The organism is Streptococcus sp. FSL E2-3488, assembly GCF_038003585.1.
Classification (GTDB): domain Bacteria; phylum Bacillota; class Bacilli; order Lactobacillales; family Streptococcaceae; genus Streptococcus; species Streptococcus thermophilus.
The window spans coordinates 1153429-1211099 of record NZ_JBBOPL010000001.1; the positions used below are offsets into that span (position 1 = coordinate 1153429).

At 38.2% G+C, this 57671-nt stretch carries 44 protein-coding genes, 9 pseudogenes and 1 other annotated feature (2 of these 54 only partly in view); of the genes and pseudogenes, 13 read left to right on the top strand and 40 right to left on the bottom strand.

The genetic code is table 11. The features are described 5' to 3' along the window. The 8 genes and pseudogenes from MHH90_RS05950 to MHH90_RS05985 all read right to left on the bottom strand — a co-directional run. Window positions 1-586, bottom strand: partial view of a ClC family H(+)/Cl(-) exchange transporter gene (locus MHH90_RS05950; protein ID WP_340725838.1) — the beginning only. The gene continues 953 nt to the left of window position 1, outside the view; 586 of the gene's 1539 nt are visible here — the first part of the coding sequence; the start codon lies at window positions 584-586; its stop codon lies off the left edge, out of view. A 117-nt stretch (window positions 587-703) separates the two neighbouring features. Further along, entirely contained in the window at window positions 704-1774 is a 1071-nt protein-coding gene (locus MHH90_RS05955; RefSeq protein WP_011681050.1) for an ABC transporter substrate-binding protein, read from the bottom strand. Next, window positions 1774-2010, bottom strand: a pseudogene (locus MHH90_RS05960) (ABC transporter permease); the annotation flags it as partial. The gene MHH90_RS05955 and the pseudogene MHH90_RS05960, both read right to left, overlap by 1 nt. A 122-nt stretch (window positions 2011-2132) precedes the next feature. Next, window positions 2133-3344, bottom strand: coding sequence for an ISL3 family transposase (locus tag MHH90_RS05965; RefSeq protein ID WP_014621445.1), 1212 nt, complete (start codon window positions 3342-3344; stop codon window positions 2133-2135). Window positions 3345-3534: 190 nt separating this feature from the next. Then, window positions 3535-5105, bottom strand: a protein-coding gene (locus MHH90_RS05970; RefSeq protein ID WP_113870474.1) for an IS3-like element ISSth1b family transposase whose coding sequence is annotated in 2 segments (ribosomal slippage) — window positions 3535-4460 and window positions 4460-5105 — 1572 coding nt in all. Because the reading frame shifts where the segments join, the coding sequence is not laid out codon by codon here. 100 nt (window positions 5106-5205) lie between these two features. Then, window positions 5206-6625 (bottom strand): annotated as a pseudogene (locus MHH90_RS05975) (sensor histidine kinase). Beyond that, a complete protein-coding gene (locus MHH90_RS05980) occupies window positions 6615-7289 on the bottom strand; it encodes a response regulator transcription factor (protein ID WP_113870373.1) in 675 nt (224 codons plus the stop codon). The pseudogene MHH90_RS05975 and the gene MHH90_RS05980 overlap by 11 nt, the downstream one beginning before the upstream one ends. A 186-nt stretch (window positions 7290-7475) precedes the next feature. Next, window positions 7476-9146 (bottom strand): formate--tetrahydrofolate ligase, encoded by a 1671-nt coding sequence (locus MHH90_RS05985; RefSeq protein ID WP_024704082.1) that lies wholly within the window; start codon window positions 9144-9146, stop codon window positions 7476-7478. Between the two features lie 193 nt (window positions 9147-9339). On the opposite strand from MHH90_RS05985, the gene MHH90_RS05990 reads away from it, so the two are divergent. From MHH90_RS05990 to MHH90_RS06005, 4 genes are all read left to right on the top strand, one after another. Then, the gene (locus tag MHH90_RS05990) at window positions 9340-10023 is read left to right on the top strand and encodes a phosphopantothenate--cysteine ligase (protein ID WP_002948206.1); all 684 of its coding nucleotides are present in this window, start codon (window positions 9340-9342) and stop codon (window positions 10021-10023) included. Then, on the top strand, window positions 10016-10561 hold the full coding sequence (coaC, locus tag MHH90_RS05995) for a phosphopantothenoylcysteine decarboxylase (RefSeq protein ID WP_014608202.1): 546 nt from the start codon (window positions 10016-10018) through the stop codon (window positions 10559-10561). Before MHH90_RS05990 ends, coaC begins: the two co-directional genes overlap by 8 nt. Window positions 10562-10588: 27 nt before the next feature. Beyond that, window positions 10589-11161: an ECF transporter S component gene (locus tag MHH90_RS06000; protein ID WP_011681047.1), complete on the top strand. Its 573-nt coding sequence runs from the start codon at window positions 10589-10591 to the stop codon at window positions 11159-11161. 82 nt (window positions 11162-11243) lie between these two features. After that, window positions 11244-12962 (top strand): phospho-sugar mutase, encoded by a 1719-nt coding sequence (locus tag MHH90_RS06005; protein ID WP_011681046.1) that lies wholly within the window; start codon window positions 11244-11246, stop codon window positions 12960-12962. Between the two features lie 139 nt (window positions 12963-13101). Here MHH90_RS06005 and metF read toward each other — a convergent pair whose 3' ends face one another. From metF to MHH90_RS06020, 3 genes are all read right to left on the bottom strand, one after another. Continuing rightward, a complete protein-coding gene (gene metF / locus MHH90_RS06010) occupies window positions 13102-13977 on the bottom strand; it encodes a methylenetetrahydrofolate reductase [NAD(P)H] (protein WP_113870375.1) in 876 nt (291 codons plus the stop codon). A 188-nt stretch (window positions 13978-14165) separates the two neighbouring features. After that, window positions 14166-16415, bottom strand: a complete 2250-nt coding sequence (gene metE / locus MHH90_RS06015) for a 5-methyltetrahydropteroyltriglutamate--homocysteine S-methyltransferase (RefSeq protein ID WP_002950451.1) — start codon at window positions 16413-16415, stop codon at window positions 14166-14168. 327 nt (window positions 16416-16742) lie between these two features. Next, the gene (locus tag MHH90_RS06020; protein ID WP_011225805.1) at window positions 16743-17078 is read right to left on the bottom strand and encodes a hypothetical protein; all 336 of its coding nucleotides are present in this window, start codon (window positions 17076-17078) and stop codon (window positions 16743-16745) included. A 146-nt stretch (window positions 17079-17224) separates the two neighbouring features. Between MHH90_RS06020 and pabB the strand changes: the two genes are divergently transcribed. From pabB to MHH90_RS06035, 3 genes and pseudogenes are all read left to right on the top strand, one after another. Then, window positions 17225-18943 (top strand): aminodeoxychorismate synthase component I, encoded by a 1719-nt coding sequence (pabB, locus tag MHH90_RS06025; protein ID WP_014608193.1) that lies wholly within the window; start codon window positions 17225-17227, stop codon window positions 18941-18943. Between the two features lie 176 nt (window positions 18944-19119). Further along, window positions 19120-21756 carry a calcium-translocating P-type ATPase, PMCA-type gene (locus MHH90_RS06030; RefSeq protein WP_113870376.1) on the top strand — a complete coding sequence of 879 codons (2637 nt, stop codon included), beginning with the start codon at window positions 19120-19122 and terminating at the stop codon, window positions 21754-21756. 198 nt (window positions 21757-21954) lie between these two features. Then, a pseudogene (locus MHH90_RS06035) lies at window positions 21955-23304 on the top strand (IS3 family transposase). 52 nt (window positions 23305-23356) lie between these two features. Here the strand turns inward: MHH90_RS06035 and dltD are convergent. The 5 genes from dltD to MHH90_RS06060 are packed head-to-tail and all read right to left on the bottom strand — an operon-like array spanning window position 23357 to window position 27809. After that, a complete protein-coding gene (dltD, locus tag MHH90_RS06040) occupies window positions 23357-24625 on the bottom strand; it encodes a D-alanyl-lipoteichoic acid biosynthesis protein DltD (RefSeq protein WP_014621431.1) in 1269 nt (422 codons plus the stop codon). Further along, window positions 24618-24857 (bottom strand): D-alanine--poly(phosphoribitol) ligase subunit DltC, encoded by a 240-nt coding sequence (gene dltC / locus MHH90_RS06045; RefSeq protein ID WP_002950439.1) that lies wholly within the window; start codon window positions 24855-24857, stop codon window positions 24618-24620. The genes dltD and dltC overlap by 8 nt, the downstream gene beginning before the upstream one ends. Before the next feature lie 17 nt (window positions 24858-24874). Next, window positions 24875-26122 (bottom strand): D-alanyl-lipoteichoic acid biosynthesis protein DltB, encoded by a 1248-nt coding sequence (gene dltB, locus MHH90_RS06050; protein ID WP_340725839.1) that lies wholly within the window; start codon window positions 26120-26122, stop codon window positions 24875-24877. Continuing rightward, window positions 26119-27669: a D-alanine--poly(phosphoribitol) ligase subunit DltA gene (dltA, locus tag MHH90_RS06055; RefSeq protein ID WP_011681022.1), complete on the bottom strand. Its 1551-nt coding sequence runs from the start codon at window positions 27667-27669 to the stop codon at window positions 26119-26121. The genes dltB and dltA overlap by 4 nt, the downstream gene beginning before the upstream one ends. Before the next feature lie 8 nt (window positions 27670-27677). After that, entirely contained in the window at window positions 27678-27809 is a 132-nt protein-coding gene (locus tag MHH90_RS06060) for a teichoic acid D-Ala incorporation-associated protein DltX (RefSeq protein ID WP_002885174.1), read from the bottom strand. Window positions 27810-27981: 172 nt separating this feature from the next. Here MHH90_RS06060 and MHH90_RS06065 point away from each other — a divergent pair, with 172 nt between their 5' ends. Beyond that, complete coding sequence (locus tag MHH90_RS06065; protein WP_340725732.1) at window positions 27982-29157, top strand: IS256-like element IS1191 family transposase; 1176 nt, start codon at window positions 27982-27984, stop codon at window positions 29155-29157. A 151-nt stretch (window positions 29158-29308) separates the two neighbouring features. Here MHH90_RS06065 and MHH90_RS06070 read toward each other — a convergent pair whose 3' ends face one another. From MHH90_RS06070 to add, 10 genes are all read right to left on the bottom strand, one after another. Next, complete coding sequence (locus MHH90_RS06070) at window positions 29309-31057, bottom strand: ABC transporter ATP-binding protein (protein ID WP_014608185.1); 1749 nt, start codon at window positions 31055-31057, stop codon at window positions 29309-29311. Next, a complete protein-coding gene (locus MHH90_RS06075; RefSeq protein WP_011681019.1) occupies window positions 31047-32786 on the bottom strand; it encodes an ABC transporter ATP-binding protein in 1740 nt (579 codons plus the stop codon). The genes MHH90_RS06070 and MHH90_RS06075 overlap by 11 nt, the downstream gene beginning before the upstream one ends. 32 nt (window positions 32787-32818) lie before the next feature. Beyond that, entirely contained in the window at window positions 32819-33430 is a 612-nt protein-coding gene (locus tag MHH90_RS06080) for a lysozyme family protein (RefSeq protein ID WP_014621429.1), read from the bottom strand. Between the two features lies 1 nt (window position 33431). After that, on the bottom strand, window positions 33432-34409 hold the full coding sequence (locus tag MHH90_RS06085) for a nucleoid-associated protein (RefSeq protein ID WP_014608183.1): 978 nt from the start codon (window positions 34407-34409) through the stop codon (window positions 33432-33434). A 6-nt stretch (window positions 34410-34415) separates the two neighbouring features. Beyond that, window positions 34416-35666 (bottom strand): serine hydroxymethyltransferase, encoded by a 1251-nt coding sequence (gene glyA, locus MHH90_RS06090; RefSeq protein ID WP_011227085.1) that lies wholly within the window; start codon window positions 35664-35666, stop codon window positions 34416-34418. 94 nt (window positions 35667-35760) lie between these two features. Beyond that, on the bottom strand, window positions 35761-36366 hold the full coding sequence (locus MHH90_RS06095) for an L-threonylcarbamoyladenylate synthase (RefSeq protein ID WP_011225789.1): 606 nt from the start codon (window positions 36364-36366) through the stop codon (window positions 35761-35763). Beyond that, window positions 36353-37186 carry a peptide chain release factor N(5)-glutamine methyltransferase gene (gene prmC, locus MHH90_RS06100; RefSeq protein WP_084828726.1) on the bottom strand — a complete coding sequence of 278 codons (834 nt, stop codon included), beginning with the start codon at window positions 37184-37186 and terminating at the stop codon, window positions 36353-36355. Before prmC ends, MHH90_RS06095 begins: the two co-directional genes overlap by 14 nt. After that, window positions 37183-38262: a peptide chain release factor 1 gene (gene prfA, locus MHH90_RS06105; protein WP_340725840.1), complete on the bottom strand. Its 1080-nt coding sequence runs from the start codon at window positions 38260-38262 to the stop codon at window positions 37183-37185. The genes prmC and prfA overlap by 4 nt, the downstream gene beginning before the upstream one ends. A 36-nt stretch (window positions 38263-38298) precedes the next feature. Then, a complete protein-coding gene (locus MHH90_RS06110) occupies window positions 38299-38895 on the bottom strand; it encodes a thymidine kinase (RefSeq protein ID WP_011225787.1) in 597 nt (198 codons plus the stop codon). Between the two features lie 228 nt (window positions 38896-39123). Further along, on the bottom strand, window positions 39124-40134 hold the full coding sequence (gene add / locus MHH90_RS06115; RefSeq protein WP_011225786.1) for an adenosine deaminase: 1011 nt from the start codon (window positions 40132-40134) through the stop codon (window positions 39124-39126). Window positions 40135-40303: 169 nt separating this feature from the next. Here add and yghU point away from each other — a divergent pair, with 169 nt between their 5' ends. The 4 genes from yghU to MHH90_RS06135 all read left to right on the top strand — a co-directional run bounded on the left by yghU (window position 40304) and on the right by MHH90_RS06135 (window position 43384). Further along, window positions 40304-41092: a glutathione-dependent disulfide-bond oxidoreductase gene (gene yghU, locus MHH90_RS06120; protein WP_014608182.1), complete on the top strand. Its 789-nt coding sequence runs from the start codon at window positions 40304-40306 to the stop codon at window positions 41090-41092. Window positions 41093-41172: 80 nt separating this feature from the next. Beyond that, window positions 41173-42150, top strand: coding sequence for a DHH family phosphoesterase (locus tag MHH90_RS06125; protein ID WP_014608181.1), 978 nt, complete (start codon window positions 41173-41175; stop codon window positions 42148-42150). Continuing rightward, on the top strand, window positions 42104-43036 hold the full coding sequence (locus tag MHH90_RS06130) for an FAD:protein FMN transferase (RefSeq protein ID WP_002945950.1): 933 nt from the start codon (window positions 42104-42106) through the stop codon (window positions 43034-43036). The genes MHH90_RS06125 and MHH90_RS06130 overlap by 47 nt, the downstream gene beginning before the upstream one ends. A gap of 105 nt (window positions 43037-43141) precedes the next feature. Next, complete coding sequence (locus tag MHH90_RS06135) at window positions 43142-43384, top strand: type B 50S ribosomal protein L31 (RefSeq protein WP_002945948.1); 243 nt, start codon at window positions 43142-43144, stop codon at window positions 43382-43384. 122 nt (window positions 43385-43506) lie between these two features. On the opposite strand, the pseudogene MHH90_RS06140 reads toward MHH90_RS06135, so the two are convergent. After that, window positions 43507-44771, bottom strand: a pseudogene (locus MHH90_RS06140) (NRAMP family divalent metal transporter). 228 nt (window positions 44772-44999) lie between these two features. Between MHH90_RS06140 and MHH90_RS06145 the strand changes: the two are divergent. Further along, window positions 45000-45871: pseudogene (locus MHH90_RS06145) on the top strand (ISL3 family transposase); the annotation flags it as partial. 125 nt (window positions 45872-45996) lie between these two features. Here the strand turns inward: MHH90_RS06145 and ileS are convergent. From ileS to murD, 13 genes and pseudogenes are all read right to left on the bottom strand, one after another. Further along, a complete protein-coding gene (ileS, locus tag MHH90_RS06150) occupies window positions 45997-48786 on the bottom strand; it encodes an isoleucine--tRNA ligase (RefSeq protein WP_100273363.1) in 2790 nt (929 codons plus the stop codon). Between the two features lie 49 nt (window positions 48787-48835). Beyond that, window positions 48836-49047 (bottom strand) — a binding site (T-box leader). A gap of 187 nt (window positions 49048-49234) precedes the next feature. After that, window positions 49235-49909: pseudogene (locus MHH90_RS06155) on the bottom strand (DivIVA domain-containing protein); the annotation flags it as partial. A gap of 65 nt (window positions 49910-49974) precedes the next feature. Further along, window positions 49975-50055: pseudogene (locus MHH90_RS10255) on the bottom strand (DivIVA domain-containing protein); the annotation flags it as partial. Between the two features lie 97 nt (window positions 50056-50152). Further along, window positions 50153-50953, bottom strand: a complete 801-nt coding sequence (locus MHH90_RS06165; protein ID WP_084828718.1) for a YlmH family RNA-binding protein — start codon at window positions 50951-50953, stop codon at window positions 50153-50155. Continuing rightward, the gene (locus MHH90_RS06170) at window positions 50953-51210 is read right to left on the bottom strand and encodes a YggT family protein (protein WP_011681006.1); all 258 of its coding nucleotides are present in this window, start codon (window positions 51208-51210) and stop codon (window positions 50953-50955) included. The genes MHH90_RS06165 and MHH90_RS06170 overlap by 1 nt, the downstream gene beginning before the upstream one ends. 3 nt (window positions 51211-51213) lie before the next feature. Beyond that, entirely contained in the window at window positions 51214-51783 is a 570-nt protein-coding gene (locus tag MHH90_RS06175; RefSeq protein WP_011681005.1) for a cell division protein SepF, read from the bottom strand. A 4-nt stretch (window positions 51784-51787) separates the two neighbouring features. Next, the gene (locus MHH90_RS06180; protein WP_100262408.1) at window positions 51788-52471 is read right to left on the bottom strand and encodes a YggS family pyridoxal phosphate-dependent enzyme; all 684 of its coding nucleotides are present in this window, start codon (window positions 52469-52471) and stop codon (window positions 51788-51790) included. 2 nt (window positions 52472-52473) lie between these two features. Next, window positions 52474-52632: pseudogene (locus MHH90_RS10260) on the bottom strand (cell division protein FtsZ); the annotation flags it as partial. Window positions 52633-52790: 158 nt separating this feature from the next. Further along, window positions 52791-53796 (bottom strand): annotated as a pseudogene (ftsZ, locus tag MHH90_RS06185) (cell division protein FtsZ); the annotation flags it as partial. A gap of 28 nt (window positions 53797-53824) precedes the next feature. After that, entirely contained in the window at window positions 53825-55201 is a 1377-nt protein-coding gene (ftsA, locus tag MHH90_RS06190; protein ID WP_116920190.1) for a cell division protein FtsA, read from the bottom strand. A 125-nt stretch (window positions 55202-55326) separates the two neighbouring features. Beyond that, window positions 55327-56451 carry a cell division protein FtsQ/DivIB gene (locus tag MHH90_RS06195; protein ID WP_179972866.1) on the bottom strand — a complete coding sequence of 375 codons (1125 nt, stop codon included), beginning with the start codon at window positions 56449-56451 and terminating at the stop codon, window positions 55327-55329. Window positions 56452-56460: 9 nt separating this feature from the next. Continuing rightward, window positions 56461-57531 (bottom strand): UDP-N-acetylglucosamine--N-acetylmuramyl-(pentapeptide) pyrophosphoryl-undecaprenol N-acetylglucosamine transferase, encoded by a 1071-nt coding sequence (locus MHH90_RS06200; protein ID WP_340725842.1) that lies wholly within the window; start codon window positions 57529-57531, stop codon window positions 56461-56463. 3 nt (window positions 57532-57534) lie between these two features. Beyond that, on the bottom strand, window positions 57535-57671 hold the end of the coding sequence (gene murD / locus MHH90_RS06205; RefSeq protein ID WP_011225774.1) for a UDP-N-acetylmuramoyl-L-alanine--D-glutamate ligase. It continues 1216 nt past the right edge of the window; the window shows 137 of its 1353 coding nt (coding positions 1217-1353); its start codon lies beyond the right edge, outside the window; its stop codon occupies window positions 57535-57537.

The following is a 57671-nucleotide window of genomic DNA, read 5'->3' on the forward strand; positions in this document are numbered from 1 at the left end:
CTGAGACCCAAACCAGCCGCGAAAACTGATGATAGACTTCCTCTACAACAAATAAAAGTCCAGCTATTGGGGCATTGAAAGCCGCTGCCAAACCAGCCGCGGCACCACTAGCAATTAAACTCCTTCTTTCCATTTCACTGGATTTAAGAAGAACTGATACACCTTTAGCTGTTAGAGCACCTAGTTGAATACTGGGACCTTCTCGACCCAGCATTAAGCCCGATGCAATGGATAAAACGCCACCGATAAATTTTTTCCAAAGAACTGACCACCAACTTAAATCCATCAATCCTTTTAGTTCCGCTTCAACTTGAGGAATTCCGGAACCTTTTGCATTGGGTTCGTACTTAATCAAGTGGCCAACAAGTAAAGCTATAACCAGATAAAGCCCCCCAATAAGAAGTAAATAGATTGGATTGTCTGTTGCCAGAGGATAGAGGTGTGAAAAAACACCAAATAGTTTTTCAATGGCTAAGCGAAATACAACAACCACTAAACCAGCAGCAATACCAACTATAATACCAAGCAGAACCGAATAGATGATTGATTGCGAAATAAAACTAACTTCTTTCCGGTGATTTTCCATTGGAACTTCCTTTCCATTATTTCTATGGTATACACGCCAAAAAAATGGGAGCAATAAGTACTTAGTAAAGAACCTCACTCCCATTCTTATATTTATGTTGCTACCTGTCCAATCAAATTATTTACGATACATTTTAAATTGGAGGTACAAATCATTGTAAGTACCAAGTAGTTCTTTTCCTAAATTATCATAAACTTCCATCTGCTTCATCGTTTCCTCAGAAGGATAGAAAGCTTCATCACTTTGTGTTTCTTCATCCAACATAGCCTTGGCTGCAGGAATTGGAGTGGAATAACCCACGTATTCTGCATTACGCAATGCATTTTCAGGACGGAGCATGAAACTCATAAAAGCATAGGCGCCATCAATGTTTTTAGCTGATTTGGGAATTACCATGTTATCAAACCAAAGATTCGATCCTTTCGATGGCACGACATAGTGAAGATGTTCATTTCCATCCAACATTTCACTGGCTTCACCTGAGAAAGACACCGCAATGGCTGCTGCATCTTGTATCATATAGCCCTTTATTTCGTCAGCAACAATAGCCTTGATATTTGGTGTCAGGTTGTAGAGATGTTCAGCTGCTTCTTCAATCTCTACAGGATTTTTAGAATTCAGGCTATAACCTAGGGATTGTAGACCAAAGCCCATAACCTCACGCACGCCATCAATTAACATGATGTTATCACGGTATTCGTCGGACCATAGGTCTTCCCACTCTTGAGGAGGATTTTCAACCATAGTATCATTGTACACAATCCCCAAGGTTCCCCAGAAGTAGGGGATAGAATAGTCATTATTCTTATCAAAGCTCAATCCCATAAATTGAGGGTCAATGTTCTCCAAACCTTCGATTTTAGACTTATCGAGCTTAACCAGCATATTTTCTTCCGTCATTTTGGAAATCATATATTCTGATGGAACTGCTAAATCGTAGATTGTTCCCCCCTGCTTGATCTTTGTGTACATGGACTCATTGGAATCAAAAGTCTGATAATCAACCTGAATTCCTGTCTCGGCAGTAAATTCATCTAGTAATTCAGGATCAATATAATCGCCCCAATTATAGATAACCAATTTATCTATCGTTCCTTGTGTCGAATTATCTTCTAACTTGTAGCTGATTCCCCATAAAACAAGAATAATAGCTACAATACCTACAAAAAATGAATACAGTCGTTTCATTAGTTGGCCTCCTTTTCACGTGAAAGGAAATAATAACCCACTACCAACAAGATAGAGAAAAGGAACACAACCGCTGACAAGGCATTGATTTCCAAAGAAATACCTTGTCGAGCCCTTGAGTAGATTTCAACAGAAAGATTTGAATAGCCATTTCCTGTTACGAAAAAGGTTACAGCAAAGTCATCCAAAGAGTAAGTAAAAGCCATGAAATAACCCGCGATAAGGCTCTTTGTCAACTGTAGTGGGTAGATGAAAAGCTAACACCTAGAGAGGACGAACTTCGCTCTCTCTTTCTTTATCTCTTTCTTGTTTTTAGGAGATAAGCTGAAAAGGGCTCTCCCCAGCCCTTTTCACTGTTCTATGCAATCAAAATCCGTTTTTTAAAGTTTTCAAAGTTCCTGAAACCAAAGGCATTTCTCTTAATGACTTTGATGAGATTATTGGTAGCTTCCAGTTTGGCGTTGGAATAAGGCAATTCCATGGCGTTTAAAACCTTGTCTTTATCCTTTAAAAATGTCTTCAATACCGTCTGGAAAATAGGATTAACAGTGGCTATTTCCTGTTCGATGAGACTGAAGAAATGATCTGAGTTTTTCTCTTGGAAATGAAATAAGAGAAGCTGATAGATTTCATAGTGTTGTCGTAGTTCCTCGGAGAAAGACAGGAGTTTTTCGAGTATTTCCTTGTTAGTCAAATGCATTCGAAACATAGGACGATAAAATCGTTTATCGCTGAGTTTACGGCTATCTTGTTGTATCAATTTCCAGTAACGTTTCAAGGCTCGGTATTCCTGCGATTTTCTGTCGAATTGATTCATAATTTGAATACGGACACGGTTCATAGCACGACTAAGGTGTTGCACGATATGAAAGCGATCGAGTACAATTTTTGCATTCGGAAAAAGCTGTTTAGCAAGTTGATAATAGGGACTAAACATATCCATGGTAATCACTTTGACCCGATTTCTAACCTTTCTAGGATAGCGTAGAAAGTGGTTTCGGATGGTTGCTTGGGTTCTTCCGTCGAGAATGGCGATGACATTTAGGGAGTCGAAATCTTGAGCGATGAAGCTCATTTTCCCCTTCTTGAAGGCATACTCGTCCCAACTCATCACCTCAGGTAGGGTATTCCAATCCGTTTCAAACTTGAACTCATTGAGCTTTCTCATAACTGACGATGTTGAAATTGATAGCCTGTGTGCAATATGTTTCATTGCTTGATTTTCGATGAGTAATTGTGCGATTTTCTGGTTAACAGCGACAGAGATTTGGTGGTTCTTCTTGACAAGAGGAGTTTCAGCGACCGCCATTTTTCCGCAATCTTTACACTTGAAACGACGCTTTCGAAGACGGATAAGTAAGGGATAGCCAGCTGTTTCTAGGTAGGGGATCTTAGAGGCTTTCTGGAAATCATATTTAGCCATTAGTCCCTTACAAGAAGGACATTTAGGGGCTGTGTAATCCAAGTGACCGTGGAGTTCTAAGTGAGTCCCCATATCATTTTCATCAGTGATAGTGATATTTTTGTCTTTAATTCTGAGAAAATTTGTGATAAGATTTAGTTGTTCCATATGAACCCTTTCTAATGTGAGTTTAGTCGCTTTTCATTATAGGTCATATGGGACTTTTTTTCTATACTCAAAAAGGCTCCATAATCTCCACGGTGGTTTTACCCACTACAGAAATTATAGAGCCCTTTTTTTAAACCAAGTCCTTTCAATGAACAGCTCCCTGTCAAGTGGACAATGAAATAATAAAATATTAGGCGACGGCCTTGTTCCTCATTTCAAGAGGGGCAAGGCCGTTATTGCGCTCTTGAAAACGTTGATGATTGTAAAAATAGATGTAGGCATCAATATCTGAAACTAGCTCCTCAAAAGTCTTATACTTCTTCAAATCATAGCACTCCGTCTTAAAGTGCCCAAAGAAACTCTCAATTGGTGCATTGTCAATACACTTACCAACACGAGACATGGAGCGGGTCATCTGATACTGGGTAGTTAAACGGTAATAATCTTTCGAAGTATACTGCGAACCTCGGTCGCTGTGAATTAATGGTGTCGCATTAGGATTAGCTTTTTGTGCTTTACGAAGTGTTTCCAATACCAATTCGTTATCATTAAATTGACCAACTACATAGGCGACAATTGAGCCGTCGTAAAGATCCTTAATAGCACTCAAATAGGCTTTACAGCTGAAACCGTACTTCAAGAAAGTCACATCTGTACACCATTTCTGATTTGGAGCAGTGGCTGTAAAATTACGATTGAGAATGTTGTCCTCTACATTGACAAAGCTAGTTTTAGTACAATAGCCCTTGGCTCTTCTGATAATGGAACGTAGACCTAGAATGTGCATCAAGCGTCGAATCCGCTTCTTGTTGTAGTTTGTTTCAAGCTTGCGATTGACAAATAGCGTCATACGACGATAACCAAGAATACCATTATGCTGGCTATGAAGTTTCTTGATGATATCCATCAAGCCTAAATTTTCCTGTTCAGAAGTTGTTTCTTGATGTTGTAACCACTTGTAATAGCCTGAGCGAGATACCTTTAGAATATGGCACAAGTGGCTGATAGAAACCTCTTCATACTCATCCGCATATTCTTTAATCGCTTGGAAGGTTTCCAAGTGCCGACCAAGTCTTACCGTCGGTTTCGTCGTTTGATTTCTTCTAACTTTTTTAGCAGGCCGTTCTCCATTTCAAGATACTTAATCCGCTCTTCCTGTTGCTTGATTTTGAGGCGTAACTCTTCTTCTGGAGTAAGGTTTGGTTTACTTGTAAGACCTTTTCCACGACGATCTAGGAGACCGTTAGAACCGTCCTTCTCGAACTTTCTGACCCAAGAATAGATCTGCTGGTAGGAAACACCATACTTCTCAACAGTCCCTTGGTAATCTTTCTCGTGGGCAAGGGTAAAATTGACAATCTCAATTCGTTCTTCAAATGTTGTCTTGCGTCCTTGCTTCATGCGTCTCATTCCTTTACTAGTAGCTTTCAGTTCTTTACCACTAGTATAACTTTTTATCCATGATCTGAGAACATAAGGGTCAGAAATTCCATATTTTTTGGTCAGATCTTTGAGACTTCCCAAGCCATTAAGATAGTCGGAAACAGCTTGTTCCTTTAGTTCCTTACTATACTTCTTCCATTGACGGCTTTCCTCTAGCCCATCAACACCAGCTTCTTTGTACTTCCGAACCCAGTTCGATAGGGTGTCTTTAGAGATACCTTGGTTTCTAGTTAACCAACTAAGTGATTTACCTTCTTCCAAGTGAAGCAGAACAATTTCTAGTTTCTCAGATACAGATTTTGGACTTCTTTTGGACATAATAAGACTCCCCTTATAGTTTCTAGTGAAAATTTTTATTTTTTCACTGTCCACTATAAGGGGAGTATATCAATAGGCTAGCAGGATTTTTAGTTGTTCATTAGACTCCGGTAATTTTAACTTCAAAAATAGTCCCCTTCGGCTGATTGTCCTTGACAATTATTGTTCCTTTAAGTGCAAGAACAATCTGTTGTGCCAAAGATAAGCCCAACCCAAAACCACCTTTTTGTCTAGTTCTAGCTTCATCTACTCGGTAGAAACGATCAAAGATTTTTTTCTTATCTTCATCTGCAATACCAGGGCCATTGTCTGCCACTGTAATATAAAGATGACGATCATTAGTACGAACGGTGAGGGTCACCTGGCCATCATCTTCTGTATATTTGATAGCATTATCAAATAAAATTGTCATGAGCTGCTTCATTAGAGTCTTATCAGTTTTGATTGAGCGCCCAACCTGATTTTGAGCAGTAAACCCCTTTTCACTTTCTTCAGCAATCGTAGCATAATTGGTAAAGACTTTATCAAAGAAAGAAGAATCTAGGGTTTCAATTTCTGGTTTAATACCATCATCACGACGAGTCAAATTCAAGAGATTGGTCGTCAAAAGACGCATCTTTCGGACTTCATCTAGACTATAAGCAATGTTCTCTGAATTGTCTAAAATTTGTAGACTCTGGCTTGCGGAAAAGAGACTCTAGGCGGTTTTGAATCACAGTAAGTGGCGTACGCAACTCGTGGCTAGCATTCTCAACAAATGTCTTCTGCTTCTCAAGACTTTTCTGTATAGGCCGCATTGACCATTTTGCCAAATACAAACTAACCGCGATAGATAGTAGCCAAAAAACTCATCATAATGACAATTAGTTTTACATAACGTTCAGAGGCTTCTTCTAATTGCGTCGTATTGATTGCAATAACAACGTACTTAGCATCAGGATAGAAACTATTATCTACTTTTTCAGTAATCAAGCGATAATTTTCCGTTTGATCAAAATAGTTCTGAGCACTTCCCTTACTAATAACATCAATAGTATTTTTATCTATTGGTAAATTAGATAAGCTAGAAAATTTGTCGACAACGTTTAGGAGCTTTCCATTCTTATCAAGAACTAACACACTAGTATTAGCTGCTACAGTCAAATCATGAGGAGCATCCTCGATTTTTGATTTGGTCTTTTTAGATTTTGTCTTATAAACACTCGAATTAGGTATTTTGTCTAGCGATATGCTTTGCTATCATACTCCTGATAGATAGTTGCCGTATTATTTTGATCTACATCAGAAGTCAGAAAAAATTCGCGTTTTAGCATTTCCATTTCCAAATAAGAATTGGTCTTAGTTACTGCTGCTCTCAGACTAGAGTCAACATTGGAATAAACTCCATAACTGAGAATCTGCAATATCATAACAGTCATGATAAGGAAAATACCAGAAAAAGTTGCAAAGAGATGGATGAAGGACTTAAATCCGTCTGACTTGATTCTCCTGAAAAGATAATTGAAAAATTTAGTCAGCATTCTTCAAAATATACCCCACACTTCTTAAGGTTTGTAGGTTGGTAGCAAAATCAGTCCCCTTAAGTTTCTTACGAATTTTCGAAACATAAACTTCAACAACAGAGACATTGGTATCACTATCAAATCCCCAAAGACGATCAAAGATTTGCGACTTGGGCAAAATAACGTTTTGATTTTGTAGGAAGTAGACTAATAAATCAAATTCTTTACCAAGAAGTTCTACTTCTTTATCACCCACATAAGTTGAATTTGTAGAAAGGTTGACACAAACATCTCCAAAAGAAAAAGTATTTTGATCAAATTTACCAGAACGTTTCAAAAGTGCCTCAATACGCATCTTCAATTCTTTTAAATAGAAAGGCTTGGTTAGATAATCATCAGCTCCGAGTTCGAAGCCATGCCCCTTATCGTCTAGACTTTCCTTAGCAGTCATGATAAGAATAGGAGTCGTTATTCCTTGTTCACGCAATTCTTTAAGAACTGTAAAACCATCTTTTTCAGGTAACATTAAGTCCAAAAGAATCAAATCATAAACACCACTTTCAGCTTCGTAAAGACCTTCATCTCCATCAAATACTTGCATCACATCCGCAAAGTCATCTAAAAAATCAAAAACTGAGTTCGACAAACTCAAATCATCTTCTACTAGTAAAATTTTAATCATAGTTATCCCTCTTGCTAGGTGTAAAACCTAGTCATATATCTCTCTAAATCATCCTATTATATCGAAAATACACCTAATCTTCTAGTGCATTAATTTCTTTTATTTAAACTCAGTTTACCTTATTTTCCTTAAGAATGGAGCAAAAAAGCAGCACCTATAGGCACTGCTTTAAAGAAATATTCGTTATTAGAACAAACCAACTGCTGTTCCATCTTCAGTAACATCCATCTTGAGGGCCGCTGGGGCTTTTGGAAGACCTGGCATGGTCATAACATCACCTGTGAGAGCCACGATGAATCCAGCACCTGTTTTAGGAACAAACTCACGAATAGTGATATCAAAACCTTCTGGTGCTCCAAGCAAGAATTGGTTATCTGAGAAACTATATTGTGTTTTAGCCATACATACTGGCAATTTATCCCAACCAAATTCTGCAAACTGTTTGAGTTGATTTTTAGCTTTTTTCTCGAAGACAACTGATTTACCACCATAGATTTCAGTAACAATCTTAGTAATCTTTTCTTCCAAGCTATCATCATCCGAATAGAGACGTTTATAATCAGCATTGCCATTTTCAACAGCATCCACTACTGTATTAGCAAGGTCAATACCACCATCAGCACCATTAGCCCAAACGCTAGCCAATTCAACAGGAACCTTGATTTCGGAACAAAGTTCTTTAAGAGCTGCGATTTCAGCTTCTGTGTCAGCAACAAATTCGTTAATGGCAACAACCGCTGGAATACCAAATTTACGTATATTTTCTACATGACGTTTTAAGTTTGAAAAGCCATCGCGAACGGCTTGAACATTTTCCTCAGAAAGGTCAGTTTTAGCGACACCACCATGCATCTTAAGAGCACGAAGTGTAGCAACAATAACGACAGCATCTGGAGTTGTTGGTAGGTTTGGAGTTTTAATATCAAGGAATTTTTCAGCACCAAGGTCTGCACCGAAACCTGCTTCAGTGACCGTGTAGTCTGCCAAGCGAAGTGCTGTAGATGTAGCTAGAACTGAGTTGCATCCGTGAGCGATGTTGGCAAATGGACCACCATGTACCAAGGCTGGTGTGCCATAAATTGTCTGTACCAAGTTAGGTTTGATGGCATCTTTTAGAATAAGTGTAAGCGCACCTTCGATTTCAAGATCACGTACATAAACAGGTGTACGGTCATAACGGTAAGCAACGACAATGTTAGCTAAGCGTTCTTTAAGGTCATTGATATCAGTAGCCAAGCAAAGAATTGCCATGATTTCAGAGGCTACGGTAATATCAAAACCATCTTCACGTGGGATACCATTGAGTGGGCCACCAAGACCAACTGTCACATGACGAAGAGCACGGTCATTAAGGTCAACGACACGTTTCCAAATAATACGACGTTGATCAATACCTAGGGCGTTTCCTTGATGAATATGATTGTCAAGAAGGGCTGACAAGGCATTATTCGCTGTAGTAATAGCGTGCATATCACCTGTGAAGTGGAGATTGATATCCTCCATTGGAAGAACTTGAGCGTAACCACCACCTGCAGCACCACCTTTAATCCCCATAACAGGACCAAGAGATGGTTCACGAAGGGCAATCATTGTTTTCTTACCAATTTTGTTAAGAGCGTCTGCAAGACCAATTGACATGGTTGATTTACCTTCACCTGCTGGTGTTGGATTGATGGCTGTTACCAAAATCAATTTTCCTGGTTTGTCGTCTTTGACTTCATTGATTTTATCAAATGACAATTTTGCCTTATATTTTCCGTAGAGTTCCAAATCGTCAAAGCCGATTCCAACTTTTTCAACTACTTCTGTGATTGGTTTTAATTCTACACTTTGAGCAATTTCAATATCTGTTTTCATGAGATACTCCTCTATATATTTCTATGTACTATTATAACAAAGATTAATAAAAAACGCACTATTTTTTATAAATTGATTTCAAATGTTCGGTTTTTATTTAGCTATAAAAAGTTATAACTTTATTTTATAGGGGCACGTTTCAAAAACACTTACTATTATTTACTAAAATCTAAATTTTTAGTACAATACTACTATGAAAATTTTGATTACATCAGGTGGTACCACTGAAAAGATTGATGATGTCCGTGGAATCACAAATCATTCAACAGGTTATCTGGGTAAGGAAATCGCTGAACTTTTCTTGGCTAAGGGTCACCAAGTTACCTTAGTAACTGTAAAGACTGCGGTTAAACCTGAACCAAAAGAAAATCTAAAGATTACAGAAATTACCAACGTAGACAGTCTCCTAAAAAGTATGGAGCCACTTGTCAAGGAGCATGATGTCCTCATCCATAGTATGGCTATCTCTGACTATACTCCAATTTATATGACGGATTTCACTGAGTTGGAAGATACGGAAAACCCCAGCCAACTCTTACATAAGTCTAACACTGAGAGCAAGATATCTTCGGCTTCGGATTATCAGGTTCTTTTCCTTAAAAAGACACCAAAGATTATTAGCCTGGTTAAACAATGGAATCCCAATATTCAGTTGGTTGGCTTCAAACTTCTCGCAAATGTCAGCAAAGAGGATCTTTTCAAGGCTGCTCGTGCTAGTCTTAAACGTAATCAAGCAAACATTATTGTGGCAAATGATTTGGGTGAGATTACTCCAAATCAACATATTGCTTATCTAGTTGACGAAAAGGGTGAAGAGATGGTTACAACTAAGTCTGCAATTGCTCAAGCCTTATATGAAAGAATATGCTATGACTAAACGTATCATACTTGCTGTTTCTGGCTCAATTTCCGCCTATAAGTCAGCAGATCTAACAAGCAAACTAAAGAAAAAGGGATATGATATCCACGTCATTATGACTGAGTCTGCTCAATCCTTTATTACGCCTCTAACTCTTCAAGCTCTTTCTAAGAATCCAGTTCACTCCGATGTTATGGAAGAAAAATTGGCTGAACGTATTAATCATATTGACTTAGCTAAGAAAACTGATCTCTTTATTGTTGCCCCAGCTTCAGCAAATACGATTGCCAAATTAGCACACGGCATGGCTGATAACATGCTAACTGCGACGGCTTTAGCTTTGCCAAGCACCACTCCAAAACTAATTGCACCAGCAATGAATACGAAAATGTATGAAAATCCATTGACTAAGAAGAACTTAAAAATCTTGCAAGAAGTTGGCTACCAAGAAATTCTTCCAAAATCTGGTTTACTTGCATGCGGAGATACAGGTCGTGGCGCTCTAGCTGATATTTCTGTCATTATTGAGTCAATAGATAATGCTCTAACAAAATAGTCTTGTTGACAAGAAAAGAAGTTTATGATGAATAAAAAAAATAAAGCAAACCCAACGGCACAATTGGCTCTATTAATAGCCACAATGGTCGTTATTGAGGTACTCAGTCAAACTATCTTTGCTGCTTTTGCACTTCCAATCAAACCAACCCTAACTCATATCCCAGTCATTATTGCTAGTATCGTCTATGGTCCTAAAATTGGTGCATATTTAGGCGGTTTTATGGGGATTATGAGTATTGTTCGTAACACTATCGTCTATACAGTAGGCAGTTATCTCTTCAGTCCTTTTGTGGAAGGAGGAACTTGGGCATCTGCTGTCATTGCAATTGTTCCTCGTATTTTAATCGGTATTTTTCCTTACTTTATCTACAAGTTACTTCAAAATCGCCTAGGCTTGATGCTGTCTGGTGTTTTAGGTGCTTTTACAAATACATTTTTCGTGCTTCTAGGTATCTACTTCCTAATCCCTAATTTCTACTCAGCAGGTGGAAAAACTCTAATGGCAACTATTTTCACTATAAACTCTGTTGCTGAAATGGTTATTGCTGGCCTATTAACGCTTAGTATCACACCTATGCTACTTCGATTGAAAAAATAAAGAAAAAACATGGTAATTAGCATGATTTTTTTCCTTTAGTTGTGATATAATGTAAGCGTTTAAAAATATAAAGGAGATTGATATGTCTTACACTGAAAATTATCAAAAATGGCTCGATTTTGCTGAATTGCCTGCTTATCTTCGTGATGAGTTGGTTTCTATGGATGAAAAAACTAAAGAAGATGCCTTCTATACTAATCTTGAATTCGGTACAGCTGGTATGCGTGGTTTAATTGGCGCTGGTACCAACCGTATTAACATTTATGTTGTTCGTCAAGCAACCGAAGGTTTGGCGCAATTGATCGACTCAAAAGGTGAGGAAGCTAAAAAACGTGGTGTTGCTATCGCTTATGACAGCCGTCATTTCTCTCCTGAGTTTGCTTTTGAATCTGCGCAAGTTTTAGCAGCTCATGGTATTAAATCTTATGTGTTCGAGAGTCTTCGTCCAACTCCTGAATTATCATTCGCAGTACGTCATCTCCACACATTTGCTGGTATCATGATAACGGCTAGCCACAACCCAGCTCCATTTAACGGATACAAAGTTTATGGTGAAGACGGTGGACAAATGCCACCCGCTGATGCCGATGCATTGACAGATTACATCCGTGCTATTGATAATCCGTTCACTGTCAAATTAGCTGACCTCGAAGACAGCAAGGCTAGCGGTCTCATCGAAATCATCGGTGAAAATGTTGATGCTGAATACCTAAAAGAAGTTAAAGACGTTAACATCAACCAGGACTTGATTAATGAGTATGGTCGTGACATGAAGATTGTATACACTTCACTTCATGGTACTGGTGAAATGTTGGCTCGCCGTGCCCTTGCTCAAGCTGGGTTTGATGCTGTTCAAGTCGTTGAAGCTCAAGCGGTTCCTCATGCTGACTTCTTAACTGTTAAATCTCCTAACCCAGAAAACCAAGATGCCTTTGCTCTTGCTGAAGAACTCGGTCGTAATGTAGATGCCGACGTATTGGTTGCAACTGACCCTGACGCGGACCGTCTTGGCGTTGAAATCCGCCAACCAGATGGTTCATACCTCAACCTTTCTGGTAACCAAATTGGTGCTATCATCGCCAAATATATCCTTGAAGCTCACAAAACAGCTGGTACTCTCCCTGCTAATGCTGCCCTTTGTAAATCAATCGTATCAACTGAATTAGTTACTAAGATTGCAGAAAGCTACGGTGCAACAATGTTTAATGTCTTGACTGGCTTCAAATTTATCGGTGAAAAGATTCATGAATTTGAAACACAACACAATTACACTTACATGTTTGGTTTTGAAGAAAGCTTCGGTTACCTCATCAAACCATTTGTACGCGATAAAGACGCTATCCAAGCCGTTCTTATCGTTGCAGAAATTGCTGCATACTACCGTTCACGTGGTATGACATTGGCAGATGGTATCGAAGAAATCTACAAACAATATGGTTACTTCTCAGAAAAGACAATTTCAGTTACGCTTTCAGGTGTTGATGGTGCTGCAGAAATCAAGAAAATCATGGACAAATTCCGTCGCAATGCTCCTAAACAATTCAACAACACTGATATTGCTAAAACAGAAGACTTCTTGGAACAAACAGCTACTACTGCTGACGGCGTAGAAAAATTGACAACTCCTCCAAGTAACGTTTTGAAATACATCTTGGCTGATGATTCATGGTTTGCCGTTCGTCCTTCAGGTACAGAACCAAAAATCAAATTTTACATTGCAACAGTTGGAGAAACTGAAGCGGATGCTAAAGAAAAAATTGCTAACATCGAAGCAGAAATCAATGCCTTTGTAGGTGAATAGTACTTTTGACTTAGAGCTAAGCTCTAGGTCTTTTTTGATAAATGATAATAATGCCCCATATAAGTAATTACAATCTTTCGCTGCTACACCAAGAAACCACCTATAGATTAAATATATAGGTGGTTTTTCTATTATTCAATTACAGTGCGCCGACTTGTGAATGATGCTTAAACAAGGAGTGAGTAGCTTCGTAAATATGACGTGCAGTCTCTGCATTATTCATCGTATAAAGGTGAACTCCAGCAACGTCTTGCGTAACCAAATCCACGATTTGGTCAACAGCATAAGCTAGACCGGCAGCTCTCAGAGATTCAGGATCATGCTCATACTTATCCAAAATAGCACGGAATTTACGTGGCAAATGGATATTTTCACACGTCTTAAGTAAACGTAGGGCTTGGTTACGATTCAAAATAGGCATAATACCAGCATAGATAGGCACATCAATGCCAGCAAGAGTACATTTATCTTGGAAATCGTAGAAGCGTTCATTATCAAAGAAGAGTTGGGTTATAAGACTTGAACAACCTGCATCTACTTTCTTCTTAAGATTTTGAATATCAGAGATTTGATTTGGTGAATCAGGATGACCTTCAGGATAACAAGCACCAATGATATCAAAGTTAGGAGCTTCTGCCTTGATAAACTCAATCAAATCAGTTGCATATCTGAAGTCTTTTAAAGGTTCGACCCCAGGAATGATGTCGCCACGAAGTGCCAGGATACGATTTACTCCAACAGCATCTAATTCTCGCAAAGTATCAGCTACCTTTTCTTTGCTCAAATAGATTGCTGGAAGGTGAGCAATAGTAGGAATAGCCAGGTCATTTTGAATATGGTCTGCCAAAGGAACCGTTGTCTCTTTGATATTATATTTGTTATTACTAGCTGTTACACTGATAAAATGGGGTGCCGATCCTTTCATGTCATCAAGGGCAAGCAAGATTTTCTTATTGCCTACGGCTGGATTAGGTGGAAAGACTTCAAAAGAGAGGGATGGTGTTTGGCTTGTCATAAGTTTTACCTTCTTCGTTTTAGATTTTTGTTGAGACAAAAGCATTTTTATTAGTGTCAAGTAAACTCGTAGGAATTATTGATCACATTTTGCATCTAGCTTGATTACAAAAATCTTTAGAAAATTATTCACTATTGAAAACCTTCTACATATAGGAAAGAAGCTTTTCAAGGTATTATAACTTCTACTTACAAGTTTTTGCGAGCCGCTTTTGCTGCTTCTAGAAGCTTGGTTAAGCTTTCTTTAGTTTCTTTAATACCACGAGTCTTCAAACCACAGTCAGGGTTGATCCATACTTTACTACTTGGAACTTTAGCCAAGATCGCTTCGATAGTGTGGTCAATTTCACCGTCTTGTGGGACACGAGGTGAGTGGATATCATAAACTCCAGGTCCAACTTCTGTTTGGAAGTTTTGTGCTTTAAGTTCATCCAAAATTTCAAGGTTTGAACGACTAGCTTCAAAAGAGATAACATCTGCATCCAAGTTGTCGATAGCTGGAATGATATCTGTAAATTCTGAGTAACACATGTGTGTGTGGATTTGTGTGTCTGGTGCTACTGTTGAGTGTACCAAACGGAAGGCTGGAATAGCCCAGTCAAGGTAGTCTTCGTACCAGTCACTACGACGGAGTGGCAATTTTTCACGAAGAGCAGCCTCATCGATTTGGATAATTTTAATGCCTGCAGCTTCGAGGTCAAGCACTTCATCCTTGATAGCAAGAGCGATTTGAAGAGTTGAATCTTTAATAGAGATATCTTCACGTGGGAATGACCAATTGAGGATTGTAACTGGCCCAGTCAACATACCTTTAACAGGCTTGTCAGTACGGCTTTGTGCGTAGCTAGACCATTTTACAGTGATTGGATTAAGACGAGTGACATCACCCCAGATGATTGGTGGTTTTACCCCACGCATACCATATGATTGCACCCAACCATTTTTAGAGAAGAGGTACCCAGACAAGTTTTGACCGAAGTACTCAACCATGTCATTACGTTCAAACTCACCATGTACAAGGACGTCAAAGCCAACTTCTTCTTGCCATTTAATCCATTCATCTATAATTTCAGCAAGAAAGGCATCATATTCTTCCTGAGACAATTCATTCTTACGGAAAGCCAAACGTTTGGCACGAACTTCCTTAGTTTGAGGAAATGAACCGATAGTTGTTGTCGGAAGCAATGGAAGTTTGAAGGCATCCTTTTGAATGGCTTCACGTTCTGCGAAAGCCGGTAAACGTGTGTAATCTGCTTCTGTCAAACCTGCAATACGAGCACGAAGTTCAGCATTTGCACCAACACGTTCAATAGCAAAGAGCTCTTTGTTAGCAGCAAGTGATTCAGCACCTTGACCATTACGGATAGCATCCAAATCACGAAGTTCATCTAATTTTTCAACGGCAAAAGCAAAGTGGTTCAAGATTGCTGGTTCAAATTCTTCATTAGCAGTCGTAAATGGCACATGAAGAAGTGAGCATGAGCTTGTCAATACGATTTTTTCAGCTGGAATTTGTTCAAGAACAGCCAAGCTCTTTTCGTAGTTGTTGCGCCAGATGTTTTTACCATTGACAATACCTGCATAGAGAGTCTTGTCAGCTGGGAATCCACCTTTGACAAGTTCAAGCGTCTTCTTACCTTCGACAAAGTCAAGACCGATAGCATCTACTGGCAAGTTTACAAGATCATTGTATACATCACGAACATCACCAAAGTAAGTTTGAATCAAGACCTCAAGGCCTTTCTTGTCAGCCAAGATTTTATTGTACAGATTCAAGAAGAGTGCTTTTTCGTCAGCAGTCAAATCTTTAACAAGTGCTGGTTCATCAAGTTGGATACGAGTAGCACCAAGTTCAGCCAATTTTGCAAAGACATCTTGGTAGGCAGCAATAAAGCTATCGACGAAGTCTTCTGCTTTCACACCATCTTCGAAATCAGACAATTGAAGGAAAGTGAATGGTCCAACCACAACTGGGCGAGTATCCAGACCCAAGTCTTTGGCTTCTTGGTACTCATCAAAAATCTTGTGACCAGCCAATTTTACTGCTGTTGTTTTTTCAAATTTTGGAACGATGTAATGGTAGTTGGTGTTGAACCATTTCTTCATTGGAAGAGCACGCACATCCCCCTTTTCACCTTGGTAACCACGTGCCAAAGCAAAGTATTGTTCCAATTCAGTCAAATCCAAGTTTTTCACAGACTCAGGAACTACGTTGAAAAGGAAGGCCGCATCAAGGAAGTTATCGTAATGAGAAAAGTCATTTGAAGGAATTTCAGTAATACCTTTTTCTTTAACAATATTCCAGTGTTTTGCACGCAAATCTTTAGCAGCCGCTAAAAGTTCGTCTGCAGTAATTTCATTTCTAAAATATTTTTCTGTAGTAAATTTTAATTCTCGGAATTCACCCAAACGTGGGAAACCAATGATAGTAGTTGACATCTTGTGTCCTCCTCTTTGTTGTTGATTTAATCTTACCAAAGAAATAAATATCTGTATAATTGTTATCAGTTTTCAATATATATAGTTTTAAACTATATCCTATAAAATAAAGGATTTCTGGTCTCGTTGTCTTATTTTTAATTAGATATTTGTATAGCTAATAACTATATAGGGAGATGATAAGGTCATTTTTATCAAAAAAACCTCTAGACTTTTGTCTAGAGATATATCTTACTTTTTCTTCTTTAATATTTAGTAATCAACTCATCCATGTTCACTATTGAGTAGTAAAGTCATAAAATAAGGCGTTTTAATCAAAACTAAATCTTAAACTCGTTCTTGAAGCCAAGAAGACGTATAGGACATGTTCTCACTGTTATAGCTATTCCAAATAAAATAGCCCAAAATCACCAAGACCACTAGGAAACATATTCCCAATACTGCTAACCAAATGATTTGCTTCTTTAAACTATCATACTCACTCATATAGCCATTATGAAGTTTTATAAGCTCGTCTCTCTTTTTATTGCTTGACTCTTTTGCAATGGCAATCTCAAGCTCGTACATTTGATGTTTCCAAGAATTCCGCTTGGAAGTCACTTTTTTCAATTTTTTATTTGAAAGACTACTGTCCCCTTTCTCAAATTTATTTTTTTTAGTCATATTTCCCTCTAAAATCTTCTTTTAGTTCATATTATTATAACATATATAAAACTATCTGAAAAGTTCATTTTTGGTTAAAATTTTAAGAAAGAGAATTAAATCATGAAAAAGAACCAGAGGCTATCTTCTTATGTTATACTCTATGTATGCATAAGAAAACCGTTATTGATTTTAAAGAACTTGGCGTCAGACAAATCTTCACTCACGCCATAAAAGAGATAAAAACCAAAGACATTAAGGAAGTTAAATCACTTATAAATCAAATAGAAGCCTATCAAGAAAAAGGCTATTTTGCTGTAGGCTATGTAGCCTATGAAGCTTCTCAGGCCTTTGAACCTAAATTTCAAATTTTTGATAGCCCATTAATGTCAGAGTATCTTCTCTATTTTACTATTCACGATACTGTTCAAACAGAGTCTATCCCTCTTGCTTATGAGCCTGTTCCCTTACCAGAATCTTGGCAAGAACTAACTTCTGCAGAGGAATACAAGGCTGCTATTGAGCATATACACCACCATATTCGTCAAGGAAACACCTACCAGGTCAATTTTACCGTCCAACTTCAACAGAACATAACAGCTGATCCATTTGCCATCTACAACCGATTGGTTGTTGAGCAAAATGCACATTACAATGCCTTTATTCAACATGATGATGTCTCCATCATTTCCATAAGTCCTGAACTCTTCTTTAAAAAAGATGGTGATATATTGACCACACGTCCTATGAAAGGGACAACAAATCGTGGCTTGACAACTGAAACTGACCTTAAACAAGCACAATGGCTTGCTCATGATCAGAAAAATCGCTCTGAAAATATGATGATTGTAGATCTTCTTAGAAATGACATGAATCGTATTTCAAAAATAGGGAGTGAAAATGTAAAAAGACTTTGCCAGGTTGAACAATACTCTACTGTTTGGCAAATGACTTCAACTATTGAGACGCAACTCCTACCAAACAGTCGTTTGGATGACATCTTCCAAGCCCTTTTTCCTTGTGGATCTATTACAGGAGCACCAAAAATAGCTACTATGGCAATTATTAAAAACGTCGAAAAACAAGCTCGAGGCGTCTATTGTGGAGCCATTGGTATCTTGCTACCTAATGGACCAACTATTTTCAACGTAGCCATCCGAACACTTCAAATGCAGGGAAACAATGCTATATATGGAGTAGGCGGTGGAATCACCTGGGACAGCAAATGGGAAGCTGAATATGAAGAAACAAGGCAAAAATCAGCTATTCTATACCGTCAAAATCCTAGATTTGATCTTATCTCAACTGGACGGATTCATCAAGGTAAACTACTCCATCTTAAAGAACATCTCAATCGTCTACAAGAGTCCAGTCGCTATTTTGCTTATCCTTTCAATAAAAAAGAAGTTCAAAATCAAGTCGAAGATTTGTGTCAGTCCCTTGATTTTGACACAGACTACCGTCTTAAATTGTCCCTTGCAAAAGATGGTAAACTTACTTTTGAACATGCTCAATTAACAGAATTAGACGATGATTTTTGTCAAGCAAGATTAGTTAAGCAAACACATCCTTTGAATAACCCCTATACCTACTTTAAAACAAGTTATCGACCACACATTAGTCTAGGACCTCATGAGCAAATCTACTATAATCAAAAGAAAGAACTTTTAGAAACTTCTATCGGTAACCTCGTTCTTAAAATCAAGGACCAACTCTACACTCCACCTGTTCACCTCGGTCTTTTAAACGGTATTTACAGACAAAGCCTCATTGCTAATAATCAGGTCACAGAGAAAGTTTTGACTCTGGAAGATTTAAAACAGGCTCAAGCCATCTATGGCTGTAATGCTGTGAGAGGGTTGTATGAATTGAGGGTAGATTTCTAAAATATGGATTTAAAATTGTGAAATTTCATTTTCTAGAAATCAATCACTACTTCTCTTGATAAAAAATCAACAATTTAATAGTAAAATAAAGTATAATACTTACTGATAGTTATTAAAATTACTGCTTCTATTAGGTTTTAAATTTTTGAACATTCTAGAAAGGATAAATACGTTTAATGAAAAAATTTAAAGGCTTGACTTCTGCAGAAGTTCAAGCAAGTAAAAACGCTCATGGCGATAATAGGCTCTCTAGTAAAGAGGCTAACTCGCTGCTTTCAATTTTTATTGAAGCCTTCCAGGATCAATGGATTCTCATCCTCTTGGCTGCCTTAGGATTAAAAATCATCTTCAACTTTGTTGCAATGATTTTTCCTGCTATTGGGGAGGCTAATTGGTATGAGGCTATCTCACTAATTTTTGCCATTTTGATGTCTACAGGGTTCTCAGCAGTCTCTCAATACCGTAATGAGCAAAAATTCAATATTCTCCAAGAAGAGGCTTCAAAAACTAATGCTAAGGTTTATCGAGATGGTAAACTTAAAGAGATTCTCGTGGATGATGTTGTAAAAGGGGATCAAATTCTCCTTCAATCAGGGGACAAGATTCCAGTTGACGGTATCATCTTGGAAGGTAAATTAAAAGTAAACCAAGCTGTCTTAAATGGTGAAAGCGAGGATGCCACAAAACTTCCTCTTGGTGACCGAGAAGAGCCAGATTCTTCAGACCTCTTTACGGAGTTTAAGGTCTTCCGTGGTACAGTCGTAACTTCAGATGAAGCTGTGATTGAAGCTACACAAATTGGTGATAACACCGTTTTAGGAAGTATCAATACGTCTCTTCAAGAAGATAGTAAAAATTCACCATCTAAAGAAAAACTTAACAAGCTTGCAAGAAACATCGGGGTCCTCGGTTATAGTGCAGGTGCTGCCTATTCAGTAATCAACCTTGTATTAGGCTTTATTGCCCTAAATAAAGCTAACAACCTCAATGGTGGCTCGATTTTCCTTCTTATCATTGAAACAATTCTCTTTGCGGTTACAATCATCATCATGGCTGTCCCAGAAGGACTTCCAATGATGTTAGCACTCGTTTCCTCAATGAACTCAGGTCGACTTTTAGCTCAAAATATCCTAGTCCGCCATCCTGATACTATTGAAACTGCTGGATACATGAATATTCTCTTCAGTGATAAGACTGGTACAATCACAGAAGGTAAACTATCTGTAGTTGACTTCTTCCTTGGGGATGGAACACTTTATGCAGCTACTGGTGAAACTGATGCTCCAGATTTTGATACGATGTCAGATAGTCTTAAAGCTGAAATAATTAATGGTATCGGTCTTAATAACGATGCCATGGTTGCTGATGGTAATGCTGTTGGTAGTAATGCTACTGACCGTGCACTTCTTGACTTCTTGATTGGACGTTCTCAACTTGATTTCGATACTAATACAATTACTGAGAAGCAACAATTCAACTCAGCAACAAAATTCGCAAGTGTAACGACTAACGATGGAAAAACCTACATCAAAGGTGCTCCAGAATTTATCCTAAATGACTGCTACTACTATCTTGATAAAGATGGTCATAAACAAAACTTTACAGATGATATTAAAGCTCGTTTTCAAGAGTTATCATTGGAACAAGCTAACCGTTCAATGCGTTTGCTTGCCATCCTCAATACAGATGGTAATGATAAAGTCTTGATTGGTATCGTATGTATCCGTGATAACGTTCGCTCTTCAATTAAACAAACCGTTGAAACAATGAACCGTGCGGGTGTTCAAGTAGTTATGGTGACTGGTGACCGTAAAGAAACCGCTGTTGCTATCGCTAAAGAAGCAGGTATCGTCACTGGAGAAAATGACCTTGTCCTTACTCACGATGAACTTTCTGCCCTCTCAGATCAAGAACTTAAACAACAATTGCCTCACTTAAAAGTGGTAAGTCGTGCCCTTCCAATGGATAAAAAACGTCTTATTGAGGTAGCTCAAGAACTCGATATGGTAGCTGGTATGACGGGTGATGGGGTCAATGACTCACCAGCCCTTAAATCAGCTGATGTTGGTTTCTCAATGGGTGATGGTACTGAAGTCGCACGTGAAGCCTCAGATATCGTTATCTTAAACAACTCATTGACTTCTATTGAGAAAGCCGTTCTCTATGGACGCACCATGAGTAAGTCAGTAAGTAAATTTATCATCTTCCAATTAACTGTTAACGTAACAACTATTGCCATGTCACTTCTCTCACCACTTTTGGGTCTCAAAGAGCCATTTACAATCATCCAAATTCTCTGGGTTAACCTTATCATGGACACACTTGCTGCCCTTGCCTTTGGTGAAGAGCCTGCGCTAGATCGTTATATGAACGAAAAACCAGTAGCTAAGAAAGCAAATATTCTTACTGGTTATATGAAATCCGCTATCGGAGTTGCAAGTGCCTTCATTACTCTTGTATGTTTAGCCATTCTTAAAAATGTTGGTGGTATCCAAGACTTTATCACAAATGGAACTGGTAACTTTGAAATGGTAACAACCTTTACATTTACAGTATTTATCTATGCTGTTATTTTCAACTCATTTAATACACGTAGTAATGGCTTCAATATTTTTGAACATATCGGTAAAAACAAGAAATTCTTAATCGTTATGATTTCTATTGCTGTTGTTCAAACCCTTATTATTCAATTTGGTGGAAAAGTATTTAGTACTGTTCCGATGGATATTCAACACTATATCATTGCTCTTCTTATTGCTGTATTGATTATACCAGCAGATTTCATTCGAAAAGCTCTAACTAAAAACAAATAAGATATGAGGTATTGCAAATCTTCAAAGTGATAAAAAGGACTAGGTTTTACTCCCAATCCTTTTTCTAAATTTCTAAAGGTAACCTATGAAAAAATAAGAGCAATATTATTCTATTATTGCTCTATAACAAAAAAGGTTTTAAATGAACTGCACCCCAAAAGTTAGACAAAAAAATCTAACTTTTGGGGTGTTTTTATTATGAAACTAACTTATGAAGATAAAGTTCAAATATATGAATTGAGAAATCAAGGAGAAAGCTTTAAACGACTTTCAAATCAATTTGGGGTGAACGTTTCTGGTCTAAAATATATGGTGAAATTAATTGACCATTATGGAATAAACATCATCAAAAAGGGAAAGAATCGTTATTATTCTCCTAAATTAAAGCGAGAAATGATTGATAAAGTTCTACTTGAAGGTTGTTCTCAACAAAGTGTTTGCCTGGACTATGGCCTCTCAAATTAAGGGTTGCTTAACAATTGGATAGCACAATACAAGAAAAATGGGTATACTCTTCTTGAGAAAAGAAGAGGGAGAGTGCCTAAAATGGGGAGTAAACCAAAGAAGAAACCCGAAGAGATGACAGAGCTAGAGCAACTTCAAGCAGAAAATGAGTACCTGAGATCGGAGAATGCTATTCTAAAAAAGTTGAGAGAACTCCGATTGAGGGACGAAAAGGAGCAAGAAGAAAAACAGAAATTGTTCAATGATTGGTAACAGAGTTTCCTTTAGATATCCTTCTAAACATTATCAAACTTGCTCGTTCAACCTATTATTACCACTTAAAGAAACTGAATCAAGTAGATAAAAATCAATCTATCAAAGTGGAAATACAAGCCATTTATGATGAACATAAGGGAAATTACGGATATCGTCGAATAACTCTTGAATTGAGGAATCGTGGTTTTGTAGTGAACCAGAAGAAGGTCCAACGTCTGATGAAGCTCCTTGGTTTAAGTTCCCAAATTCGTCGTAAACACAAATATTCTTCATACCAAGGAGAAGTTGGCAAGAAAGCAGATAACCCTTATCCAACGGCAGTTTGAAGCAGCCAACCCAATGGAAAAGTGCTACACAGATGTGACAGAGTTTGCCATTCCAAATAGCACACATAAATTGTATTTATCGCCTGTTTTAGATGGTTTCAACAGCGAAATTATCGCTTATAATCTCTCAACTTCACCAAACTTAGAACAAGTGAAATCTATGTTAGACCAGTCCTTCACAGAGGAGCATTATGAAAATACAATTCTCCATAGTGATTAAGGTTGGCAATACCAACATCAGTATTATCATCAATTTTTAGAGGATAAAGGGATCCAACCATCCATGTCACGTAAGGGAAATAGTCCAGACAATGGTATGATGGAGTCTTTCTTTGATATTCTTAAGTCTGAGATGTTTTATGGTTACGAGAAGATGTTTCACTCACTTGAGCAATTGGAACAAGCTATTGTAGACTATATTGATTATTACAATAACAAACACATTAAGGTAAAATTAAAAGGACTTGGTCCTGTGCAATACAGAACTAAGTCCTTTGTGTAAATTAATTGTCTAACTTTTTGGGGTCAGTACAAATCGAGCTTTTTTCTTTATGTTACTTAAACTGACTAGGAGTTCCTGTATATCCTGACCAGTCCTTACTATAAAAGCGATCATTCAATTTATAGCTAGGTGCAGGTGTTGGATTACTAACGAAAGAATCAACGACCCTGTCAAAGGCTACCCAACCTTTCCAGCCCATATGAATAGTGTCTTGCATAAAGTAAGGTTGATCGCCATCTTTTGAGAAATCTGCAATATTGGTAAATCCTTGACTTTCCAATTGATAACGGATTTTAGAAACCGTAGCATCATACATGTCCTGATTAAGTCCAGTATAAGCCATCCACTTGCTATTAACAGGTGGAATGACAAATATGACATTTGTATTTGACTTGGCAAATTGATTAAGAACCAGCTGTAAATCACCATATTCTTGAGAAACTTCATAGGAAAGATTTTTCTGGAAACCTTTAAGTTTACCAATCTTCTTAGATAAGCGTTCCTTATAAAAACGGTCATCAATTCCAAAGTCATTTGATTTGGTATGTGCTTCTGCATCTCTTATAGCAAGCTGATCAAGGGCATCATAAGAGAATTGGTCTGGTAACTCTTTAAGATAAGGAAGAACCTTCTTGTCATAATTAGCGTTATTTGACGCTGCTAAAGGGCTAAACAAGCTATCTTCTCGCCTATTTAGCTCTGCCATGAATTGAATATAGGTTTTATCGACAGTATTGAGATCTTGTCCTTTGGCCACTTTAGAAAGTTGAGATTTCATCGTTATCTCAGGTTTCATCTCTAAGATACGTTTAGCAGCATACTGTGAATTTGCATCCGTCTGATTTTGACTTAGGAAACTACTAAGTTGGTCGTTATTAAAGAACTGCTGAAAAGCTGCAGAATTATAACCTTTTTTAGTGAACCATTGCGGAGACAAGACATACACAGCTGTACCGTTTTGTAATTCTGGAAGCATTTGTTGCATTCCCAAATATTGATTTAGAGAAGCTGACCCACGTTGTCCAATAAAGTATGGGCGATAGTTACGGTCGTATTTCTCTGCTAAAACAGCTGGATGAAGGGCATCAAAACGTAACCACTCACTAGACCCAAAGTAAGGTACAAAACGATGATTCTGGTCTGAAAGAGCGGTAGTTTTATTTTTCCGACTTTTAAAGTTCTCATTCGTCAGCGTTACTGCACTACGTTTTTCAGCCTCATAACTATATTTTCTGCCTTGTGGGTAGGCATATATAACTACTACTACCAAAACCAGGGCACAAATTACTGGACCAAAAATCTGCCATAAACGCTTAAGCATTGCGAAGCTCCGTTACCCCTTCAACAATCTTATTAGCTGTGTTCCAATCATCACGACCAAATTCTGAAACTGGGACACGAATATCAAAACGTGATTCCAATTCAACGATAAGTTCAACAGTTCCCATTGAATCAAGAACACCAGCATCAAAAAGGTCTTCATCCATCATGTCAGATACATCTTCCATGAACAGTTCATCAATAATTTCAATGACTTCTGCTTTTACATCCATTTTTAAATTTCCTTTACTTATTTTTTAGTGAACCAGAGATCATTCAAGAATCCAGAGAAAATCAAGAATGATAGCATAACTGTATTAAATGTGATAAAGATTCCCAAAGCCTTGGTCCATTTATTTTCGGGAAGAGGCTTAAGTCCTGCTTTTTTACGATCTTTATTAATGGTTTTCTTTTTACGTAACCAAGCATCGTTAATAACTAGACCAATACCATGGAATATACCATAAGCAATATAGTACCAAGTAATCCCATGCCAAAATCCCATAACCATCATATTGATGATATAAGCAACATTCGATGTGGTGTTACGATTTTTGAAAACCTTATTTCGCATGAGTACTATGACTAAGCGCATAAAGACAAAATCACGGAACCAAAACGACAGACTCATATGCCAGCGATTCCAAAATTCCTTCATATCACGGGAAATGAACGGTTTGTCAAAGTTAATAGGACTCTTAGTCCCCATTAGATTTGAAACTGCGAGAGCAAACATTGAGTAACCCGCAAAGTCAAAGAAGAGATCAAACCCATAAACGTACATAACACCTAATGTGGGTAGATTAAAGATACCGCCTTGGCTCAATGCTTGTGCTTTTAATGGTGGTAAAAGCATACTCCCGAAAATCTGAGCTAAAACAAACTTATAAAGAAAACCAAGCATAATATATTTTACAGCTTGCTCTAACATGTTCAGCAGCTCGTCACGATTAGGAATTGACTGATAATCTTCATTAAAACGTTTGAAGCGATCAATGGGACCACTTGTGAAGGTCGGCATAAAGAGCATGAAGCGGAGGGATTCCCCTAGTGTGAACTCTTTAAGAACTCCATCACGCATCTCGATAATCATACCAACCGCACGGAAGGTTAAATAAGAGATGCCGAGAAAGTTTAAAAGTGACTGGGTTCCGTTAATGATAGGCTCTACCTTAACAAGAATCAAGGGAAGAACAACAAGAAACGAGTGCAAATAGAAGACCCATTTATTATCCCTTTGACTACGATAACGTTTGTATGAGTATACCCAGATGATTTGCCAGACAATATAGAAAAGCAAAGCTAAGATTTGGCTAGCATGGGTACCTGTCAGAGCAAGAACGATAAAGGTAATACTTACCAAGCATTCATAAATAGCAAAGCGCTTTTTAAAGAATAGACCTATAAAGATTGGTAATAAGGCTATTCCAAGATAGATGAAATAGAAAGGATTACCGTAGGGTTCTAAATGGGGAAGCTGTTTCAAGAAGTCTATCATCGGTTATTAACCTCACTGATGAGTCCCTTGATATCAATTTTCCCATTTGGTGTAAGAGGCAAGCTCTCACGATAGAGGAACTTAGTAGGCATCATGTATGACATCATGATATCTTCCAAGTCAGCTTTGATAGCCTTAGTAATATCGATGTCACGCTCAAACTGGTCACGTACGCCATCCTTAAGAATCACATAAGCCAAGAGGTTCTGAACCTTATGGTCTTTGTTATAACGTGGGACAGCTACTGCTGAATCGATATACTTAGACTTATTAAGGTTTTGGGAAACATCTTCTAACTCAATACGGAAACCATTAAATTTAATCTGAAAGTCCATACGACCACTGTAAAGAAGGAGACCCTCATCAGTCATAGTCCCCACATCACCAGTATGGTAAGCAGGTAGACCATTAAACTCGAAGAAGGCTTCCGCAGTCTTTTCAGGATTATTCATATAACCTTTTGAAACTGCAGGACCTGATACGATAATTTCACCCTGCTGACCATTTGGAAGGATATTACCGTCTTCATCGATAATATAAGTTGGTGAATCTTCCTTGGTATAACCAATCGGTAGACGATTAAGAGTAGCTAGCATCTCATCAGTTACCGCTACTGCTGACAAGGCAACAGTAGCCTCAGTTGGTCCATAAGCATTGACAATACGTGCTTCTGGGAAACGTTGGCGGAGTTTCTGAGCAGTCTTGACAGTCAACTCTTCCCCATCGAAATAGAAATGCGTAATTTCTGGCATCTTCTCTGCATTGAAGTCTTCAGACAACATTGCCATATCTGCAAATGATGGCGTGGATGTCCAAATGGCAATTGGAAGTGAAAAGATAGTTTCAAATAGTTGCTTGAAGTCCTGAGTAATAGCTGAAGGAAGCGCATAGAGTGTTCCTCCAAGTGCCAAAGTTGGCGCCCAGTACATTACTGATAGGTCAAATGAATAAGGCGGTTGAGCCAACATTTGAGGACGTTTTGGAGTCGCAAATTCCTTGTCTGTAATCATCCAGTTGGTGAAACTAAGAAGGTTATTATGCGAAATCTGAACTCCTTTAGGTTTACCTGTAGTCCCTGATGTGAAGATGATGTAATAAGTATCATCACCTTTAACAGGGTGGGTTACTTCATAAGTAGTCTTGTTAGCAAAACTTTCCTTCACTTGATCCAATGTCAAGATTGATGCTTTAACATCCTCTAGTGGGAAGGCGTTAATAGCAATAATCAGACTCGGCTCTGCCACTTCAACAATAGCTGTCACGCGCTCAAGAGCTGAGTGACTATCAATTGGTATATAGGCGTGACCAGATTTAGTTAAAGCTACGAAAGTTGCCAACATTTCATATTCTTGACCGCCATAAACTACAACAGGTGATTTTTCTGGGATATCAAGGCTATCAATCTTAGCAGCTAAACTATCCGAATCGGCTTTCAAATCGCCGTAAGTATGGACTTCCCCTAAAATATTGTAAACAGGAAAGTCGGGTTGTGATTGAGCAAACTGCTCAATCGTTTCAATCATATCTTTAATTTTTGTACTCGTCATTATTCTTCCTAAAATTCGTTATAGATAAAATTACCTTGACCTTGTCCTAGGTAATTGTAGAGATAAATTAGGGCCATAAAAATGGCGAAATAAAGCAAAGTTTGTCCTAAAAAGACGAGGACATTTTTGTGTTTTAACATTCTAATTTTTGATACCTTTTTTATATAACATCCTTTATATTTTACCATCTTATCGGTATTTTTTCCAATAAAAAAGAAAAAATGGTAGTGTAAAATAAGTTGTGTAAACACAAAAAGGAATAAATCCGTTATAGTAGAGTTGCAAAACATTACTAGAAAGAGATTTATTCCTATGACTCAGTTTACCACAGAACTACTTAACTTCCTAGCCCAAAAGCAAGATATTGATGAATTTTTCCGTACTTCTCTTGAAACAGCAATGAATGATCTGCTTCAAGCAGAGTTATCAGCCTTTTTAGGGTATGAACCTTACGATAAATTAGGCTATAATTCTGGGAATAGTCGTAACGGAAGCTATGCACGGAAATTCGAAACCAAATATGGGACTGTTCAGTTGAGTATTCCTAGAGATCGTAATGGGAACTTTAGTCCAGCTTTGCTTCCCGCTTATGGACGTCGAGATGACCACTTGGAAGAGATGGTTATCAAACTCTATCAAACCGGTGTAACGACTCGAGAAATTAGTGATATCATCGAGCGAATGTATGGTCATCACTATAGTCCTGCCACAATTTCTAATATCTCAAAAGCAACTCAGGAGAATGTCGCTACTTTTCATGAGCGAAGCTTAGAAGCCAATTACTCTGTTTTATTTCTTGACGGAACCTATCTCCCCTTAAGACGTGGAACCGTTAGTAAAGAATGTATTCATATCGCACTTGGCATTACACCAGAAGGACAGAAGGCTGTTCTTGGATATGAAATCGCCCCAAATGAAAACAATGCTTCTTGGTCCACCCTGTTAGACAAGCTTCAAAACCAAGGAATCCAACAGGTTTCTCTTGTAGTGACCGATGGCTTCAAGGGGCTTGAACAGATTATCAATCAGGCTTACCCATTAGCTAAACAACAACGTTGCTTAATTCATATTAGTCGAAATCTAGCTAGTAAAGTGAAACGAGCAGATAGAGCGGTTATTCTGGAGCAATTTAAAACGATTTATCGTGCTGAAAATTTAGAAATGGCAGTGCAAATTTTAGAGAACTTTATCGCCGAATGGAAACCAAAGTATAGGAAAGTCATGGAAAGTCTGGAGAATACGGATAATCTTTTAACTTTTTATCAGTTTCCCTACCAGATTTGGCATAGCATTTATTCGACAAACCTCATTGAGTCTCTTAACAAAGAAATCAAACGTCAAACGAAAAAGAAGGTTCTTTTTCCTAACGAGGAGGCTCTGGAACGTTATTTAGTTACCCTGTTTGAAGATTATAATTTCAAGCAAAATCAACGCATCCATAAAGGGTTTGGCCAATGTGCTGACACACTTGAAAGCTTATTTGATTAACATTCTTCAACTCTACTTGAGTGTTTACACATAATTATTGACAGTATCGAAAAAATAAATCAATTTCATTTCTTTTTCATCTCTTACTTTCATTAATAAATAATACATTTAATAGCAAAAAAAAAAACAGAGCCTAAACGCTCTGAAATTTTTAATTATTTTGTGTTTTTTGGGCTGTCTGCATACGATAGTACATTCCCTTAGTCCTCATTAATTGATTATGTGTTCCATGTTCAACGATATCACCATTATTCATTACCAAAATAAGGTCTGCATTCTCAATGGTGGATAATCTATGAGCAATAATGAAACTCGTCCGACCTTTCATCAGTTTAGCAAAAGCTTCTTGAATAAGGAGCTCCGTACGGGTATCAATACTTGATGTTGCTTCATCCAAAATAAGAATTTTAGGAACATTGACAAATATACGAGCAATAGTTAGTAACTGACGTTGACCTTGTGAAAGAGATTGCCCTGCATCTCTCAAGAAAGTGTCGTAGCCTTGAGGTAATTGTTTAATAAAGAAATCAGCATTAGCTGCTTTGGCTGCTGCAACTACTTCCTCTCGACTAGCTTTTGGATTGCCATAGGCAATATTATCATGGATAGTAGCTACTTTAAGCCAAGTTTCTTGTAGAACCATCCCAATCTGCTTGCGAAGACTCTCACGGGTATAATACGTAATATCTCGACCGTCTAGCAAAATTTGACCCTTATCCAAGTCATAAAAACGCATGAGAAGATTAATCAAAGTAGATTTTCCTGCTCCTGTTGGGCCAACAATAGCAACGGTACTCGCAGCAGGAATATCAATACTCAAATCCTTAATAAGAGGTTTATTTTGCAAATAGCCAAATTGAACATGATCAAATTGAAAATGTCCCTGAACTTCTGCTTCGTCCAAAACCGCATTTCCCGTTTCTGGTATTTCATCTTCATCTAAAATCATATATAGACGATCAGCACAGGCTAAAGCACTTTGAAGTTCAGATAGGACAGATGAAATATCATTAAAAGGTTTGGTATACTGAGTGACATAGTTTAGGAAGGTAGTCAATTGTCCCACTGTAAATGTGCCTCCCGACATGATGCGATAGGCACCAACACCTGTAATGAGAGCGTAAAGCAAGCTATTAAAAAAACGTGTAGCTGGGTTAACCGCTGACGAGTAAAAGATGGCTCCCTGTGAATAGTTAGCATACTTACCATTAACCTCATTAAAATTGAGAACCATCTGGTCTTGAGCATTTAGAATTTGTACCAGAGCTTCCTGAGTTAGACTTTCTTCGATCAGCTGAGTCTGTTTGCCTCTCCACTTGGTTTGATTGCGATAGAGTTGATAACTCTTCCTAGCAATGAAACGAGTCACAAGCATTGATAAAGGTGTCATCACTAGAACTAAGAGCATCATGAACCAGTCTAAGCGAGCCATGGTAATGATTATGACAAAGATGGTCAAAAGTCCAACGAAAAATTGATTAAAGAACATAAGGAGACCATTATTCAATTGGTCACTATCTGTAGTCACACGGCTAACCATGTCTCCAGTTCCTTGACGATCAAGATAACTGAATGGAATAGCATGAATTTTCATCATGACTCGTTCACGTAAACTTTCGCTATAAGAATAAATCAATCGATTATAAATCAAAGGGTTAAGCCACTGGATTGCACTATTAGCTAAGATAAGCAAAAACATCTGCCAAATCAAACGTGACATCAAAAAGACAGCATTCATCTTAAGAACAGCATCTACTGCATCGCCAAGCAAAATAGGGAAGTAAACAGTCAAAGCAACTTGAACAATGGTCCCAACAGTTGCTAAGGCAAAGAGGTAACGCTGACTTAGGATATCTTTACATAATCGTTTAAGCGTTGACTTGTTATTTCTAGCCTTCATCAGCGACCACCTTTTGATGTTGAGAATAATGAATGTCTTGATAGATTTTATTAGTGACAAGCAATTCTTCATGATTACCAAGACCAACTTGATGTCCCTTATCAAGCACCAAAATTTGATCAACAGCTTTTAAGCTATTTGTTCTCTGTGAAATAATAATCAAACTAGTTGATTTAAGATTTTCTCTGATAGCCGCTAGTAGACGACTTTCAGTCAAATAATCTAAAGCCGAGGTCGAATCATCCAAAATTAAGAATGGTGCTGGTCGCATCAAAGCACGCGCAATAGTAAGACGCTGACGCTGACCACCCGAAAAATTACGGCCAAAAGACTCCACTGGCTCATCTAAGCCAAGCTCCTTTTCTCTTACAAAATCAGAAGCCTGAGCCATGTCAAGAGCATGCCACAGTTCTTGATCACTTGGTTCGTAATCAAGTCCCAATGACAAGTTTGAACGAATGGTTCCCCTAAACAACTCAGCTTTCTGTGGGACATAGGCAACCCAAGACCGCCACTCTTTGAGATTATTCGGCGACAACTGATTCTTAAAGATAGTCAAACTACCAAACTGAGGTTTATAAAGATTCATAATTAAATTGACCAAGGTCGATTTACCCGAACCTGTACCTCCAATAATCCCCAGAGACTCACCTTCAAAAGTCTTAAAGTCGATTTCTTGTAGCGATGGTTGACTAGCTGTAGGATAAGTAAAAGTCATCTTGTCAATTTCAAGAGCTATGCTTGGTTGATTTGGTTTCTTAATTATTAAAGGCGCTTCAATATCCTCATCTTGAAGATTGAAGATAGCTTGGACTCGTTTTGCCGAAATAAAGCTTTGGTTGAGATTCGTCAACATCATAGCTAATTTAAGGAGCTCCGCCAAAATCTGCAAAAGATAATTAACCAAGGCGATTAGCATACCTTGAGACAAAAGACCACCTTGAATTTGCACATTTCCTTGCCAAAGTATAGCAATTAAGGTCATATTAACAACCAAGAATGTCAAAGGACTAATGAGACTTGATATCACCCCTGTTTTAAGTTGCCACTTCTTCAACTCTTTATTGACAGTGGTAAAGTTATCTAATTCACGCTCACTCTGACCAAAAGCACGAATAACCCTCATGCCCTCGAGTTGTTGACGAGTATTGGTCACAATTGATTCATTAATCAATCGAATCTTAGCATACAGAGGATTGACAATACGACTAGCTAGTACAATTATAAGAGACAATACCAAGACCATACCAATAAACCATAAGGTTAAACGTGGGCTGATACGGAATGCCATAATAATGGCTCCCGTCACAATTATTGGTGCCCTTAAAAAGAGTCTTAAAAACTGATTAATACCTGTTTGAATTTGAAAGGTATCTCCAGTCAAACGTGTTACCAAACTTGAAGTACCTATCTCATCACGCTTTTCCTTTGACAATCGCATTATTTTTGCATACAAATCATTTGTTAAAGCTTGGGCATAGCCAACTGCTGCCCTAGATGAAAAATACTGTGCTGAAATAGCAACGACAACCCCAATCACGGCAAGTCCGAACAAGAGAAAAATCATCATAAACAGATGATTTTGGTCTCTATTTGGAATAGTTATATCGACAATTCCAGCAATCACCATAGGAACTAAGAGTTCGAAACTAGCTTCGATTAATTTAAAAACAGGTCCCAGGATACTATCTTTAACAAATCCTTTGAAATAAACTAATAATGCTTTCATTTGTCTTTCCTTAAGAATGGAGGTGGTTACTCTTAGAGACGAGAGAATATTCGCATCAGAAAGAGATTCAACTGCACTTCTTTGGCGTAATAAATATTTCCACCATTTGTATAAAGTTTTCCCCCACCATAATACATGGCAACAGGTTGATAATAAGTATAGGTTTTCCCACTAGTGTTTCCTAGACTTGGAGCAACGACATCTTTAGAATAGGCATTTGCTAGTTCAACGGTGTTAACACCACCGTTATCAGCAACATAATCAATATAGGTCTTACCAAAGTTATAAGCTTGCACTGCTGTCCAAGGATCGACCTTATGGTGGACAGCTGCTTCAAGATTATCCGAAAGCACCCTCACCCCCTGACGGATACTTTCTTTTTGATCTGTAATGGAGTTGGTCACCCCCGTAGAACTTTCACTGGACTGCATTACGTCGTCTGTCTTTCCCTTGGTTTCTGTGTAAATCATAGCAAGAACCAAATCGACACTAGTTGTATTTTTAATGTCATCCTCTGCTAAGACCTCCTTAACCAGGGATTCATAAGTTAGGACATGTTGGATATTGGCATGGATTCGATAGCATTGGATACTTATTATGAACACTACGACAAAAACCACCAGACGTCTTATCCATTTAAACATATTATTTATTGACGATATCCTCGATATTTTTGATGAGAATAGAGTAGGTGCCATCAGGATTTTGAATAAATTCAACACTATCAGCATCCTGATAAACGTTATTCGGCACAATTAACTCAATCCCATTTGATAACGATAGTTTTTGATTCTCCAATTTTTTAATTTGACGAGAATGGTCAATATCTGAAACCGAAATGGGTTCAGGAATAGCTTCTTTTAGCTCATCAACGAAGGTCAAACGAGCAGTCAAATTATTATCAAAGAGCTGGTCCGCTAATTTTTCAGGTGACAACTCTTGATCTTCTTCCAAATTATTGAAAATAGCAGATTTCATTTTTCCTTGGAAGTTAAAGTCATCCTGATTAAAATTCTCAGCAATCTTCTGAGCAGTATCTTCAACCATCTTAATCGATTTTTTAACAGACTGCTCAGGTTGGACCTGCAACAGATTTTCAGAGAAATAATTGGCAAAACTACCATTATGCTTAATACGTTTTTCAATCAGATAATACTGCTTACTACTACGGTTGATAACCAAAGCTTCATCTGGTGTCTGGGCCGCAGAAGGCAGATTATTTTGTGACAACTGAATAGGATGCTGACTATTTCCCAAAGAATGAACCAAACTATCCTTAAGAGCAATGCGCAAGAAAGCAAAATATTCTTGACCTTCTTTATCAAACTGAATAAAGACCAAATCATTGGTCTTTTGATCTTCAGAAATGACAAATTCTTCCTTCCAAAGTTTGGAAATTTTGACTGAACTTTCCATCAAATCATTTCCTATATGACTGATGAAAACATTCTCTGTATCGAAATACCCTCGTTTAGCCTCATCAGAAAAAACCTTAGAGAGTTTCTTTCTAAAATACTCATCTAAACGTGGCGTTATTTCAATAGGTGATTCTGCCAAAACCAGCTCCGTATCATTTGGCGAAAACTGATGAATGATAATGCGTTTAATATATAGATCTAACATAATTTATTAATAGAGTGGGAAAGCATCTGTAAGAACTTTAACGTCTCCACGAATGCGTTCCAAAACTTCAGGTTTATCGTGATTTTCCAAAGCTTCAACCATCCACTCTGCAATCTGACGGCTCTCAGCTTCACCCATACCACGGCTTGTAATTGCTGGACTACCGACACGAATACCAGATGTTTTGAATGGAGATAACTGCTCATAAGGAATACTATTTTTGTTCAAAGTAATATTTACTTCTTCAAGAACGTTTTGCGCAACCTTACCATTTTCGACAACTTTAGTAACATCAACCAAGAAGAGATGATTATTAGTTCCACCTGAGATTACTCGGAAATCTGGATGTTGGTTGAAAACGTCCGCCATGGCAGCAGCATTCTTGATAACATTTTCACCGTATTCCTTAAAGGCAGGGTCAAGTGCTTCTTTAAGAGCGACAGCCTTGGCAGCAATAACGTGTTCCAGTGGGCCACCTTGCAAACCAGGGAAGACCGCAGAATTCAATTTCTTAGCGATATCTTCATCATCAGTCAAAATCAAACCACCACGAGGTCCACGAAGTGTCTTGTGGGTTGTTGTAGTTGTCACATGTGCATAAGGAACCGGACTTGGATGATGACCAGAGGCTACAAGACCTGCAATGTGAGCCATATCTACCATGAGGTAAGCACCTACAGCATCAGCGATTTCACGGAATTTAGCAAAATCAATGATACGTGAGTATGCTGAAGCCCCTGCCACGATAAGTTTGGGTCTCACTTCTTTTGCTTGAGCAAGGATAGCATCATAATCAAGAAGTTCACTTTCCTTATCAACATTGTAAGACACAAAGTTATAGGTCTTACCAGAGAAACTAACTGGTGCACCGTGTGTCAAGTGACCACCCGCTGACAAATCCATCCCCATAACTGTATCACCAGGTTGGATTAAAGACATGTAAACAGCAGCATTGGCTTGGCTACCTGAGTGAGGTTGCACGTTAGCAAATTTTGCCCCAAAAAGTTTCTTAGCACGTTCAATGGCAAGGGTCTCAACCACATCAATAACGGCTGTACCACCATAGTAACGTTTACCTGGATAGCCTTCTGCGTATTTGTTAGTCAAGAGCGTTCCTTGAGCAGCCATAACGGCTTTAGAAACCACGTTTTCAGAGGCAATCAATTCAATATTATTTTGTTGGCGTTCTGCCTCAGCATCGATGGCGTTCCATAGTTCAGGGTCAAATGCTTTGTAATCTTCTTTATCAAAAATCATTGAGGTCTCCTTTGAGGTCTAATGGGCTTTCAAACAACTCACCCACAAACAGTCGAAAGTTATATCACTCTTTTTTAAGTCTCTGTTAGTCATTTTATTCCATAGTCAACTCTGGAAGAGCTGCCAATAGGTCATCTTTTGTTATTTTCCCTTGTCTGAGAATCCTAGCAGGTGAAACCGACAAATCCAAAATCGTCGAATCTACACCTAACAAGGCATTATCATCCTGATAGCCAGTCACCTGAAAATCAAATTGCGCTCTAATATCGTCGAAATGACGACCACTTTCCTTTCCAGACTTATTGGCTGATGGACCAATCAAAGGCCCCTCAGCTTGAATCAACTCTCTAGTTACGGGATGGTTTGGTAATCGAAATCCAACCGTTGCCAATCCTGAATTAATCCATCTAGGTACTTGATCATTAGCTTTTAAGATGATGGTCAGAGGTCCAGGCAAAAAAGCATCGTACAATTGTTTCAAATACTTGGGTTGCTCCTTTGAATAGAAAAGGATATCTTCATACGAGGCTACATTCAAATTCATGGCTTTGTCTCTAGGCCGATTTTTTAGCTCATAAACATAATCGACTGCCTTCTCATCCAAAGCCTTGGCAAACAGACCATATACGGTCTCTGTAGGGAGAACAACGGCCTCACCATTATTTAAAATTTCTCTTAACTGTTTCTTACTTTCCATCATCCATCACGACCATTCTATCCTGTCCAAATTGATCCTTAAGGATACGCACATGCTTATCTGGAAAATGTAGTGACAAAAGTTTCCTTAAATCTTCGCCTTGCTTATAGCCTATCTCAAAATAGAGTTTTCCTTGAGAATTTAGATACTTATCTGCGTCCTCAAGGATTTGTCTATAAATGGCAAGTCCATCTTCATCAGCAAACAAGGCCATCTTGGGCTCGCTAGTCAAGACATTTAAACCAACTTCGTCCTTATCATTTTCAGAAATATAAGGAGGATTCGACACAATAATATCAAAACTACCGGAGACATTTTCAAAAACATCCGATAGAACAAAGCTGATATCTACCTGATTTAGCTTAGCATTATCCTTAGCAAGTACCAAAGCGTCAGCTGATAAGTCACTAGCCGTCACTTGCCACATAGGACGACTCTTTTTCAGGGAGACCGCAATAGCACCACTGCCAGTGCCTATATCAAGAACCTTGAGCTCTGTGTTCGGGTTTTCTGCCAAAATTAGGTCCACTAATTCCTCAGTTTCAGGACGAGGAATCAAAACACGCTCATCAACATGAAAACGTAGACCATGAAATTCCTCATAACCTAAAATATATTGGGCAGGCTTGTGAGCCGTAAGTTGCGTGAAAATATGAGCTAAAAGATTTCCTTCTTCCTCCGAAACTTCCTGTCTCAATTGAAGAACAAAATGAGTCAAATCCCATTGTTTCAAACCACGATAAACAAAGGAAAGGGCCTCAGGTTCTTCACCGATAGCTTCAAGTTCCTTCTCATAACCGGCCAGGACATCCGCTAAAATCATTTATTAAGCTCTTCCAATTTTTGTGTTTGATCGTAAAGAACCAAAGCATCGATTATTTCATCCATTTTACCAGCCAAAATCGTATCTAATTTTTGAAGGGTCAAACCAATACGGTGGTCTGTGACACGGTTCTGTGGAAAATTATAAGTACGGATACGCTCTGAACGATCCCCTGTACCAACTGTAGATTTACGCTCTGCATCTTGCTCATCTTGAGCAATTTGTGCAAAATGGTCCGCAACACGCGCACGGATAATCTTCAGGGCTTTATCACGGTTTTTCTGTTGGGTACGTTCTTCTTGCATCTCAACTTTAATTCCAGTAGGAATGTGAACCATACGCACCGCAGTTGCAACCTTATTGACGTTCTGTCCACCGGCACCAGAGGCGTGATAAATATCGACACGAAGATCCTTAGGATCGATTTCGTACTCCATTTCTTCAACTTCTGGCATTACCAAAACAGTTGCTGTAGAGGTATGAACACGACCTTGACTTTCAGTCACAGGGACACGTTGTACACGATGTGCTCCAGACTCATATTTGAGTTTAGAGTAGACTGATTGTCCTGAAACCATGGCAACCACTTCCTTGATACCACCAACACCATTGTATGATGCTTCCATTACTTCAAAGCGCCACCCTTGTGTTTCGGCGTATTTTTGGTACATAGCTAGGAGGTCACCCGCAAATAAGGCAGCCTCATCTCCCCCAGCAGCCCCACGAATTTCAAGGATGATATTCTTGTCGTCATTAGGGTCTTTTGGCAAGAGGAGAATTTTCAAGCGTTCTTCATACTCTTCTTTAGCTGCTTTGGATTTTTTAAGTTCTTCCTTAGCCATTTCTTCCAAATCAGCATCACCACTAGCTTCCTTAATCATCTCTTCAGCATCTGAGATATTTTGGATAACTTGCTTGTACTCACGGTAAGCTATGACAGTTTCACGGGTGTTAGCCTCTTCACGCGACAACTCCATGAAGCGTTTAGTATCTGATACAACTTCAGGGTCGCTAAGCAATTCGCCCAATTCCTCATAACGGTCTTCAACCGCCTGCAACTGATCATAAATGTTCATTTGTTATTTTTCTCCTTATATACCTGATAGTTATCTTTAATTCTGTTTCAAAGGAACTATTCTTTCTCGAGGCGGATTAAACCAATGTTTTCGGCAAACCGAGATATAACTTTCGTGACCTCCAATTTGTACCTGTACCCCCTCATAGACTGGCTCACCATCTTCCATGCGTAGAACCATGGTTGCCTTTCTCGAACAGTAGTGACATATGGTCTTAATCTCTTCGATTTTATCAGACAAAAGCAAGAGATACTTAGATCCTTCAAATAGATTGTTTTGAAAATCATTTTTGAGACCAAATGCCATAACTGGGATATCTAACTCGTCAACAATTCGTGCCAAATCATAGACATTTGCACGAGTTAGAAACTGTGCTTCATCAATCAAAACGCAATAAGGCCGCGGACTTATATCATCAATGTAATCAAAAATATCCGTGTCATTCCCAATTGGATAAGCCTTACGTCTCATACCAATACGACTGGAGATATAGCCGACCTCGTCTCGATCATCTAATCGACTGGTCAGTAGCACTACCGGCTTTCCTTGCTCTTCGTAATTATATGCAACCTTAAGAATCTCAATGGATTTCCCAGAATTCATGGTGCCATAGCGAAAATAAAGTTGTGCCACACCAGACTCCTCTAAAATTTTTATTGTACCTATTTTATCATAATTTTAAGCGCAAAAGGGAGAGAGTCCGAATAATTTTTGAAAAAAAGTTCGTCTTACTCCCTTAATTATAAAGTGGGACTAAAAAGTAACTTAAAACTTTTCAATAATCTTCTCTTGTGAAACTCCTCAACTCTAAAATACTATTTGAGGTCCTACTAAATAAGAAGTATCGTTACTACCACTTCCTTATGAATAGGCTTTAGCTAATCGTGCAAGGAGTTCTTCTTTCTCTTCATCACTAGCAAAGGAAGCTTCAATCGCTGTCTTATTATGTGCATAGAAATCTTGAACTGTGCTATCAAAATACTTGTGATAGAGTTCGTATTCCTTAGTTAAATTTGTATCAGAAACCGTACGATTGTCTGTATTAATCGTAATGTTAGCACCTGCTGCTTTCATTTTAAGGTATGGAAAATCATTAACAGTCACTGCTGCCTTGGTCTGTAGATTACTTGTTAAGCATAACTCACCCGTCACACCGTTTTTGACAAATTCATCCAAAAGTTCTGGTTCTTGAGCCAGAATAGTCGCATGACCATTACGCTTAATTCCCATAGCAATTGACTCAGCAAGAAAAGCCGGACAGCCACACTCACCAGCATGAAAGGTCATAGGACGGTTGTAACTTTTGACTTGTTCAATAAGAGGTTTAATAGCTGCAGGTCCATAATTAAGCTCATCTCCAGCGAAATCAAAACCAACAAAGTCACTATCTCTGACTTGATTAGCTTCATCAAGAATACGAGCTGTTAATGATTGATCTGACTGGCGCATGCCACAAACCAGTGCCTTAGCAATAATACCAAATTCTTCTTGAGCTTGACGTAATCCTTGACAAACAGCATCAATTGTCTCAGTGACAGTCAATCCCTTATCCATCGACAATTCTGGTGCGAATCTCACTTCAATATAGATAACATTTTCTAAAGCAGCTTGTTTGGCAACATCATAAGCAGCAATAGTTAAAGCCTCATTAGTTTGTAGTAAGGGGCGAATATAATCAAAGGACTCTAAATATTCTAGGAGACTCTCACAGGTAACCGGCGCTGTCACGTGCTGTTTGAGCTCCTCATCATCCTCAGGCAAATCAATCTGTGCCAACTCAGCTAGGTGACGAATGGTACTTAAAGATAAAGAACCGTCCAAATGGCAGTGCAGTTCTATTTTAGCCAACTTATGAAAGTCAATAGCAGTCATATTTCTTTTCCTCTCTAAATAATATTCTATTAATTCAGATAAAATGATTTATAATCTTATCTTACCTATCAAGAATCAATATGTCTTCTCCAAAAGAACGTAGTCGATTCTTGAAATGCCATCAGAATTTTGTTAGGATGTGACTATCAAGAATACGAGGAGAAACTTTATGTCTGACTATATTTTACCAGAAGTTTGGGAAAATCCAACCTCTATGGGAGGTACCTGGGGTGGCCTCAATCAACCTACAGCTGGTGCACGTTTTGAACAAACTTTACCTAAAGGTGACCAACCTTTCCAGCTCTATACTTTCCCAACACCAAATGGTATCAAGGCAACTATCATGCTAGAAGAACTGAAGGAACTTGGTGTGACTCAAGCAGGTTATGACGCTTATCGTATTAAGATTGGTGATGGCGACCAATTCGGCTCAGACTTTGTTGCAATTAATCCAAACTCAAAGATTCCAGCCATGATGGATTATTCTGAAGACCAACCAGTTCGTGTCTTTGAATCAGCTAACATTCTCCTTTACTTGGCTGAAAAATTTGGCAAACTCATTCCAACTGATCACACAAAACGTACGGAAGTTCTCAACTGGCTCTTTTGGCAAACAGGTGCTGCTCCTTTTCTAGGTGGTGGCTTTGGGCACTTCTTCCACTATGCACCTGAAAAAATCGAATATGCCGTCAACCGTTTTGCCATGGAAGCCAAACGCCAACTTGACTTGCTTGATAAAGAATTAGCAAACAAACCTTATATTTCTGGGGATGAATACACCATCGCTGATATTGCTATCTGGTCCTGGTATGGCCGTCTTGCTCAAGATAAGATTTGGGACAAGGCTGGTATTTTCCTTGATGTTAAAGAATACAAGCACCTTCAAGCATGGACTGAGAAGATTGCTAACCGTCCAGCAGTTAAACGCGGACTTGAAGTCGAATATAAAGAGATCTAATTTTTGTAACGGTTTGCCTAGGCTAACCGTTTTTCTATAATTTCATGATATAATAAAGGCAAACTCACAAGGAGACAAACATGACTTTATTTCAAGCAATTTTAGAAAAAATCAAAGCCTACGACACTATTATTATTCACCGCCACCAACGACCAGACCCCGATGCCATTGGTAGTCAGATAGGGCTAAAAGAAATTTTAAAAACAAACTTCTCAGATAAAAAGATTCTTGCAACAGGTATCAATGAACCTACCTTATCTTGGATTGCTGAGATGGATGAGGTGCCCGACAATGATTATGAAGGTGCTCTTGTTATTGTTACCGATACAGCCAATACTCCACGTATTGATGATGATCGTTATGATAAGGGAGACTTTCTTATCAAAATTGACCATCATCCTAATGATGATGCTTATGGAGACCTGCTTCTGGTTGATACCTCTGCTTCAAGTGCCAGCGAAATTGTGACCGACTGGGCTCTCACTCTTGGTCTTTCCTTGTCAGATGCTGCTGCTCGTGTTCTCTACAATGGTATTGTTGGCGATACGGGGCGATTCCTCTACCCATCTACAACACCTAAAACACTACAAATCGCTGCTAAACTTCGCGAATATGACTTTGATTTTGCATCTATGGCTCGGCGAATGGATAGTTTTCCTTTCAAAATTGCTAAACTTCAAGGCTATGTTTTCGATAATCTTGAAGTTGATGAAAATGGGGCAGCTCGCGTCGTCTTAACTCGAAAAGTTCTTGATGACTTTAATATCACTGATGCTGAGAGTTCTGCTATTGTTGGAACTCCTGGCCGGATTGATAGCGTTGAATCATGGGCTATTTTCGTAGAGCAACCTGAGGGCCATTACCGTGTACGTCTTCGTAGTAAAACCATTGTCATCAATGAAATTGCCAAACGCCATGACGGTGGAGGCCATCCACTTGCTAGTGGAGCCAATTCCTACAGCTTAGAGGAAAACGAACAAATCTATCAAGAAATTAAGGATACTGTTGCCCATGCAACTCACCAATCGTCGTGTACATCTCATGGGGACTGTGATTGATGTCTCCATCTATCATAAACAGCCAGAGCCTCTACTTGATCAAGTTGAAGCGTTGCTTAATCTTTATAATAAGCGTTTTTCCGCCAATGATGACAGTTCCGAACTCATGAAAATTAACAAGGCGGCAGGCTTACATCCTGTGAAGATCCACCCAGAACTTTTTGAACTTATTTCTCTTGGAAAATGGCACAGTTGCCAGCCGGGCAGTCACCTTAATATTGCTATTGGACCTCTCATTCAGACTTGGCGAATCGGCTTTTCTGATGCAAGGCTTCCCTTTCCTGAAGAAATCACTCTGCTCCTAGATATTATTAATCCCAATGCTATCGTTCTATCCGAGGAAAATCAAAGCGTCTTTCTCCAAGAAAAAGGCATGAAAATTGATCTTGGTGCTCTGGCAAAAGGTTATATTGCAGATCGTATTGCAGATTATCTAAAAGCTGAAAATGTCACTAGTGCTCTGATTAATCTGGGTGGCAATATCCTAACATTTGGACCAGCCTTACACAATCCTGATCAAAAATGGCGAATTGGTATTCAAAATCCTAAGGAGACTAGAAATACTAACCTTCTAGTACTTGCCATAAGAGATCAATCTGTAGTTACTTCAGGGATATATGAACGCACTTTTGAGATAGATGGCAAAACCTATCATCATATTTTTGATAGTCAAACTGGCTATCCAGTCTCTAGTGACCTAGCTAGTCTCACCATTATTTCATCTCTCTCAGTGGATGGCGAAATTTGGACCACCCGTTTATTTGGACCAAGTCTCGAGCGCATTTTCCAGGAAGTTAGCTCACAACCTAATCTTGAAGCAATCATAGTTGATAAAGATAATCACTGCTTCCAGACAGCTGGCATATACAAGATTCGACTTTCCTAAAAAATAGTAAAAAAGACTTGTCAAGAAGATTAGCTTTTGATAAACTAAAATAGTTAAAAAAACTATGGTACGGAAAGTACCATGGCAGAAAGGAAATATTTTAACATGAAAAAAGATATCCATCCAGATTACCGTCCAGTAGTATTCATGGACACAACTACTGGTTACCAATTCCTTAGCGGTTCAACTAAACACTCAAACGAAACAGTTGAATTCGAAGGTGAAACTTACCCACTTATCCGTGTAGAAATCTCATCAGATTCTCACCCATTCTACACTGGCCGTCAAAAATTCACACAAGCAGACGGACGCGTGGATCGTTTCAACAAAAAATACGGTCTCAAATAAGCAACCTCTTGTTGTTAAGCCATTTTAATTGGAATGGCTTTTTTCTGTGTTCTCGGCTATAACCTCTCCTTCATATTTAGAATTAAAAAAAACAGCTTCCCAAGGGAAACTGTTTAATCATCTTATCCTGCTTTACCAATAGCCAAAGCCCAGATAAAGAAAATAGCAAATCCAAACAAGAAAATCAAACCTGCAATAGCAAGCCCTTTCAACCAAGTTGGAAGGTTTTTCTTCTCATTTGTAACAAGTACATAGTTCAAAAGCGCAAAGAATGGTGTTGTAAGGAAAGAACCAATCATAGCGAAACGAAGCATTATTGCTACTTGACCTTGGAAGAAGAAAATAATGATAAGACCAAGAATAGATGTCAAGGTCATCCAAACTTTCAAAGGTGACTCATTAGAATCTTCTTTGTTAAACAAAAGACGAAGAGATGTTTCATTCACACGTGAGTAACCATCAATAACTGTAATTACAGTACCGAAGATACACAAGAAAGCAATAAAGGTAATCAAATAACGTGACCAGTTACCAAGTACTGATGCGTACATATCGACAAACTGAGCAATATACTTAGCCGAAGCAGCTTCAACAGGTTTACCAGTTGGATATTGGATAAGGGCACCAAGTGCTACAAAGAATACTGCAAGTATAGCTGTTCCGATATAACCAACGTTAAAGTCAAAGAGTGCGTCTTCGCTATTAAAATCAACTGTTTTCTTTTTCTCAGCTGACCAAAGTGAGTTGATAGCTGAAATCTCAATTGGAGCAGGCATCCATCCAAGAAGTGATACGATAAATGGAAGGGTAACTAGCTGCCATGGTGATTTTTCAACGAAATCAGCTCTGTACTCCGGATGTTTGATTGCCGCAATAACAACTGCTGCTACTGTTGCAATAGTCAAAGCCGACATGATCCATTTAGCCATACCGTCAAGAAATTTGTAACCACCAAAGAGTAACATACCCCAGATAATTGCCACCAAAATAATTGACCATGTAGTAATACTCAAACCAAGCATTGGAAAGGCACTGGCAATGATGGCTGAACATAGAATGGAAACTCCCGCTGTGTTAACTAAGGCTGAAAAGACATTCAAGATGAAGAATACCCAAAGGTAAAATTTTCCCTTTTTAGCGTAACCTTCAACTAAAGTTTTTCCTGTATCTGCGGTATATTCCGCACCAAAACGGAAGAACGGATACTTGAAGACATTGGCAAGAATAACCAGACCTAGTAAGGCCCATCCATAAGAAGCACCCGCTTGAGTTGAGGAAACGATGTGGGAACACCACCTACAGCAGCAGATGCCATTAGGATACCTGGTCCCATTGCTTTTATTTTACTACGCCAGGTAGACTGATTAGTTGCCTCTATTTGTGACATAAAAAATCTCCTAAAACAAATTTTCAGAATAATCTGAATTGGTAATTACCATTTTACACAATTGTTGGAATAATTTCAATAGCTTTTCACATATTTTCTGAAAAATCGGCTCTATAATTTCTGTAGTGGGTAAAACCACTGTAGAGATTATAGAGCTTTTTAAGTATACACAAAAAGTCCCATAAGAACTATAATGAAGAGCGACAAAACCATCATTAGGAAGAACTTATGAGACTTATGAAGAATACCACAAAATTAATCGGAATTAATCGGAATTAAAGACCCTAACATCATTATTTCTCTTGTTTTTGAAACGGATACTCATATCGAGGTTCAAGCAAAACGGGAATACCAATACTACTACGTCTGAAAAAACGTCGTTTCCAGTGTGAAAGTTGTAGGCAAGTCACGGGGTCTGAGACATATATCGTTGAGAAAAACCACCAAATTTCAAATCTAGGCCGACAAAAGGTCTCACAACTCCTCACTGAGAAGATGTCACTCACGGATATTGCCAGAAGACTTCATGTATCAACGTCCACTGTCTATCGCAAACTTGACCAGTTTAATTTCAAGGAACATTATGACAAACTACCAGCTGTTATGTCCTGGGATGAGTTTAGTTTCAAGAAAGGTGAATTCGCTTTTGTGCCTCAAAACTATGAGAACAACAAACTCATACCCATCCTCGATAATCGCCGCCAAACCACTATTCGAAACTTCTTTTTGAAGTATCCATTGAAAGTACGCCAAAAGGTAAGGTTTATCACGATGGATATGTCAGGAGCTTATATGCCACTAGTTCGAAGACTTTTTCTAAATGCCCAAATATCATTATTGATCGTTTCCACATCATCCAGCAGCTTGATCGAGCCTTTTTAAAGAAAAGAATTGCCATTATGAACCAGTTTAATAAGAATTCACTACCTTATTGAGATTAAAAAAATCACTGGTGACTCTCTCAAAAGGACAGCCGTAAGTTATCTTGTAAATCATTTCATTCGAAAACCTTTTGTCAAACCTTAAACCCACATGAAGTCCTTGAGAAGACACTGGATTTCTCAGAAGAGTTCGCTAATTATCACAACCTCTATCACCTTTAGGAAGCGTGTTTTCATCACTCTGAACATTCAAAAAGAGAAGACCTATATGGTCCTCTCTAGATGTTATCTTTTCGTCACCCACTACAGCTAACAAAGAGCAACTCTTTTTAGCTTATTTTGCTTTAAACTTCGAAACCTTCTGCCACAACTTCAGCAAAGTTTTCTTCGATAATGCTAGCACAGTGATTACAGATAGTCGCGTTGTAGCTACGTTCTTTAGTAGTTCGATCAATACGACGACAACGGTCACATACTTCACCTTCAGCACGTTCTACTGTGAATGAAACACCTTGGAATCTTACAGCAGATTCAGGAACATCTCCTTCAGCAATAGTTAGAGCTGAAACAATCAAAAGTTGAGCAAGGTTAGTATTCAAACTTTCAAGAAGTTCTTTTACTTCAGCATCTGGATAGATAGTTAAATGAGCTTCAAGCGATTTACCAATAACTTTTTCATTACGAGCTTCTTCCAAAGCTTTTTGAGCTTTTCCACGGAAGTCCATGAAGGCATTCCATTTTTCAAGAAGTGCATCTTGATTAGCAAAGTCTTCTGCTTCTGGCAACTCTGACAATTGAACATAGTCTTCATTTTCAAATTCAAGATATGACCAAATTTCTTCTGCAGTATGAGGAAGGATTGGAGTCAAGAGTTTTGTAATCTTAACAAGAATATCGTAGAAGACTGTTTGCATTTGACGACGTTCAAGTGATTTAGCACTCTCAATGTAAACGACATCTTTGGCAAAATCAAGATAGAAGGCTGACAATTCAACATTAATGAAGTTAACTAAAGATTTGTAAATAGTCAAGAATTCGAAGTTTTCATAGGCATCACGAATACTCTTAACCAATTGGTTAAAACGAATAGTCATATATTGATCGACAGAGCGCAAATCTTCAAATGCTACTGCATCAGTTGTTGGATTGAAGTCAGAAGTATTAGCAATCAAGAAACGAAGTGTGTTACGAATCTTACGATAAGATTCTGATACTTGGCTAAGGATATCCATTGAGATACGAACATCATTGCTAGTATCTACACTTGTTACCCAAAGACGAAGAATTTCAGCACCAAATTGTTTCTCAACATCACTAGGAGCAATTGTATTTCCAAGAGATTTGGACATCTTTTCACCCTTACCATCAAGTGCAAAACCTTGAGACAAGAGTTGTTTATATGGTGCAACACCATGGTTGGCAACTGAGGTGATAAGTGATGAGTTGAACCAACCACGGTATTGGTCTGAACCTTCGAGATAGAGATCAGCTGGATATGTTAACTCTGGACGGTTTACAACAACACCATTCCATGACGATCCTGAGTCAAACCACACATCCATAATATCATTTTCTTTAGTGAACTCACCATTTGGTGAACCTGGATGTGTAAAACCTTCTGGAAGAAGATCTTTGGCATCACGTTCCCACCAAATAACTGATCCATGCTCTTCAAAAAGTTTAGCTACATGTTCAATCGTTTCTTCAGTCATGATTGGTGTTCTATCTTCAGCATAGAAGATTGGGAGTGGAACACCCCAAGCACGTTGACGAGAAATTACCCAGTCACCACGGTCGCGAATCATGTTGTAAAGACGAACTTTACCCCACTCAGAATGGAATTTAACTTTTTCAATTTCATCCAAGATTTCTTGACGGAATTTAGAAACAGATGCAAACCATTGTGGCACTGCACGCCAGATGATTGGTTTCTTAGTACGCCAGTCAAATGGGTATGAGTGAGAGATTTCTTCTTTCGCAAGAAGTAAATCTCCAAGTTTCTCCATAACAATCGGAGCTACTTTATCGTAGAATTTACCAGCAAAATCAGGACCGGCATTTTCCATCATGATTCCACGTTCGTTAACAGTTACTACAACCTCAAGACCATTAGCAACACCTACGTTATAGTCATCCTCACCAAACCCAGGAGCTGTATGGACGATACCTGTACCAGAGTCTGTTGTAACATGCTCACCAAGAATTACAAGTTCATCAACTTCACTGTCCCAAGGGTGCTCTGTAACGATTTGATTTAATTCATCACCACGGTAAGTATTAAGAACTTCTACTTCTTCCCAAGCAAATTTCTCAGAAAGACTATTTAGCAATTCAGAAGCAACAATAAATTTACGAGTTTCTCCAGCAGGTTTTACAAGAACATACTCAATATCTGCACCTACAGTCAAACCACGTGAGGCTGTCACTGTAAATGGTGTTGTAGTCCAAACAACAATATAAGTATCAGTATCTAAAACACCTTTACCATCTTTAACCTTATTGGCATAGTAAAGAGATGTTGAAACCAAATCATGATATTCAATCTCTGCTTCAGCAAGTGCCGATTCTGATGACCATGACCAGTATACAGGTTTCGCACCTTGATAGATATAACCCTTTTTAGCCATTTGGCCAAAGACACGGATTTGGGCTGCCTCATAGTCTGGTGTCAAGGTAACATAAGGGTTTTCCCAATCAGCTGAAACACCAAGACGTTTGAAATCTTCACGTTGCTTATCAACTTGTGAGAGTGCATAATCACGACACATCTTAAGGTATTCAGCGCGATCAAGTTCTTTACGTTTTACGCCTTGCTTAGCCAATACCTGTTCAATTGGCAAACCATGTGTATCCCACCCAGGAATAAATGGAGCATAGAAACCAGACATTGATTTAGATCGAACAATGATATCCTTAGAAATTTTATTCATCGCATGACCCACGTGAATATTACCATTGGCATAAGGAGGGCCATCATGAAGTGTGAAGTGTGGTTTACCTTGATTCAACTCTTGACGACGTTGATACACTTTCGCTTCTTCCCACTCTTTTTGCCAGATTGGTTCTTTATTAGGAAGTCCAGCACGCATTGGAAAAGCTGTCTTACCTAGATTTAATGTTTCTTTAAGTTTCATTATATCTCCTCTTTAATTTTTTTATACTAAATAAAAAGAGCCTTCATCAAAAAAGGACGAAAGCTCGTGGTACCACCTTAGTTTAGAGCAAGTAACATTGCTCCCTCAAATGTCCGTAAGGAGGACCATCCTTCTAGCTTACTTAATTCAGCTAGAACGCTAGAAAATGATAACTACCCAAATAGGGAATGTAGGACTCACACCATCTCCCACTCGCTGTTAATATATTTGGAAAGTTTTATTTTTCTTATTCGCTAATATTTAATTTAAAAGTTTGTGTTTCATTAAGATCTTTTTCAACAGTTGCTTCTTGTTCCGAATCATTGTCCTCGTCTACAGGTGCAGAAATTGGAAAATTAGCTACTTCACTTTCGAATGAATCTTCAATACCAAAATATACTGGAGTTGAAGTAATATCATTTGTTTCGTCAACATCTGAATTAGAGAAATCTTTAACTTGTTTATTGCTTTCAGCAGCGCGACGTTGAAGTTCAGCCATTTCGTCAGGAGTGAATTGACGAGTCGCATCGAATGAAGCGGCATCGTTTGAATCTGGAATATGTTCATCCAGCACTTTTTCAACAACTTCTTTAAAGGCAACATCTGAGTTTTGCAGATAAATAGCTGTTGGTTGCAACAATTCCTCCCACTCTGGAGCACTTGCTAAGCTAAGTTGACCTTCAACTGCAGCCAAAAGACGTTGGTGAAAAACACGACTTTGACGTTTAAGCTCTTCAGTTTCAATAGCAACACGTTTTGCTTCATCTGTAGCATCACGAAGAATTTCAGATGCCTTAGATTTAGCTTCTTCGATCAAGCGTGTCGCATTAAAGTTGGCTTTGTTAATCAAGTTAGCTGATTCATCTGCTGCTGAAGCTTTAACTTTTTCAGCTGTTTCTTGAGCCAAGATAACTGACTGGCTCAATGATTCTTTCATTTCATCAAAATAAGCCAATTTTTCTTCAAGCTCTTTTACACGAGTAGTAAGTTCACGATTGTCACGAACTAAATCTTCATAATCATCTATGATAATATCAAGAAATTCATCTACTTCTTGTTCATTGTATCCACGAAATTTAGTGGTAAACTGTTTATCTTTAATATCAAGTGCTGTGATTGCCATTACAGGCCTCCTTTATTTTTTACCATTTCTTCAAGTTCTTTTACATGAGCAACAAGTTCACGATTTCAATGAACTAAATCTTCATAACCATCTACAATAATATCGAGAAAATCATCTACTTCTTGTTCATTATATCCACAAAATTTAGTTGTAAACTATTTTTCGATAATATCAAGAACTATAATTGTCATTACAGATCTCCTCAAGTTTCATTAGCATCTCTGATGCTTTTAAATTAAATACCTACTTTTGTCGTCTTAGAAGACTGTCGATGACGACCTTGGCTTTTCCTGATTTAGAAATTCCTTCTTGTTGCCCTAGACGAAATCGGCCAAAACCTCTAACTGAAATCATATCACCAATAGATATTATCTGATCAGATTTCTCAATTTGCCTATAATTAAGTTTGATTTTGCCTGAAGCAATTAGCTTTAAAGCATTTGAACGCGATGTTTTTAATACTGTAGATAACACATTATCAAGACGCATACTAGAAAGCAAGACAAAAGATTGAGAATATTTTTCTTGATTGGAAATCCAATTATCTTTACTTACTTCTCTAAGCGTAACCGAAACCCTACCGATTTTAGTAATAGTCATTATTGCATAGCTTGCTAGATGAGAAGCAATGTTAAATTGAACTCGGCCTTCTTCATCAAGAATAACATCTCCAAATACTTGACGTTCAAGACCAAGTTGATTAAGCAGTGCGCCTAAAATTTTGGGATGTGTCAATTTATTAAATTGTCTAGCATAAGAAATCTCTAATCGTTTAATTTCAAAGTCATCTTCATCAAGCTCATAATAATCCGGAGCAAGAATCACTCTTCCATACTCTTCGTTATCAAAAGTTGAACTTACAAAGAATTTTAAATTATAGTAATTTGCTAAATCTTTGACAATCTGGATTTCACGAGGATTTAAGAAATCAGTCAAATATGGGCTATACCGATCTTCAACTAATTGACAAAATCCCCTAACCTTTTCTAAAAAAAGACGTTCTTCTAACGAGTAATGTTGTTCAATATTTTTTGCTTCAAACATCAAAATAGGACAACCTTAAGAATACTAAGAGAGAAATTTAACAAAAGTATAATTGCGATAATTGAAAAATCAATACCAGCAAAAACCAAATTCAGCCTACGAAATGGTGCAAGAATTGGCTGAACAATTTGTCTAATAGTCTTCCCAAGAGCTGTATCATAAGCTCCTGGAAACCAAGATAACAAAGCATAGATTACAAGGAGTATCTCTACCAAGTTAACAACACGTGCCCAAATAACATATAGTAATACAAACATGGCTTAACGTCTCTTCATGTCGAAGTCAAAAGTAGATTCTTGATTTCCATGACTCAAACTAATCTCTTCGATGTCAACAACAACGTTGATTGGTGTGAGCAAGTACATGGAAGAACCAACTTTTTGTAAGTTTCCTGTAAGTACCTTGCTAGCACCATCAATAAAATCTAAACAACGACGAGCTTGTGCTTCTAACATATATTGAAAATCAATTAAAACACATTCATTTTCAATCAAAAGTTCTACAATTTCTTGAGCATCTTCATATTTTTTAGGATATTTAATTGCAATAGTAGTTTTAGTTGTATTCATTTGTTGGGATCCCTGATTAACTTGTGATCGACTCAAAGGTAAACTACGAAGGACTTGAGTTTTCTGTACGTCTGATTTGATATGTTGGCGACGAGGAGGGACTGTTTCCTGAGGACGCTCAGGTTTACGTTGCTGTTGAGGTGGTGTCTGCTCAGTTTTCTGTACTTTAACTGGACGTTCTTTAGCAACATCTTCATGATCTGTTACTTCGTCGGCATCAAAATATGAAACAATTTTTTCAATTGCATCTTTTATTGCCATAAGGTTATTCTCCGTTCTCTTTAAAGAATGCACTGCCTATTCTAACAAAGGTTGATCCATTCTGAATAGCCATGTCATAGTCTCGACTCATACCCATGCTTAGTTGATCACAAGGAACATTCTTTAGTTTTTTATCTTGAATTGATTGTCTAAGTTCATTTGTCTCAGCAAAAATCTTATCAAGTTCTTGAGTATTCGCATCAATTGGAGCCATAGTCATTAGCCCTACTATACAAATTTTATCAAGATTTTTAATTTGATTTAGAACAGTGTCAAGTTCTTCAGGTGAAAAACCATGTTTCGACTCCTCACCTGAAACATTAACTTGGAGGAAGCAATTAATGGTATGATCCGCACGCTTTTGAATTTCCTCTGCCAATTTAACAGAATCCAAAGCATGAAAATAATCAACTAAATTAATAACATCCTTTACTTTTCGACGTTGTAGGCTACCAATAAGGTGCCATGTCAAATCATATTTTTTTAACGCCTGATACTTATCTAAAAATTTATCAACACGGTTTTCAGCAATGTGTTTAATTCCCGTTTCAACCAATTCTTCAGCGATTTTACTTGAAACATACTTAGTTACGGCAATTATATTGACTTCTTCGCTAGAGCGATTAGCTTTTTCACATGCTCTCTTCACCGCCTGATAAACATCATTTTTATTTTCTTCTATAGTCATTATTAACGGTTTTTAAAGAATGGTGGTGTCTCCAATTCATCGTCATCTTCAACATCACTTGAGAATGTAGACATAGTCAATTGACTATCAAGTTCACCTGTCTTAGGACGAGAAATATTATCACGTCTCAAGTCCCAGTTTCCAAAAGCTGATTGCTCTTGTTGAGGTGCTGCCACAGTTGGACGAACGCCTGGTTGTGACATTGAATGTGTTTCATTGTAGTCGAAATTCGGTTGACGTTCAAATGAAGCTTGAGAACCTAGACGTTGTTGTTCTTGAGCAACTTGCTGATTAGGAACTGACGATTGTGAAGGAGCTGTAGTCACTTTGCGTGGTTGAGCTTTCATACCAGATACCTTTTCAGCACGCTCTTGACGAACCCCCGTTGCAACAACCGTTACACGAATTTCATCTTTCAAAGTATCATCGATTGATGTACCAAGCCAAATATTAACACCGTTACCAGCAGCTTGACCAACGATTTCAGATGCTTCTTCTGCCTCTGTAAGTGTCATATCAAGGCCACCAGTTACGTTAACGATAACATCTTCTGCACCATCGATAGTTGTTTCAAGAAGCGGTGAATAGATTGCTTTGCGTGCAGCTTCAACAATACGTTCTTCACCAGAACCAATACCAATCCCCATAAGCGCATTGCCTTTATTTGCCATAACTGTTTTCACATCAGCAAAATCGAGGTTGATTAAACCTGGGTTGGTAATAAGGTCTGTAATACCTTGTACCCCTTGGCGTAGGACATTATCTGCTTCACTAAGGGCTTCAAGAAGTGGAGTTTTCTTATCAACGATTTCAAGAAGGTTGTTGTTAGAGATAATAAGAAGAGTATCAACTTGTTCACGCAATTCTTGAATACCTTCAATAGCGAAGGTACTACGCTTATTACCTTCAAATCCAAATGGACGCGTAACCACTGCTACTGTCAATGCACCCAAGCTTTTAGCAATACGTGCAATAACTGGTGCTGCCCCTGTACCAGAACCACCACCCATACCAGCAGTGATAAATACCATATCAGCTCCTGTAAGTGCCTCTGTAAGTGTTTCTTCACTTTCTTCAGCTGCTTTACGACCAACTTCAGGTTGACCTCCAGCACCAAGACCACGAGTCAATTTAGGACCTAATTGGATAACTGTTTCTGCTTTAGAAGAGCTGAGCGCTTGAATATCCGTGTTAGCTGCAATAAATTCAACACCAGAAAGACCTTCTTCAATCATTCGGTTGATGGCATTTCCTCCACCTCCACCGACACCAATAACTTTAATTACCGCACCCTGAACTGATGCGCTATCAAATGAAAAATTCATTTTATTTCCTCGCTTTTACTAGATTCAATTAATCAAACATACTTCCGAAGATTGCACGAACACGATCTCCAAGTTTTTGTTTTTGTTCATGATTTTCTTCATCAACCGGTTGAGGTACCTCGACGGTATTCTCAACTGGAATACGATTTGGTTGTGGGGTCACTCGAGGTGCTGGAGTATGAGTTCTATCAATACTCAAGGTAGGTGCCTCATTGTCGATAGGTTTACGACGAAGATACTCTTCACCACACACAGCTTGCTGAGCAATAATATCAACTTCTGTAAGGAGACCAACATACTCAACAAGACTAATTACATTTGCAAACATTGGATTACGGATACCAACTTGGTTAGGTATATAAAGTTTCACATTTGTCTCAAAAATTTCCTGAGCAACTTCAACTACACCTGGCATGATGGCCGTTCCACCTACAAGGACAATACCACCAGGCAAATCAAGTAGGCGACCTCGCGTCAAGTCTTGTTTAACTCTATCCAAGATATGCTTCACACGAGCCGAGATAATTTCAGCAAGATATTTCTCAGTGATTTCAACAGGTGAATTTTCACCTACAACCTCTACCTGAACAGTTTCAGTTTCACTTGCTTTTTCAATGTCAGCATTACCAAAATTAAACTTAAGCGCTTCTGCAATTTGCATAGATGTTTTTAAGACTTTTGAAATATCCTTGGTGATATATTCGCCACCCTCAGAGTAAATATTGGTAAACTGCAGTTCTTGAGCACGCATGCTTGCAACAGTCGTTTGACCACCACCCATATCAATAACAGTAGCACCAAATTCACGCTCTCCTTCATTCAAGACAGCACGAGTCATTGCAAGAGGAGAGATGATGATATTCTCAACCCGAATACCTGCACGCTCAACTGTCTTACGAATATTGTGAAGAATTGTTGTTGGTCCTGTGTAAATGAGGCCTCTCATCTCAAGACGAATCCCCATCATTCCACGAGGATCATGAATCCCTTGAAAGCCATCAACGATAAATTCTTCAGGAACTAGTGAGATAACCTCACGTTCAGGTGTAATACTCTTAGTCAAGGCTGATCGAACAACACTTTCAACATCTTCATCTTTGATTTCTTTTGATTCACTTGTTACAGGAATCATACCTTGTGTAGGCTCAATTTGAAGAAGATTGGCTGGAAGCCCAACATTCACTTGTTCAATCACAATACCGGCTTTTTCTTCTGCTTGCTCAATAGCTGTTTTGATTGATTTTGCTGCAGCGTCAATATCAACAATGATGCCATCTTTCACACCAGAACTCTTAACATTACTTACTCCGATGACATTCATTGATCCATCAATAAACTCAGCAACAAGAACCTTAATCGAGCTAGTTCCTATATCTAATCCTGTAAAAAAGCCATCTCTAGCCATTCACTCGACCTCTCAATCTTTCCATTCAATATCTTTGTAAACTGTATAAATACAGAATTATTCAGATACTATTGTACCATAAAAAAACGTAAAATGTCAGCATTTTACGTTTTTATTATTCAATATTAGCCTTGACTGGGGGAAGATTGAAGAGTTTTATCTTGATTAACAGTCGGATTTCCTACTCCCTGAACATCTGAATTTTCAGCATTAGCTTCTTTCTCAGTATTTTGTTCAGTTAGTGTCGTTGTTTCCTGACCCTCGTCAGAAATTTCTCTGTCTTCCTTCTTATCTGTCTTGCTTTTATCTTTCTTTTTATCCTTATCAGTTTTTGATGATTCTACTTCAGGAGTTGTTGTATAGAGGCCAACCTCCATATCTACAATACATCCATCAGAAAGCTTACTCTTAATTTTCTCGTAATAAGGTAACTTAGTCGTTAATTGAGAGAGGGGAACGCGAATAGAATTTCCATCATATAACTCAATTGTCAACAAATCTGTAGTTGCTTTTGTAGGCGTTAAATTAATAATTTGAATATTATTCTTGATTTTACTATCAAGTTTATGCAACTCTTTTACTAAATCTTCAATTTTCTTTTCATCATCCGTCTTTAAAGTGATAAATTTATCTGGTAGATTTCCTGTTGAAACAGTCCCTCCAGTCTTACCGCTTTCAAGAATAGAAACATATCCATTTGATGTTTGACGATAAGCCACGATTGGATATTCTTTCACTGCAATATTAAATTGATTTGGAAAACTATAAGTTACCGTAGCCTTTTTAACCCAAACGTTGTTTTTTTCAACAGTTGATGCAATCTCTTCTTGATTGAAAAAAACGTGAGTAATATAATCTGTATCAAGAATACCACTTGCAACTTTCACATCTTCCGGTAGAGCATTTTTTGTTCCTGATACTGTAAGAATCTTTTGCTTAGACCAAGGCGAGATAAAGAAGAGTGAAAATACGATTAAAATCGCAGCTATAAAAATAACAAGCCCCGCAAGATTTCGTTGTGCAATTGGGATATTGCTAGTCGTATTGACTTTTTTTCTTTTTTTCTTCTTGACCTTTTTTTTTACTGGTATTTTGTCCTCCTGAGATGTGGCTTTTTCTGGATGAACGCCTGTTTTGTTAGTCATCTCTCCTGAATCTTTGGTTTCTTGTTTTCTCAAAAATTCTAGATTTCGCTTCTGCCACTCAGTCAGAACTTTTTTTTCTTGTGATTTTTGATCCTTTTTTGCCATGAAATTCCTTTATTTATTTGAAATACTAGTCACTAATAGGTTATAAAAATCATCAGGAGAAGTGATTTCCTCAGATTTAGCCATAGCTTCTTTGTAAGTCTCTGCATGTTCAACAAGTTGTTCGAGCTCGTGTTTTAATGTCTCCCAACTTAATTCCAGTTCCTGCAATTGACGAGCGTAACCCTTTCTTTCAAAATAGTCAGCATTTTCAAGCTGGTCCCCACGGCTAGCTTCTTTTCCTAGAGGAACGATTAAATGAAGTTTTTTCATAGCCAACAATTCAAAAATAGTATTTGAACCACCACGAGTTACAACTAAATCCGCCATATCCATAAGAGGTTGGTACAAATCTGTCACATAATCAACTCTATAAAGATGACGCTCCAGGGTATTTAATGAGGAATCCCCAGATATATTGATGATATTATAGTTCTCAATCAGTTCTGGAGTTTTGCTAATAAAATCATTAAACACCTTTGCACCAGCTGATCCCCCAATAAAAAGGACTGTTTTTAGTTTCTCATCAAACTGTTCTTTAATCTTATCTAGTTGATCTGAATTATCAAACCTTGTCATACCCACCTTAGTAATAGCACCAACATGCCGTGTCTTCACCAAAGTTTTTGATTGTTCAAAAGTCGTAAACATAGTAGTTGCAAACTTGTATGCGATTTTATTGGCTAAGCCCATAGACAAATCAGACTCGTGAACATATACAGGGACTCTTAATAATTTAGACGCGATAACTGGCGGTACAGATACAAATCCGCCTTTTGAAAAGAGTGCTTGGGGACGAATCTTAGCAATAATTGCAATTGACTGTAGAATTCCCCAACCAACTTTAAAGACATCCAACATGTTTTGCCATGAAAAATAACGACGTAGTTTACCTGTAGCGATACTATGGAAGGTTACATCTAGACCAGACTTATCAATTTGTTCGTGTTCAATACCATGTTTATCACCGATATAGTGCACTTCCCATCCATCTTTTAGAAACTTTGGAATTAAGATAAGATTTAAAGTCACATGTCCAACTGTCCCTCCACCAGTAAAAACAATCTTTTTCGATTTTGCCATAGCCTATCCCTTCAATCGCTCAACAGTTGTGATAAATTCATCACCACGCACTTCGAAATTCTTGTACATATCCCAACTCGCGTTAGCAGGACTCAACAAGACAACATCACCTGCACTAGCTTGTTCAAAGGCAATGCGTG

Coding starts and splice junctions, on each gene's coding strand:
- MHH90_RS05955 (WP_011681050.1), bottom strand. CDS start 1,774: ATGAAACGACTGTATTCATTTTTTGTAGGTATTGTAGCTATTATTCTT.
- MHH90_RS05965 (WP_014621445.1), bottom strand. CDS start 3,344: ATGGAACAACTAAATCTTATCACAAATTTTCTCAGAATTAAAGACAAA.
- MHH90_RS05980 (WP_113870373.1), bottom strand. CDS start 7,289: ATGATTAAAATTTTACTAGTAGAAGATGATTTGAGTTTGTCGAACTCA.
- MHH90_RS05985 (WP_024704082.1), bottom strand. CDS start 9,146: ATGAAAACAGATATTGAAATTGCTCAAAGTGTAGAATTAAAACCAATC.
- MHH90_RS05990 (WP_002948206.1), top strand. CDS start 9,340: ATGAAAATTTTGATTACATCAGGTGGTACCACTGAAAAGATTGATGAT.
- coaC (WP_014608202.1), top strand. CDS start 10,016: ATGACTAAACGTATCATACTTGCTGTTTCTGGCTCAATTTCCGCCTAT.
- MHH90_RS06000 (WP_011681047.1), top strand. CDS start 10,589: ATGAATAAAAAAAATAAAGCAAACCCAACGGCACAATTGGCTCTATTA.
- MHH90_RS06005 (WP_011681046.1), top strand. CDS start 11,244: ATGTCTTACACTGAAAATTATCAAAAATGGCTCGATTTTGCTGAATTG.
- metF (WP_113870375.1), bottom strand. CDS start 13,977: ATGACAAGCCAAACACCATCCCTCTCTTTTGAAGTCTTTCCACCTAAT.
- metE (WP_002950451.1), bottom strand. CDS start 16,415: ATGTCAACTACTATCATTGGTTTCCCACGTTTGGGTGAATTCCGAGAA.
- MHH90_RS06020 (WP_011225805.1), bottom strand. CDS start 17,078: ATGACTAAAAAAAATAAATTTGAGAAAGGGGACAGTAGTCTTTCAAAT.
- pabB (WP_014608193.1), top strand. CDS start 17,225: ATGCATAAGAAAACCGTTATTGATTTTAAAGAACTTGGCGTCAGACAA.
- MHH90_RS06030 (WP_113870376.1), top strand. CDS start 19,120: ATGAAAAAATTTAAAGGCTTGACTTCTGCAGAAGTTCAAGCAAGTAAA.
- dltD (WP_014621431.1), bottom strand. CDS start 24,625: ATGCTTAAGCGTTTATGGCAGATTTTTGGTCCAGTAATTTGTGCCCTG.
- dltC (WP_002950439.1), bottom strand. CDS start 24,857: ATGGATGTAAAAGCAGAAGTCATTGAAATTATTGATGAACTGTTCATG.
- dltB (WP_340725839.1), bottom strand. CDS start 26,122: ATGATAGACTTCTTGAAACAGCTTCCCCATTTAGAACCCTACGGTAAT.
- dltA (WP_011681022.1), bottom strand. CDS start 27,669: ATGACGAGTACAAAAATTAAAGATATGATTGAAACGATTGAGCAGTTT.
- MHH90_RS06060 (WP_002885174.1), bottom strand. CDS start 27,809: ATGTTAAAACACAAAAATGTCCTCGTCTTTTTAGGACAAACTTTGCTT.
- MHH90_RS06065 (WP_340725732.1), top strand. CDS start 27,982: ATGACTCAGTTTACCACAGAACTACTTAACTTCCTAGCCCAAAAGCAA.
- MHH90_RS06070 (WP_014608185.1), bottom strand. CDS start 31,057: ATGAAGGCTAGAAATAACAAGTCAACGCTTAAACGATTATGTAAAGAT.
- MHH90_RS06075 (WP_011681019.1), bottom strand. CDS start 32,786: ATGAAAGCATTATTAGTTTATTTCAAAGGATTTGTTAAAGATAGTATC.
- MHH90_RS06080 (WP_014621429.1), bottom strand. CDS start 33,430: ATGTTTAAATGGATAAGACGTCTGGTGGTTTTTGTCGTAGTGTTCATA.
- MHH90_RS06085 (WP_014608183.1), bottom strand. CDS start 34,409: ATGTTAGATCTATATATTAAACGCATTATCATTCATCAGTTTTCGCCA.
- glyA (WP_011227085.1), bottom strand. CDS start 35,666: ATGATTTTTGATAAAGAAGATTACAAAGCATTTGACCCTGAACTATGG.
- MHH90_RS06095 (WP_011225789.1), bottom strand. CDS start 36,366: ATGATGGAAAGTAAGAAACAGTTAAGAGAAATTTTAAATAATGGTGAG.
- prmC (WP_084828726.1), bottom strand. CDS start 37,186: ATGATTTTAGCGGATGTCCTGGCCGGTTATGAGAAGGAACTTGAAGCT.
- prfA (WP_340725840.1), bottom strand. CDS start 38,262: ATGAACATTTATGATCAGTTGCAGGCGGTTGAAGACCGTTATGAGGAA.
- add (WP_011225786.1), bottom strand. CDS start 40,134: ATGACTGCTATTGACTTTCATAAGTTGGCTAAAATAGAACTGCACTGC.
- yghU (WP_014608182.1), top strand. CDS start 40,304: ATGTCTGACTATATTTTACCAGAAGTTTGGGAAAATCCAACCTCTATG.
- MHH90_RS06125 (WP_014608181.1), top strand. CDS start 41,173: ATGACTTTATTTCAAGCAATTTTAGAAAAAATCAAAGCCTACGACACT.
- MHH90_RS06130 (WP_002945950.1), top strand. CDS start 42,104: ATGCAACTCACCAATCGTCGTGTACATCTCATGGGGACTGTGATTGAT.
- MHH90_RS06135 (WP_002945948.1), top strand. CDS start 43,142: ATGAAAAAAGATATCCATCCAGATTACCGTCCAGTAGTATTCATGGAC.
- ileS (WP_100273363.1), bottom strand. CDS start 48,786: ATGAAACTTAAAGAAACATTAAATCTAGGTAAGACAGCTTTTCCAATG.
- MHH90_RS06165 (WP_084828718.1), bottom strand. CDS start 50,953: ATGTTTGAAGCAAAAAATATTGAACAACATTACTCGTTAGAAGAACGT.
- MHH90_RS06170 (WP_011681006.1), bottom strand. CDS start 51,210: ATGTTTGTATTACTATATGTTATTTGGGCACGTGTTGTTAACTTGGTA.
- MHH90_RS06175 (WP_011681005.1), bottom strand. CDS start 51,783: ATGGCAATAAAAGATGCAATTGAAAAAATTGTTTCATATTTTGATGCC.
- MHH90_RS06180 (WP_100262408.1), bottom strand. CDS start 52,471: ATGACTATAGAAGAAAATAAAAATGATGTTTATCAGGCGGTGAAGAGA.
- ftsA (WP_116920190.1), bottom strand. CDS start 55,201: ATGGCTAGAGATGGCTTTTTTACAGGATTAGATATAGGAACTAGCTCG.
- MHH90_RS06195 (WP_179972866.1), bottom strand. CDS start 56,451: ATGGCAAAAAAGGATCAAAAATCACAAGAAAAAAAAGTTCTGACTGAG.
- MHH90_RS06200 (WP_340725842.1), bottom strand. CDS start 57,531: ATGGCAAAATCGAAAAAGATTGTTTTTACTGGTGGAGGGACAGTTGGA.